The organism is Microbispora sp. H13382, assembly GCF_014161445.1.
GTDB lineage: Bacteria > Actinomycetota > Actinomycetes > Streptosporangiales > Streptosporangiaceae > Microbispora.
On the sequence record NZ_JABBXA010000012.1, the window covers coordinates 57,672 to 112,614 of the forward strand.

Genomic DNA, 54,943 nt, shown 5'->3' on the forward strand with positions numbered 1-54,943 from the left:
GATGGACTGGTCGGGGTCGCCCACGGCGATCAGGTCGCGGCCGTCCCCCGCGAGCTGCCCGAGCAGGAACTCCTGCGCCGGGTCGGTGTCCTGGTACTCGTCGACCAGCACCAGGTCGTAGGCGTCCCGCTCGCGCCGCCGGACCTCGCCGTCGGTCAGCAGGCCGGCCGCTTCGCGGATCAGCTCCGAGTAGTCGAGGGCGGGCACCGGATCGAGGTCGAACCTGTCCTGGTAGCGGTGGGAGAACAGCCCGGCGGCCTCCCAGTCGGGCCTGCCGTGCTCGCGGCCCAGCCGCACCAGCGCGTCGCCGTACAGGCCGCGCTCGGCCGCCCGCGACAGGAAGTCGCGCAGCTCCTCGGCGAACCCGCGGGTCTTGAGCAGCTCCCGCATGTCCGGCGGCCAGTGCCGCGCGCCGTCCTCCAGCTCGCCGTGCAGCAGCCGCCGGATCTCCAGCAGCTGCTCGGGACCGGTGAGCAGGCGCGGCGGCGGCTCACCGGCCAGCACCGCCTCCCGGCGCAGCAGCGCGTACGCGTAGCTGTGGAAGGTGAGGGCCAGCGGGGTCCTGGTGGTCCTGCGCATCCGGGCGGTGATCCGCTCGCGCAGCTCGCCGGCCGCCTTTCGGCTGAACGTGAGGACGAGCACGCGCTCGGGGTCCACGCCCCGGCGCTCGACCCGGTCGACGACGGTCTCCACGATCGTGGTGGTCTTGCCGGTCCCCGGCCCGGCGAGCACGAGCAGGGGCCCGCTCTCGTGCCCGACGACGGCCCGCTGATGTTCGTCAAGCACGGGAGCCGAAGGGCGCCCCACCCCGCCACGCCGTACCAGACGGTAGTTCTGACCACTCACAACACAGCATTCCACCAGATCACTGGGGCAGATCGTGCCCGAACGCCCAGTACAACCGTTTACACAGCCAGACGACGACCGTAGCCGAAGCGAGACAAGGCACCACGAGAATCGGTGGAAGGAAGCACACGCTCTAGGAGGAAATCGAATTCGCCGTGTGCCGCCGGGTGACTCGGGTCCGGACGAGACCGATGAGCGAGGGACCGCCCCGCGAGCACCACAGGGCGATGACGGGATCGCAGATGGCGCAGCCGAAGGACGAGTCGTGGGCGAAGGGAATGATCGGGCTGCCCTTGAGGTGGTGGAGGATGTCCCACCCGGTGTGCAGCAGCCAGGCGATCCCGATGAACGTCCACGACTCCAGGCCGCGGTAGGCGCAGTACGCGACGAGGGCGGTGAAGGGGAACTCCCAGCCGCCGAGGCCCCCGCCGCCGAGGTAGGCGGCCCCCGCTCCGGCCACCATGATGGCGTTGAAGCGACGTCGGTGCGGTTCGGGGATCAGTGACATCAGCACGGCGTAGGCGAGGCCGATCAGGATCGGCATGACAAGACTCATGATCGTGCGGCTTTCTGGAATGGCTCTCGATGGCGCGAGCAGACGGCCGGCACTGCGAACGGTGACGGCGAACCCGCGTCAGAAAGCCAACCAGCCGGCCGGCGCCCCTTCCCAGGGGAATTGACGACACATGCCGACGGGATCCCGCCAGGCGCCGCGGCGAAATGCCGCGCCCCGGGCCACGTGGAGACGGGCCCGGGGCGTAGCAGGCTTACCGGCCAGGAGGAGAACCGCCGGAGCGGTCCGCCTACGCGGAGGGATGTGCCTTGTCAGGCACGCCCCCGAGGGGGACATCGCGCAGGCTCAGCAGCAGGAGGAGGGCGCAGCCGCCCACGAGCGCGATGTCGGCGACATTGCCGACGAACAGGCCGCCGTAGTCGATGAAGTCCACGACATGGCCCTGGGCGAAGGCGGGCGGGCGGAAGAGGCGGTCGAGCAGATGGGAGGTGGCGCCCCCGAGCAACGCACCCAGCACGATGGTCCAGGCCGGCGACCGCAGCCGCCGCCCGACGTGCAGGATGCCGGCGACCGCGGCGGCCGCCGTCAGGGTGAACACCCACGTCGCGCCCTCGCCGATCGAGAAGGCGGCGCCGGCGTTCAGCAACAGCCGCAACCGGATCAGCTGCGGGATCACCGTGATGCTCTCACCGCTGGAAAGCGCGGAGATCGCCCAGAGCTTGGAGGCCTGGTCCACGAGAAGAACCACCGCGGCCAGCACGAGCATCCGCCCATATGGCCGCATACCTGGTCTCGTCCCCTGCGAACCTCGTCCGTCCGACACCCCTACCTCGCAATCCGCGACGTTCTGCGGTCTTCGTCAGGACGTGAAGACGTGGTCGATGACGCGGGCGGTGGCCTTGCCGTTGTCGTGCGGCGCGTAGGTCCGCACGAAGGACGCGTAACGGTCGGCCAGCTTGGCGGTCACGGCGTCGATGTTCCGCAGGGCCTCGACGACCTCGGGCGAGGTCTCCAGGCGCGGCCCCGGGCGCTGTGACTCCAGGTCGAGGTACAGCCCGCGGGACGAGCGGTACTTGCCCAGGTCCGGCGTGAACAGCACGACAGGCCGCCCGGTCGCCACGAAGTCGAACATCACCGACGAGTAGTCGGTGACGAGCACGTCGGCGATCAGCAACAGGTCGGCGGTGTCGGGGTAGGTCGTCACGTCGATCGCGAAGCCGTCGTGCGCGTTCACGTGCGGGAAGGCCTGCATCATGTGGCCGCGCACCAGCACGACGTGGTCGGCGCCGAGCGCCCGCTTCGCGTCGGTGAGGTCGAGCTTGACCACGGCGTTCCTGCGGTCGTAGTCGCGGTAGGTCGGCGCGTACAGGACGACCCGCTTGCCCTCGGGGATGCCGATCCGGCGCCTGATCTCCGCGGCCAGCGCGTCACGGTCGCCGCAGACGAGTAGGTCGTTGCGCGGGTAGCCCGACTCCAGGATCTCGCCCTCGTAGCCGAAGGCCTTGCGCAGCACGCCCGACGCCCACGGGCTCTGCGACAGCAGCACGTCCCAGCCGCGCACCTCCACGGCCTGGCGGTGCCACACCGGAGGCCGGGGCTCGCGCTTCATGTGGGCCTGGTCGCGGCCGATGTGCTTGACCGGAGTGCCGTGCCAGGTCTGCAGGCACACCTGGTCTTCGCGGGTGCGGAACCACTGCGGCAGGAAGCCGTTGGAGACGACGTAGCGGGCGCGGGCCAGCGCCTCGTAGTGCTCCCGGCTGCCCTCGCGGACGACCGTGGGCGTCATGCCGTCGCCGAGGCCCAGCTCGCGCGAGCCCGGCGGCACGAACGCGCCGTCCCTGACGACCCAGATGTGCTCGCTCTCGTCGCCGCGCCGCAGCCGCTCCTCGTAGATGGCGCGCGGGTTGTCCGAGTACGCGCGGCCGTCGAAGGAGACGTAGACGGTGGCCTCGCGCAGGGGCCGGGCCCGCTCGGCGGGGTAGAAGGTGCGGCTGAGCGCCCAGACACCCGCCGCGCTCCGCTCGTCACCCGGCCGGTCCTCGGCCGCCACCAGCACCGGCACGTCGTAACGGGTGGCGACGAACCGGTAGACCCGGCCGCCGATGGCCCGCGGGCTCTCGTCCAGGGCGTCGAGGCCGGCGTGGTCGAACCGGGCGGGCACCATGGCGGGGCCGTACCTGCCGGGCGGGGCCACCGAGATGTTCCAGCTGCCCTCGGCCAGCGGCACGGCCGACCCGAAGCGGGGCATCGCGCCGGGCGACAGCCGCACGGTGAACCGGTCGCCGTCGCGCTCGACCGGCACGCGGATCGTGAGCCCGCCCCGGTGGCGCAGCACGAGCTCGCGCGGGCCCTGGTCGGGGTCGGGGTAGCGGCCGGTGAGCGTGATCGACTCGTCCTGCCACTCGGCCGAGGTGATGACGGGCAGGATCTTGTGGCCGGAGATGACGACCCGGTCGCGCCGGTCGCCCTGCACCGTCACCTCGCGCTCGCCGACGAGGAGACGGGTCTCCTCCGCGCCCTCCAGCATCACGGCCGCGGCCGGGTCGCCCTTGGGCTCGACCCACAGCCGCCGGGACTCCGCGTTGAGCAGGGTGCCGACCGCGAGCGACAGCGAGAAGCGGCTGCCGCCCTCGACCGGGGTGAAGTCGGCCGACATGCGGTGCCCGCCGACGCGGGCCTTGCCCTTGGTGATGGGCCGGCCCGGCAGGAAGCCGGTGAGCTCGACGCTGTCGCCGTTCAGCCGCACTCCGGTCAGCTGGGCGCGGGTCGGCTGGTAGACCACCTGCAGCGCCTTGTCGGATGTCCACACGGGCCGCAGCCACCAGCGCGGGCGCACCTGCAGCCCGGCCGGGCGCTCGGTGCGGCCGATCACCGGGCCGCGCAGCACGCCCTTGGCGCGGGCGGCGCGGCTCCAGATCACGATCTCGGCCCGCCAGGTGGTGGTGTCCTGGACGATGTGGCGGCGGCGCAGCACCCGCTTCGTGCCGCGCACCAGGGCCCGCACCCCGGCACGCCAGCGCAGGGAGAAGGGGTGCACTTCGGCCGTGAAGCCCGCCCAGTCGTAGTTGCACCCGGGCTCACGGGCCGCGTGGGTGGCCTCCGGGCGGTAGGTCCTGCGGGTCCTCATCCGGACCCGGGGCAGCCACCGGGGGCCGTGCAGCACGACCGTGGCGCGGTTGAAGCGGCCGCTGCGGACCGACAGGCCCGCGATGTAGGCGTGCCCGGTCACCCGCAGGCGGTTGCCCACCCAGGTGATGTCGTCGATCTGCGTGACCGGCACGAGGTCGGCGGCCCGCAGGCGCAGCAGCGAGGGGTCGGCGACCTCGACCGGCAGGTCGGCGTACCACCGCAGGCCCCGCCTGACCCGGCGGGAGGGCTCGGCCGCCGCGGCGGCGAGCTTGCTCAGTGCGTCGCTCTCGGCGAGCTCGCCCGGGTCCTGGGTCTCGATCAGGTGGCAGGCCACCCGGCGCCCGACCGGAAGCTCCCCCTTGACCTTCGGGTCGACCTCCGCGAGGTACGGCCGGAGCACGTCGATGGCTTGGCGGCGGCGGGCGGGCCCGCGCTTGGCTGCGGCGTCGAGGCGCAGACCGAGGGGACCGGCGATCGCCTCGCGGTCGACCTCCCGGCGCTGCGCGGGGCTGAGCCCCTCCGCGCGTACGAGCGCGACCAGCGCGTCTATCGGCTCGCCCCGGTCGTAAAGCTCCTGGACAGCCCGCAGTCGCTCGGCGACGGCATCGCTCGTGGGTGCGGGTGTCATACGGGAGGCACCACCCTTCGCCAGACCTGTGTTCAGAAAATGGTAATGCCCTCGGAACACTGCCGGACCTGACTCGCGCAAGCCTGTGGATTTCCTGTGAATCACCGGGTGACACCCCTGTGGCACGGGGTGACGAGCGGCACTACGCGGGGACGGAGACGCTCGTCCGACCGATCACGGTGCGGCTTGTCATCCCTCCGGTCAGGGCCGCGGGACGGCTACGGTGATGACCACGACGGTCAGGCGCGGCCGTCCCAGCGCGCCGCGCGCATGTCGGCCCTGGCGCCGCGGACCGGGGTGCCTTCGTCGCGCCAGTGGGCCAGGCACTCGGCCTCCAGGCCGGAGGCGGGGGTGCCGTCGGCGTGGATCACCCGCCACCACGGCACGGCTCCGCCCCATAGCGACATGACACGGCCGACCTGTCGGGGGCCGCCCTCACCGAGATATTCGGCGACGTCCCCGTACGACATCACCTTGCCGCGCGGGATCCGCTCGACCAGGTCGAGCACCCGCTCCGCGTACGGCGGCGGCTGGCCGCGGCCGTCCCTCAAGCGCTCCACTCGGTCGGCCCGGCCGCGATGATCTCTTCGAGCTTGCCGAACTCGTACGACGACGATCCGTTGATCTGCTCGACGACGCCGTTCCTGATGCCGTACGCCTCGCCGTCCTCGCCCAGGAGCCGGGCCCCCATGAGGTCGGTGAGACGGGCCAGCTGGGCGACCTGCCAGTCCGATCCCGGCTGGCCGAAGAGCCGGCCCGACCAGGTCGCGACCGGGTGCACGGAGTCGCCGTGGCGCGCGACGATTTCGCCCGCCTCGTGCGACCCGCGCAGCTCGAATCCGGCCTGCGCCGAGACACTCGCGAGTTCGGCGTAGGCGAGCGGTGCATCACGCTCTACGCGCAGCTCGTACCCCATGAGCCGCGACCTTAGCGAAACTTGACCCGGCCGTGTCACCGGAAACACCAACATCGGGAGTACCGCGTCCGAAATGCTGCGAAACGGCTGCCAACATGTGATCACCGGCATTCGGTTATCGGCGGAGCAGCGCGACGGCGCCGGCGCAGAAACCGCCTATTCCGAGCAGGACGGCGATGCCGTAGATCCAGAGCCTAACCGGATCCGGCCCCGGGCGCGCGGGGCCCTGCGAGACCGGGCCCTTGCCGAAGTGCGCGTCGTCCTGGACCGCCGAGGCGGGGCCGTATCCGGTCAGCTCTCCGGCCTTCCGCAGGGCCGCCGCCGCGTCCACCACTCCGAATCCGATTTTGTCGTCATAACCCGCGGACGGGTGAGGCCGGGAGGTCGAGGTCAGAGCGCGCGACACCAATTCCGGCGGCAAATCCGGATATTTCGCCTTTATCAGTGCAATAGTTCCCGCGACGATCGCGCTGGCCACTCCGGTCCCCGACACGGTCCCGTGGCGGCCGCCGGCGAGAGCGACCGGCACCCGGTCCCCCGGTGCGGCGACCAGGACCGAGAGGTTGTCGCTGCTGTCCGCGGTCTTGGCGCCCCGGCGGTCGACGGCGGCCACGCCGACCACCCCGGGGTAGCCCGCGGGAAAGGCCCAGTAGGAGGTGCCGTTCTGCCGGGCGTAGGGCGACCGGCCCGCGTCCCCCGCCGCCGCCACTAGCACGACGCCCCTGGCCAGCGCGAAGGAGACGGCGTCCCGCTCCGCGCGGTCCACGGCGTACACGGGGACGGGCAGGCAGATGACCTTGGCTCCCCGGCCGATCGCGTAGCGGATGCCGCGCGCGATCGGGCTGTCCTGCGACTCCCCCGCCGCGCTCTCGGGATCGACGGAGCCGCCCTGCGGCCGCCCGGCCACCACGGGCAGGGACAGCACCCGCGCCTCCGGCGCGACTCCGGAGATCCCCCCGCCGCGCCCACTCCCGGCGATCACGGAGGCCATCGCGGTCGCGTCGTCGCCCGAATTCACCGTCTCGTCGCCGAACATCGTGCCCGTCATGTCCGGTCCGCGCTCGACCCGGTCGCCCAGCTCGGGCACGCCGGTGTCGGGCTGCCCGGTGCCGAGCAGGGCGACGGTCACGCCCGCGCCCCTGCTGACCTTCCACGCGGCGGCGGCGCCGACGGCGTCGAGCGCCCACGTCGCGTCCTCGCCGCCCGGCGCCGCCGCCCAGGCCGCCGGCCCGGCCCCCAGGAGGACGGCCGTCAGCGCCGCGCAGAGAGAGGCCGGCCTCAGCACACGTTCCCCTGAGTGCAGCGGGGGACGTCCGGGGGCTCTCCGAGGGCGCGCGCGATGCGTCCGGCCACGGTCTCGGCCACGGGCCACATCTCGCTGTTCACCTGTTCCTCCAAGGGGACGGAGGCACGAGTCCTGCCGTCGGTGTACCCCGCTGTGGAGAAGACGATGTACGGCCCCGCGCCCACCCATCCGGTGCGCTGGCGCTGGACCGCGCCGAAGGTGTCGGTGACCGTGCCGGGGAAGGCCACCGGCCGTACGCCCACCCGGTCGTCCACGGGCAGCTCGCCGGCCGCGTCGGCGCGGGCCTGCTCGCTCGGCAGCACGGCGACGCCCACGGTGACGGCGAACGTCGAGGACTGGTCGACGTAGGTGGCGCGCAGCACGGCCTGGCAGCCGTACTTGCGCAGCACCGACGCCACCGGCGAGTCGACCGCGGCCGCGCACGCCGCCTCGGGGGCGATGCCGACCCGGTGCGCGTACTGCTGGGCGCGGCCGAGCGCCGTGTAGGGAAGCTCCTCGGGGAAGACCATCCCGGCGGGCCACGCGCGCCATCGGCGGGCCACGTCCTCGGCCACGTAGCGGGCGCGCTCGGCGTCCGTGAGCGGCCGGGACCTGTTCTCCTGGATCAGCCCGACCGATCCCAGCAGCACGTTCACCGCCGCGACGGCGAGGACGACACCCATGATCGTGAGGTAGAGCGAGCGAAACCGGACGCCGCGCTCGAGCTCGGCCCGTTCCCTGGCCGCCCGCGCGGCGGCGGCGCGCCCTCTGGAGGCCGTCCAGGGCCGCGCGCGGGCGCGGCGGGCTGACGCGCCGAGCGGCAGTGCCCGCGGGCCCGCCCGCCGGAGGCCGGACGGCGTCCGTGCCGTCTTCGGGGTGCGGGACTGCTCGGGCGGCATACCTCGATGCTACGTCGGCAGGCCCGTCGGCCAAGGAGCCGGCGGCAGCGCGTCGTCCTCCTCCCGCTGCCGTCTGCGCGCGCGCCGCGTGAGCACGAGCAGCACGGCCAGACCCGCGCCGGAGCCGGCGAAGGCGCCGAGCGCGATGCCGCCGTAGAGGAGGATCGCCCCGGTGTCGCGCTGGACGACCACGATCGGGTCGTGGTCGTCGGTGGCCGAGCGGACGGGACGCGAGGGGCTCTGCACGCCGGCCCCCGACGCCGTGGCGCTGTGGCGGGCGAGGGTGGCCGCGACGCTCAGCGCCCGGTGCGCGTTGACCACCCCGAATCCGGTGCCGGTGTTGTACGGCCCCCGGCGGGCCGGCGACGACGTGAGCGCCTGCGCGACCAGGGCGGGCGACATGCGGGGGTAGCGCGACTTGATCAGCGCGGCGACGCCCGAGACGAGCGCGGTCGCCTGGGAGGTCCCCCGGCCGACCCAGTACTCGTCGCCCGGCCCGGCCCCGAGGACGTCGACGCCCGGGGCGGCCACCATGACCGAGGAGTTGCGGTTGGAGAACGAGGCCCGCCGCAGCGTGGACGTGACGGCGGCCACCGAGATCACGCCGGGGATCGAGGCGGGGTAGGAGTACGGCGCGGTCCGCTTGCCCGCGCCGTCGTTGCCCGCCGCGGCGACGAGGACGACGCCCTTGGAGATCGCGTAGCGGATCGCCGTGCGCTCGTCCTTCGTCGGCATGTCCTTCGACAGCGACAGGTTGATCACCTTCGCGCCGTGGTCCACGGCGTACCGGATGCCCTTGGCGACCACGGCCTCGTACCGCGTGTCGGAGTTGAACGTGCGGAACCCGGGCTCCTCGTCCTCCAGGATCACCCGCACGGACAGCACCTTGGCCTCCGGCGCGATGCCGATGATGCCGTCGGCGCCGCCCGGACCGTGCCCGTGCCCGGCGATGAGCGAGGCCATGTACGTGCCGTGCAGGCGCACCGGCTGCACCCCGCGCGGGTTCGCCCCGACCGTGAAGTCCCTTCCGGTGACAACCGACCCGGCGAGGTCGCGGTGGTCGGGATCGACGCCGGAGTCCAGGACCGCGACGGTGACGCCCCTGCCCTTGGTGAGCCGCCAGGCGTCGTCGACGTCGAGGGTGCGCAGCACGTCCTGCTGGCTGAGCCGTACGTCGTCGGCCCTGGCCGGGCCGGTGGCGAGGAACGCGCCGGCGGGCGGGGCGAGCAGCGCCGCGGCCGACGCGGCCAGGACCTTCCGCCGGAGCGCGGTCAGCACCGCCACTCCTTGGCGGTGCAGTCCGGGGACGCCGGGGCGGTGAGGATCGCGCCGACCTCCTCGGCCAGGTCCTCGGTGAACGAGAACATGGTGTCCCGTTGCTCCCCGAGCGCACGGGCCGGACGCCCGTCGACCTGCCCGGCCGTCGTCATCACGAGGTACGGCCCGGCCGCCCGCAGGGTCAGCGCCTGGCGTCCGCCCGCGGTGAAGCGGTCGGTCACCGTACCGGGGAACGCGAGGGCGCGCAGTCCGGGGGCGGCCGACCCGTCGCTCGGAAAGATGGGGATGGCCGAGCGCGCCCCGAGCGCGTCGGGGAAGGCCGCCACGCCGATCGTCACCACGATGCCCTGCAGGGCGTCGAGGTAGGTGGCCCGCAGGATCGCCCGGCAGCCGGCCGCCCTCATCTGGCCGGCGATGGCCGCGTCGACGGCGCCGCGGCAGTCGGTGCGCGAGGAGATGCCCACCCGCCGCGCCAGCTCACGCCCGCCCTGCTCGCTCGTGTACACCAGCGTGGCGGGGAAGATCCGGCCGGCCGGCCAGCGCTCCCACCGCAGCGCCGTCTCGGCCGCCTGGGCCTCGCGCAGCTCGGCGACGCTCGGTCCTCTGGTCAGTTCGGCGACGGCGGCGCTGGCCGCGATCCCGCCCACGATCGCGAAGACGAGGGTGATCGCGGAGGCCACGGCCACGGCAGGCCAGGTCCGCGTCTCGCCCACTGCGCCTCCGTCCCGTCGTGGCCTCCCTCCTTCAGTGACCTTAACGCGACCTACCGACCGGCATCCCCACAAATGTCATGGAAAGTACTTGACGCTTCGGAAAGAAGAAAGTACTTTCCGCAGTGGAAAGAGTGTTGGAAGGGAGCCCCATGAACCCCGAGGAAGCGGCGCAGAGCCTGGCGGCGATCCGGCAGACCCAGGCGAAGGCCGTCAGATCCCAGCCCTGGTTCCCGGCCTGGTACGGCGTCGGGGTCGGGCTGTTCGTCACCGGCGTGCAGTTCGTCACCGAGCCGGGCACCCCCGTTCCGGTGACGGTTATCACGGGTGTCCTGCTGTGCGCCGGCATGGGTGCGCTGATCGCCGTCTTCGTCCGGACGCGCACGATGACGACCCACCGCAGCCTGATGCGTGCGGACGCGCTCGCGGTCTTCACCGTCTGGCTCTTCCTGAGCATCGGGATCTGCTTTGCCGTCGCCTTCCGCCTGGGCTCGGCCGAGGTGGCCTACGCCCGCACCTACGCCGGCCTCGCCATGACGGCGTTCCAGCTCGTCACCGGGCCCTTCGTCGGGCGCTGGGTCTCCGCGCTGCTCGCCCGCGGGATCGAGAACCGCTGATGGAGCTCGATCCGGTCATCCACGCGCCGGCCCGGTTGCAGATCGTCTCGCTGCTCGCGGCGGCCGAGGAGGCGGAGTTCGCGTTCGTCCGCGACACCGTCGGCGTCAGCGACTCCGTCCTGTCCAAGCACGGCAGCGCGCTGGAGGCCGCCGGGTACGTCGCCGTTCGCAAGGGCTACGTGGGCAAGCGGCCCAAGACGTGGTTCAAGCTCACGAATGAGGGACGGGCGGCGTTCACCGCGTACGTCGAGAACCTGCAGCGCATCGTCGCACCCAGCGGCCTCACGGTCGTGCCGGACAGACACGAATAGGGCGCGCCACGACGGACGGCCGCCGCCTCGTCAGGAGGCGGCGGCCGTCATCGGTTCCGCGTCAGTAGGTCGGCAGGCTGGGGTCGACCGTCTTGATCCAGCTCAGCACGCCGCCGCCCACGTGGACGGCGTCGGAGAAGCCGGCGTTCTTCAGGACCGCGAGGACCTCGGCCGAGCGGGCGCCCGACTTGCAGTGCAGCACGATCTTCTTGTCCTGCGGCAGCGTCTCCAGGGCCGAGCCGTTGAGGAACTCGCCCTTGGGGATCAGCACGGCGCCGGGGATGTTGACGATCTCGTACTCGTTCGGCTCGCGGACGTCGATCAGCATGATCTCCTCGCCCCGCTCGCGCATCGCCTCGAGCTCGGCCGCGGTGATCGTGCTGCCCGCGGCGGCCTGCTGCGCCTCGTCCGAGATCGTGCCGCAGAACGCCTCGTAGTCGATCAGCTCGGTGATCGACGGGTTCTTGCCGCACAGCGGGCACTCGGGGTCCTTGCGGACCTTGACGTCCCGGTACTTCATCTCGAGGGCGTCGTAGATCATCAGGCGGCCGACGAGCGGCTCGCCGACGCCGGTGATGACCTTGATGGCCTCGTTCACCTGGATGGAGCCGATCGACGCGCACAGCACGCCGAGGACGCCGCCCTCGGCGCAGCTCGGGACCATGCCGGGCGGCGGGGGCTCGGGGTAGAGGCAGCGGTAGCAGGGACCGTGCTCGGCCCAGAAGACGCTGGCCTGCCCGTCGAACCGGTAGATGGACCCCCACACGTACGGCTTGCCCAGCAGCACGGCCGCGTCGTTGACCATGTAGCGGGTGGCGAAGTTGTCCGTGCCGTCCACGATGAGGTCGTAGCCGGAGAAGATGTCCATCACGTTGTCGGTCGTGAGAGCGACGTTGTGAATGATGACGTTGACCAGCGGGTTGATCTCGCGCACGCTCGCGGCGGCGGACTCGGCCTTCAGGCGGCCCACGTCCGACTGCCCGTGGATCACCTGGCGCTGCAGGTTCGACTCGTCCACGACGTCGAAGTCGACGATGCCGAGCGTCCCGACCCCGGCCGCGGCCAGGTACAGCAGCGCGGGAGAGCCCAGGCCGCCCGCGCCCACACACAGCACCTTGGCGTTCTTCAGGCGTTTCTGACCCGCCATGCCGACGTCGGGGATGATCAGATGGCGCGAGTAGCGGCGCACCTCGTCAACCGTCAGCTCTGCTGCCGGCTCTACCAGCGGTGGCAACGACACAGTTCCACTCCCGTTTTCGTGCCAATGTCGCGCTCGGCTCCATGGGCCCATCACAAGCTCTTCTCACAACTTAACCGGGGTAGCCCCGCATTCCCCAATCAGGCTGTTCGGCGCAGAGATCCCCTGGTGTAGGCGAGCAGGCGTCGCGCCTCCCGGGCCACGAGCTCGGGATACTCCATTTGCGCCACGTGACCGGCGTGCGGAAGTGTGACCAGACGCACGTCGTGGAAGACCCGTCCGGCCCGGTGGGCCATGCGGGCGTGGACCAGCCGGTCGCGCAGGCCGTACACGACGAGGGTGGGCGCGGAGACCCGCTCGGCCTGCCGCCAGAGGTTGTCGGGGCCCAGGCGGAAGTACTCCCGCACGATCGCGCGGGCGCAGCCCACCATGGCCGCCCCCGCGTGCGGCAGCCCGTCGCGGCGGCGCAGTTCCTCGACCGCCTCGCGCAGCCGCTCCGGGTGGACGCGCCCGACGTCGGCGTAGCACATGCTGAGCGTCGCATGGATGCGCCGCTCCGGCGGCAGCGCGCTGAGCCAGCGGGCGGCCAGCTCGCCCAGGCGCGGGGCGGCCGACATCGCGATCCTGGCCGGGCCGTACCTCGGCAGCAGGTCGGGCAGCGCCGGCGAGACCAGCGTCAGCGACCTGACGAGGTCGGGCCGTGTGGCCGCGACCCTGACCGAGACCGCGCCCCCCATGGAGTTGCCGAGAAGGTGGACAGGCCCCTCCCCCAGGGTCTCCACCAGACGGACCACCGCTCTGGCATGGGCGGGGACCGAATAGTCGCCGTCCGCCGGCTCCGGGGAGTGTCCCGCCCCGGGCAGGTCGAGGGCGACCCCCCGCACGTCGTCGGCGAGCTCGCCCATCAGGTCGGTCCAGTTGGTCGCCGAGCCCGCCAGGCCGTGCACGTATACGGCGGTCTCCGGCGGCCCCTCCGGGGTCGTCCGCACATGGATGCGCGCGTCCCCCAGATCGATGAGCCGGCCGGGCCACGGTGGAATCGGCTCGACACCCACGCGTCCTCCCCTGTTCGCCTCGCGTTTCTCGACCATAACCCCGCCCGTACGCCACCTCGCCGGGCACTCCCGCTACCCCGGGGGCGTGGGATCGATCATCCGGGTTCGCCCCGATCAGCGAGCGCGACATAGGGCCAATATCACCCCTATTCGGACATTTCGAAATGCGGATAGGAATCACAATTCGGACCAATGTGATCCTACCGGTGTCAACGATGCCAATAAAGCGATAAGTGAATGGCAAAAGCCGCTGATCGCCGTTTGTCGCTCGGACGGTGAGGAAAACAAGACAATGCAGGGATGATCCACCAAGGGTCATCAGTAAGGGCATTTTCCTAGCGACTTGGAAAACGCCGGAGTGTCGGGGCAACAATCCTTCAAGGAGGACATGAAATGCCCAAGTTCAACAACCTGGTCGGGATCCTCGCGATCAGCGCCGCGCTCACCGGCGGTGCCGTGACCCTGGGTACCGCTGTCGCCGCCACCAGCGCGAACGCCGCTACCGTCATGGGCGGCTACGTGGGCGGCGGTGGCTACTACCCCTACGTGAACTACAACCGCAACCGGAACGGGCAGCGGCAGAAGAACAAGGCCCTGAACGCCAACAAGAACAAGAACAAGAACAAGACGAAGCAGTGGCAGCACGAGCGGCAGAACCAGGCCCAGAACCAGTTCCTGCTGCGTGACTTCACGCTCGTCCTCACGCCGTTCCAGAAGACGGACACCGACGCGCGGGCGCTTCCGTACAACTGGCAGTACGGCAACACGCAGTCGTACCCGTACACGCGCACGAACAGCTACAGCGACCAGTTCAACAACCCGCGTCAGGGCCAGGACTCCCTGGCCGAGCCGAAGACGAACACGGCCACCGAGGTCAACCCGCGCATCAAGAAGAAGGAAATCGACGCGGACATCGACGTGGACCTGGAGAAGGAGAAGGAGAAGAAGGGCTACGACGTCGATCCGCAGATCGCGCGCTGATCGGATCCGCACGAGCGGCCTCGGTGAACGTGCCGGCCACGGCGGGTGAAGCGGCAACCGACGGCCACCCGTGACTCGTGACCGGCGGCCTCGCCTGAGCCGGATCCCGCGAGCGACTGAAGAAACACGCGAGGGATGGAGCGGCGGACACCGCCCGGCGGGACGGGCGGCGACCGGATGACCGCGAGACACGGCACCGGCGCCACCCGCGTCCGCCGCTCCGTCCGCAGTCCAGAGAGCAGTTGAGAAAGCAGAGCACCGGCGGCGTGTTCGAGGAGAGGACCGCCGGTGCCGGGCGAACGCATCGCGCCGCGTCACACACGACGGCGCCGAACCACTACCACCCGCCCCGGTTCCTCACCGGACCGGGCCGGGGTCGCGATATTCAGAGGAGAAACACCCAAATGTCCGCGTTGAAGAACATCGCCGGGCTTCTCGCCCTCGGCACCGCGCTGAGCGGCGCGGCCATCGCGCTCGGTGGCGCCACCGCCGGCACGGCAAGCGCAGCCACCGTCATGGGCGGGTACGTTCCCGCTCCGTCCGGCGGCGTCCGCTACGTCCGGCCGAGCTACAACCGCAACTACAACACCAACCGGCAGGCCCAGGGGCAGAAGGGCCGTAACAAGAACAAGAACAAGAACAAGAACAAGAACCACGAGTGGCAGCACGCTCGTCAGTCGGAGAACCAGAGCCAGTTCCTGCTGCGTGACTTCACGCTCGTTCTGACGCCGTTCCAGAAGTCGTCGAACGGCTCCGCCGCGGTTCCGTGGAACGCCCAGTGGTCGCAGAACTCCACGATTCCTTACACCAACACCAGCGACTACAACCAGATGCACAACCGGCCCTGGCAGGACCAGTCCTCGCAGGCCGACCCGCGCACGAACACGGCCACCCAGATCAACCCGCAGGCCAAGACCAAGGACGTCGACATCGACGTCGACGCCGACATCAAGAAGAAGGAAGAGGAGAAGAAGAAGGAGCAGGGGCCTAGCTACGAGGACGCGAGGCCCTGATCCGGGTCCTACCGCGCCGCCGGCTGACCGGCTGCGATGAGAACCGGGCCGCGGGCCCGGGGATCGATTGACGGGCGCCCGTGCTCACCGCGTCCGTGGACCTGTCCACGGACCTCCGGGGAGCACGGGCGCTTCTCGCTGCCCCGCCATCCCCTGTCCCCCACCACCCTGCCCGGCCGCGGGGCGCCCCCACGGGCGGACTACAGGCACGTTCTCCAGCGCCAGATCCGGCCGGGCGGACTTCAGACATGCAAGTTCCCCCAGCGGACCCGGAACAGGCCAGGCGCCGCCTCACGGCTCTCTCCGATCGGCACGGCGCTCGCCCGAATCTGCCATCCCAGACCCCGCTCCGGCGCCGCCTTCCACGACCCGTCCACCGCGCGGCCTCACTCCGTCCGCCTGTGCCCCCGCCGACTCAAGATGGAAATCGGACATTCCAGGACAAGTCGCCCTTTATTACTCTAAGTCGCGCCATAAAGCCCTAATAGCCGATCAAAAGCTACAGGAGGGCGTTTGTCGGCCTCACGCGTCGGACATCAACGTATCGCAGGAACCCGGCCCACGGGGGGCCATAGAGATATTTCTCTCGAATCTCCAGCGAGAAATATCGGAGGATGCGGGGAATTCCAATCCTTTCAAGGGGGACAGCAATGCCTAAGTTCAAGAACGTTCTCGCCGGCCTCGCACTCGGCACCGCGATCGCGGGGGGCGCGATCGCCATGAGCGCCACGGCCGCGAGCGCCGGCTGTGGAGACGGCTTCTTCGGTCTCGGCGGTATGCCGCCCCAGAACAACTTCGTTCCCATCGGACTGGGCAACAACAACAACAACAACTGTGGCAACGGCTTCAACAACGGCTGCAACAACAACAACTGGTGCAACAACAACCAGAACAACAACTTCTGGAACAACCAGAGCTTCTGGAACCAGAGCGCGTTCTGCGACAACCTGGACAGCGACTCCAACTTCGCCATCGTCGGCCCCTGCGCCACGATCGCCTTCAGCGACAAGACCAACCGCGAGAGCAACTGGTTCAACAACGGCTGGTTCCAGAACAACAACTGGTGGAACAACAACCAGAACAACTGCTGGAACAACAACAACAACAACTTCTGCAACTGAGAAAGGCGGGGCCGGCAACGGCCCGCGAGACGACCGCGCCGCTCGGAATCCTGACAGGTGAAGGGATGACGGAAACGGCCGGCCACACCGTCCTCCACCGCCTCGACAGGAGAACGGCGCCCTGAGGCGCAGTTACGTTCCCGCGGCGTCACAAGCTCCGTGAGCACTCCGCGCTCCGGGAACGGCCGTTCTATCCAGCAGAGACAAGGGCTCCGGCGAGACTCTCGCCGGAGCCCTGACTTTTTCCCCGATACGGCGGACTCGGGCGCGGCACCCGAGGCGACGGGCTCCCGTGCGGCTTCCTGCGGCGAGAGGCCCGCCAGGACGCCTTTCCCGGCCCGGCCGGGCCGCATCAACGGTACGGGCCCGACGGCGCCCACAACGCCACGCCCGCTCCGGCCGCCGCCTCCGCATCCCGCTCCCTGCCGAGCTTCGATGCGTGAGCAACTTACTCGGCAAATCGGTCAATTGAGACATTTCTCTTCTAATACCTCTAAGTCAGTTCATAAGACTCTAACTAGTGATCAAAAGGCTTAGATGCTCGTTTGTAGGGCCAGCGCGCTGGAAATCATGACAGCACAGGAAGTTAGGGCTCAATTGGGGGCCCGAAGGGCATTCCTCACAATAACGAGAAATGCCCTAAACAAATTCAGGGATACTGAATCCTGTCAAGGGGGACACGCATGTCCAAGCTCCACAAGGTCATCGCTGGTATCGCGCTCAGCACCGCCGCCGTCGGCGGGGCGCTCGCCCTGGGCGCCGGTGCCGCCGGCGCCGCGACCGGGACCAGCGACGTCGACCGTCCCATCGTCCGAGACGGCCTGGCCAACGGCGTCGACGACAGCACGGGCGGCATCGCCCAGGGCAACCGGGGCATCGGCGAGCGCGGTGATCGGGAGAACGTCTTCCCTGTCTTCTTCAACCCGAACAACAACAACAACTTCGATCGCAACGACCGCAACCAGAACCTCAACCAGAACAACAACAACAACTGGTGGAACAACCAGAGCTTCTGGAACCAGGGGGCGTTCTCCGACAAGCGGGACGACTTCTCCGGCTTCGGCCTCGTCGCCAAGGACGTCGCGATCGGCTTCCAGGACAAGACGAACAAGGACAACACCTGGTTCAACAACGCCTGGTGGAACAACAACAACTGGTGGAACAACAACGACAACAACTGGTGGAACCACAACAACAACGACCGCGTGAACTGAGAAGGCAGGCTCAGCGGCTCCTGCGAGACGATCGCGCCATTCCTCCAAGGTGACGGATCCGGAGAACCTTTCACGAGGTCTCCATCCCCGGCACACGGACTGGCGCCGTTGGATGCAGAGACACGTTCCTCGACCGGCCGGCCGCTCGCTCACCGAGCGACGGCAGCCTGAACGGGAACGGCCGTCAATCCTCCTACAGCGACAACCAAGGGCTCCGGCGGGAAGGTTCCGCCGGAGCCCTGCTCTTTTCCCTGACCCACGGTCATCGCCACCACAGGCATCCCTCCACGCCTTTCCCCGCCCGCGATCGCAGCCGCTCCCGGACCTCCCCGGCCCGCCCCACCTCATCGCGACGCGGGTGGGCCTGCACCGTCGCTCTCCGAGCATCAGAAGGCGGCCGCACCAGACGGGCAAATCGTACCTATCACTACATAAGGCGCATTATCCATCGAATCAAGCCTATACGCAGCTAATCATTAACTAAAAGCAGCAGGCGTCAGTTTGTCGGGCCGCCCGGCAGGAAATCACCACTAGCGTCGGAAGCAAGGCTCAATAAGAGCCACGAAGGAATTCCGGTCCACAGCAGGAGGACGGGAAATGCCGACAGACGCAGGGCAATTCGAAATTGAATCCTGTCAGGGAGGAACCATAATGCCCAACCTCAAGAAGATCTTCGCAGGGCTCGCGCTGAGCACCGCGGTCGTCGGCGGGGCCGTCGCCATGGGCGCCACGGCCGCCAGCGCCGACGACAACCCCTTCTTCTTCAAGAAGAACGAGGACCGCCCCATCGTCAAGGACGGCGCGGCCAACGGCGTCGACGACAGCACGGGCGGCATCGCCCAGGACAACAAGAAGGGGAACGACTTCTTCCCGCAAACCTTCTTCCCGAACAACAACAACAACAATCGGGAGCGCAACGACCGCAACCACAACATCAACGACCGCAACCAGAACAACATGTGGGACACCAACAACTGGTGGGGCCAGAACCTCTACAAGGACGACAGGGCTGGGCACGACGCCTTCGGCCTCGTCGCCAAGGACGTCGCCTTCGGCTTCCAGGAGAAGGACGACCGGGCGTTCAACTGGCTCAACAACAACTGGTGGGCCGACCAGAACTGGTGGGACAACAACAACAACGACTGGTGGAACCGCAACGACCGCGAGCACAACAACAACGGCAACAACGCCAACAGGAACAACGTCTGATCCGCGAGGTGTGACGCCTCGCGCGAAACCGCGCCGTCCGGCCGGGTGAGGAAACCGTTGGGCGGGACCGTCCACGCGGGCCTCTCCACCAGCGACCGGGGACGACGGCGCCGGTGAGTGCAGCCAGGAGTGTCCAGCGCATCCGCGCACCGAGCGACGGCAAGCCTGGACACGCCTTCCACCGGATGGCATGAGACAAGGGCTCCGGCGAGATCCTCGCCGGAGCCCTGACCTTTGCGCGCCCGGTCCCGCCCCGCCACCACCTCACCAGGCGGGTGAAGCGGCTCGCGCCGTCCCGCACCCCGCCGCCACCCTCCCCCGGACAGTGGCGCGACAGGGACGAAGCGCACGAGAACCGGGGATTGGGAACACCGCGCCGCGGACCAGGAGTCCGCCGTACCCCGCATCCCGCCGGAACGCGTCAGGCATGAACGTCGATCAGGTCAGCGGTCGCCTAACGTGAGACATCGCAGCACAACGCCGGCCCAAATCCCCTCCGGCCGAGTTTGCCGGCAGGCCACATCGGCAATTAAGACGCCACGGGCGATAGTCGGACATACGGGACATCGCTCGGACATTTCCGACAGACCCTGGAAATGTCGTACTCGGGCACTCCATCCTTCGAGGAGGACCTCAATGCCCAAATTCCGGAACGTCATCACCGGTCTGGCGGTCAGCACGGTAATGGCCGGCGGCGCGCTCGCCCTGAGCGCCACCGCCGCTCACGCAGCCGCCCCTGGCACCCCGACCATCACCAGCAACTGGGGCCACGGTGACCACTACGGACGTCGCGGTCGTGGCTGCAGTAACGCGGCCGTCAACCGCAACGACTTCCGCGTCTTCAAGCTCAAGAAGGAGAAGAAGGTCCACCGGAAGAACGTGGCCTTCGCATCCGGTGACGCCGTCATCGAGATCGACGGCGACGACGACGACTGACGGGTGACACCCACGCGTACAGGGCCGTCAGCGCGAAGCCGCGGTGTCCGGGCTCGCCCTGATCACGCCTCCGCCACCTTCGTGGCGATCGGGCGGCGGTGAACGGGCGGCCGAGAGCTCGCGGCCCTGTACGGATCGCCCACTTCCGTACCGTGAAAAAAGCCCCGGCGGATCAGCCCGCCGGGGCTCCTCCGAACAGCCGGTTCAGGCGGACCGGCGGGTCTTCCGCTTCTTGGGCGCCTTCTCCTCCTCGTCCGCGCCGTCCGACGCGGCCTTCCTGGCGCCGGTCCCGGAGGAGGCTGCGGCCTTGGCCTTGGCGGCCCTGCCGGGCGCCTTGGCCTCCGTGGCGCCCTGACGCTCCCGTTTGGCCGCCTCGACGCTGGCCCGCAGCGCGGCCATGAGGTCGACGGCGGGGCCGGCCTCCGCGGGGGCCTCGGGGGCGACGAGCTCCTTGCCGGCCACCTTGGCCTCGATGACCTCCTGCAGCGCCTCCCGATAGGCGTCCTTGTACTCGGTGGGATCGAAGTCCGCGACCATGGTCTCGATCAGGGACTCGGCCATCTTCAGCTCCTGGGGACGTACGTCGACGTCCTCCTCCAAGAACCCGAAGTCGGCCTCGCGGATCTCGTCGGGCCAGAGCATGGTCTCCAGCACGAAGACGCCGTCACGCACGCGGAGGGCGGCCAGCGACTCGCGCTGCCGCAGGGCGATCTTCACGACCGCCACCTGTCCCGATCGCTCCAGCGCGTCCCGCAGCAGCACGTACGGCTTGGCGCCCTGCCCGTCCGGCTCCAGGTAGTAGGACTTCGCGAAGTAGATGGGGTCGATCTGCTCCGCGGGGGTGAACTGCAGCACGTCGATCCTGCGGGAGGTGGTCAACGGCAGGTCGGAGAAGTCCTCGTCGGTCAGCACGACCATCTCGCCGGTCGCGAGCTCGTACCCCTTGGCGATGTCGGAGTACGGCACCTCTTCCCCGTCGACCGAGCAGATCCGCTTGTACTTGATCCGCCCGCCGTCCTCCCGGTGCACCTGGTGGAACGCGACGTCCTTCTGTTCGGTCGCCGAGTACAGCTTCACCGGGATGGTGACCAGACCGAACGAGATCGCGCCTTTCCAGATGCTGCGCATAGCCACATTCTCGTCTCTGTGTTCGAACAACGCTATGGTGGGATTCAAGGGAGTTACCTGATGGGCAGGTACCCACTATGGCGGTGCCGTATCCGATCGAGCCGATGCTTGCCATTCCAGGAGAAATCCCCCTCGACCCCGAGGCGTACGCGCTGGAGGTGAAGTGGGACGGCATCCGCGCGCTCGCGTACGTCGACGGCGGCGTGCGGGTGACCGGGCGGCACGGCGCCGACTTCACCTCCCGGTATCCCGAGATCTCGGCCGCCATGGCGCCGCTGGCCGGCCGCAGGGCGGTCGTCGACGGCGAGGTGGTGGCCTTCGACCCCGAGGGCCGGCCCAGCTTCGCCAGGCTGCAGAAGCGCATGCACATCACCGATCCCGCCGGGGCCCACCTGCTCGGCCGGCTGCCGGTCTCCTACCTGCCCTTCGACCTGCTCCATCTCGACGGGCACACGCTGCTCGACCTGCCCTACCGGGACCGGCGGGCGCTGCTCGACTCGCTCGGCCTGGGCGCGCCGCCGTGCTTCCCCTGTGAACCGGCCGTGCTGGAGGCCACCAGGCGGCAGGGGCTGGAGGGCGTGGTCGCCAAGCGTCTCGACTCGCCGTACCGGCCGGGACGCAGGGCGGACTGGTGGATCAAGGTCAAGAACCTGCGCACCGCCGACGTGGTCGTCGGCGGCTGGCGGCCCGGCAGGGGCCGCCGCACGGGCGGCGTCGGCTCACTCCTGCTCGGCGTGTACGCCGGGACCTCCCCTGCCGAGTTCCTCTTCGCCGGCCACGTGGGCACCGGGTTCACCGACGCGATGCTCGGCGACCTGCTCCGGCTGATTGAGCCGCTCGAGATCGGGCAGTGCCCCTTCTCGGACGGGCTGCCGAGGGAGATCTCCAGGAACGCCCGATGGGTCCGGCCCGAAGTGGTCGGCGAGGTGGCGTTCACCATGTGGACGCGCGACGGGCGACTGCGCAACCCCGTGTGGCGGGGCGTGCGCGCCGACAAGGTCCCCGCGGACGTGCGGCGGGAGGAGCAGGGATGACCGAGAAGGTGCGGGTGAAGGTCGAGGGCCGCCTGCTGGTTCTGACCAATCTGGACAAGGTCCTCTATCCCGACACCACGTTCACCAAGGCCGAAGTGATCGACTACTACACCCGGATCGCGCCGGTCCTGCTGCCGCACCTGAAGGGGCGCCCGCTCACGGTCAAGCGTTACCCGAACGGCGTCGAGGGCCAGTTCTTCTTCGAGAAGAACGCCCCGGAGCACACGCCCGACTGGGTCCGTACGGTGACCCTGCCCGCGCCGGGGAGCACCAAGAACCGCGAGGAGATCGACTTCGCGGTCGTGGAGGACCTGCCGACCCTGGTCTACTACGCCAACCTGGCCGCTCTGGAGATCCACGTGCCGATGTGGCGGGTGGCCAAGGACGGCGAGCCGCAGCCGCCCGACACCCTCGTCTTCGACCTCGACCCGGGCGCCCCGGCCACCATCGTGGACTGCTGCCGCGTCGCCGTCCTGCTGCGGCAGGCCCTGGCGGACGACGGCCTGGACTGCTTTCCCAAGACCAGCGGGCAGAAGGGCATGCAGCTCTACGTCCCCTGGGACCGGGGACCGGGCACGTCCGACTACGCCAAGGCGCTCGCCCGGCGGATGCAGGCGGAGCACTCGTTCGTCACCAGCGTGATGGCGAAGAAGGAGCGGCCGGGCAAGGTCTTCATCGACTGGAGCCAGAACAACCCGGCCAAGACGACCGTCGCGCCCTATTCGCTGCGCGCCGCCCGGCGGCCGACCGTGTCCGCTCCCCTGCTGTGGGAGGAGGTCGAGGCGTGCGACAGCCCCGACCAGTTGGTGTTCACCGCTCCTGACGTGCTGGAGCGGGTGGCGGAACACGGTGACCTGTTCGTACCCCTCACCGCTTAGCCCGGCCGCCGCCCTGGCCGTAGTGTTGGACCTGTCGCAGCCGACCTTCGAACGGAAGGACACGCAGATGCCCGAGATGGACCCCCTCGACGAGACGGCCGAGGAGATCTCGATCGAGGCGCCGGAGGCCGACGCGGTCGAGCAGCACCAGCTCGTCAAGGTCCCCGACGACCGGCGCTGGCCCGAGCGCGTTCCGTTCGACGCCGACCCGGCCGACGTGGCCGAGCAGGAGCGCACGGTCGACATCGACGACGACGACTATCGTTGACCCGAGTTACCCACGCGTAGGATGAGGCCCCGGGGCGGGAGCCCCCGATGCGCATCTGCCAAGGAGACTGCCGTGACCGCTACCCCGGACGCCAAGCCCCGGGGCACCCGGCTACCCCGGATGGCCCGCCGCCGCCAGTTGCTGAGCGCGGCACAGGAAGTGTTCGTGGAGAACGGCTACCACGCGGCGGCGATGGACGAGATCGCCGAGCGGGCCGGTGTGAGCAAGCCGGTGCTCTACCAGCACTTCCCGGGCAAGCTGGAGCTGTATCTGGCGCTGCTGGACCTGCATGTCGACGACATGGTGACCCGGATCCGGCAGGCACTCGAGTCCACCAGTGACAACAAGCAGCGGGTGCAGGCCGCCATCGGCGCCTTCTTCGACTTCGTCTCCAGCCAGGGCGAGGCGTTCCGGCTCGTCTTCGAATCCGACCTGCGCAACGTCGCGCCCGTACGGCAGCGGATGGAGCGTTCGCTGCACGAGAGCGCCGAGGCGATCAGCCAGGTCATCCAGGAGGACACCGGCTGCTCCAGCGACGAGGCGCACCTGCTCGGCGTCGGCCTGGTGGGCATGGCCGAGGTCAGCGCGCGCTACTGGCTGAGCAGCCACGGCTCGATCCCCAAGGAGGCGGCGACCCAGCTGATGGCGCGCCTGGCATGGCGTGGCATCAGCGGTTTCCCGCGCACCGGCTGACCGGAATCCTGTTCGCTTGACGCGATCACAGGGCGCACCGCTCCCCAGGAGGACGACGATGGGTGAGAACCAGCCCTCGCGAAAGGGGAGCCCGATGGAAATAAAGATCGGTGTGCAGTCGGTGCACCGTGAGCTCATCGTGGAGACCGACCTGTCGGCCGAGGAGATCGAGGAGGAACTCCGCAACGCGCTCGCCTCGGAGAAGGGTGTCTTCTCGCTCACCGACACCAAGGGCCGGCGAGTGGTCGTCCCCGTGGCCTCGCTCGGGTTCGTCGAGATCGGCGAGGACGAGACGCGCCCCGTCGGCTTCGGCGGGACTCTCTAGCCCACCGCGGCAACCCACCGAGACGGTCCACCGAGACCGCCCTCCGCGGCCTTCACCGGCCCGCCGGCGGCGCGCGCCCACCACGCGCGCCGTCCCGGCGGCTGACCGTGAGGTCCGCGATGCGGGCTCCATCGATCGGCCGCCCGGGAATCGCCGCGGGCTCAGCTGCGTCTGTAACCGCATCCGCGGGGACGGCGGGTCAGATCCGCGTGATGGGGATCCCGCCTCCCGCTGATCGTCGGACAGCCCGCGCTTCCTCTCCGCAACACCGCACGCGGAGTCCAGGTGTTCGGCCCACATCTCGTCAAGGAACTGCCGTAGCGGCGCGAGGCCCTCATGCTCGCACCGTACATCCGTTTGGCACGTGCGCGACCCATGAACGCCGGACCGGCCGCCGCGCGGGGCCGCCTGCCGTACCTCCCGGTCCCCGCCGCCCCAGGAGTCTCGCCAGGTCAGCGGACCGGCCGGCGTACAGCACCGGTGCCCGCGACAACCGCGGAACCCGTGAAGACTACGGACCCGGCGTGAGGCCGAGGGCCGCCATCCGCTTGCCGTGCTCCTCGGTCAGCCGGGCGAACATCCGCCCGACCTCGGCCAGGTCCTCACCGTTCTCGCCCACCAGCAGGGCGGCGAGCTGCGGCCGGGCCGCGGCGAGCCGCTGCCCCTGGCTCAGCGCCTCACCGACCATGCGGCGCGCCCACAGCGCCAGGCGGCCGCACAGCCGCGGATCGGCGTCCAGCGCGGCGCGCACCCGCTCCACCGCGAACTCCCCACGGCTCTCGTCGGTCAGCACCTCGTCCACCAGGGCGCTGATCGAGGGATCGGTGTGGCGTGCCGCCTCACGGTAGAAGTCCCCCGCGATCCCCACACCGACGTACGCCTTGATCAGCGCCTCGTACCAGTCCTTCGGCCTGGTCTGGGCGTGCCAGGCGTCGATCGCCTCCACGAAGGGAGCCATCGCCTCCTCCGCGTCGACGCCGAGCGAGGCCAGCCGGTCACGCAGCACCCGGAAGTGCCCGTACTCCGTCGCGGCCACGTCCCCGAGGGCGGCCCTGTCGTTCAGCGTCGGAGCCAGCAGTGCGGCGTCCTCGGCCAGCCGGAGGAAGGCGGTGAGCTCGGCGTACGCGAGGACACCGAGCAGGTCCACAGTCCCGGGAGAGGAATCACTCATGGGTGCAGCGTACGGCTCCCCGGCTCCTCGATCGGAGCGGCGCCCGGCCCCCGGCCCCCCGGCGACACAGCAAGAGCTTTTAGCGAGAAGACGCAGAAATCGGTTCCGTGTTGTGGTATCGAGTAGACTGCTTCGTGGAAGTGCGACCGCACTGTGCCGCTCACTGTGTCGATCCGGGGTCATCTCCCCGGACCCCCAGGAACCACTGAATGCAGCGGTCGCTGATCACGACGAGGGCGCGACTGTCCGCGAGGACCCGGACCGGGAAAGATCTGCCGGCCGGATGTCCCGGTAGGCCGCCCCTTCGCACTGATTGAGGCAGGCCACGCTGACAACGACGTTCCGAGACCTGGGAGTCATCCCGGAGATCGCCGATGCGCTCGAGACCGAGGGCATCACTTCACCATTCCCGATTCAGGAGATGGCGCTCCCGCTGGCGCTGGCCGGCCAGGACGTCATCGGACAGGCGCGCACCGGCACCGGCAAGACCTATGCCTTCGGCGTCGCCATGCTGCAGCTCGTCGGCAAGCCGAGGAAGAACCGCAAGAAGCCGCGCGGTCTCGTCCTCGTCCCGACCCGCGAGCTGGCCCTCCAGGTGACCGAGGACCTGGTCCTCGCCGCCGGCAAGCTGGGGTCGCGCATCCTCACCGTGTACGGCGGGCGCGCGTACGAGCCGCAGATCGAGGCGCTCAAGAACGGCGTCGACGTGATCGTCGGCACGCCGGGGCGGCTGCTCGACCTGGTCAAGCAGAAGCACCTCGACCTCGGCCAGATCACCATGCTCGTGCTGGACGAGGCCGACCGCATGCTCGACCTCGGCTTCCTGCCGGACATCGAGCGGATCATCAAGCTGGTGCCGGAGAGTCGGCAGACCATGCTGTTCTCCGCGACCATGCCCGGCGAGATCGTCAACCTGTCCCGCCGCTACCTCACCCGGCCCACCCGGGTCCGGGCGGAGAGCGGCACGGCCGAGGCCGAGACGACCACGCTGACCACGCAGCACGTGTACCGCACACACCGCATGGACAAGATCGAGATTCTGGCCCGCCTGATGCAGAGCAGGGGCGCCGGGCTCACGATGGTGTTCTGCGAGACCAAGCGGGCCTGCGACATGGTCGCCGAGCAGCTCAAGGACAAGGGCTTCGCGGTGGCGGCCGTCCACGGCGACCTCGGCCAGGGCCAGCGCGAGCAGGCGTTGCGGGCCTTCCGCAACGGCAAGATCAACGTGCTGGTGGCGACCGACGTCGCGGCGCGCGGCATCGACATCGACGACGTCACCCACGTCGTCAACTACGACTGCCCGCAGGACGAGAAGACCTACGTCCACCGGATCGGCCGTACGGGCCGGGCGGGCCGCACCGGCGTCGCGGTGACCTTCGTCGAGTGGACCGAGCTGACCCGCTGGAAGGTCATCAACAACGCCCTCTCGCTGGACTTCATCGATCCCGTCGAGACCTATTCGAGCTCCCCGCACCTGTACACCGACCTCGACATCCCCGAGGGGACCAAGGGCGTGCTGCCGCGCGCCCAGCGGTCCCGGGCGGGCCTGGAGGCGGAGGAGATCGAGGACCTCGGAGAGACGGGCCGCACCCGGTCCCGCGGCAAGTCCGGCCGCGGAGACCGGGAAGAGCGTCGTGAGCGCCCCGCCCGCACCCGCGAGCGGCGGCGCACCCGGGCTGGCCGTTCCCAGGACTCCGACACGACCTTCTCGGGGGAGACCGAGGCGGCGGCTCCGGTGGAGGCTCCCGTGGAGCCGCCTCTGGAGACCACCCCGGAGGCTCCCGCCGAGGCCGCGCCGGGGCGCCGCGGGCGCAGGGGCGCGAACACCGCGGCCGTGACCGGGGCGCTGGCCGACGTCGCGGCCGTGGGGTCCCGTGAGGACGGCTCGGAGGAACAGGCCGAGTCCCCGGTGAACGGGGAGGCCGCGCCCTCCGGCGACGGGCACGAGCCGAAGGCGGCGGCCACGCGCAGGACCACCCGCCGCAGGACCCGCGCCGCCACCGACGCCGCTGACGCCACCAGCGACATCGCCGCCGACGCCGACGCCCGCGACCAGGTGCCCGTGGCCGAGGAGCCGGCGGAGGAACCGGCGGAGGAGCGCCCGGCGCGCCGCCGCAGGACCCGCGCCGCCGACGCCCAGCAGACACTCCCGATCGAGGAGCCGGCAGTGGAGGCGCCCGTGAACGAGGTCGCCGCCGAGGAGCCCGCCGAGCGGCCGGCGCAGCGGCCGGAGCCGGAGCGGATCATCCCGGCCAGCCCGTTCTCGATCGTGTTCAGGTCTCCCGACATCGCGACCGACGACGACGACCCCGCGCCGTCCGCCGCGAGCGAGCGCGCCCAGCAGCGGCGCCGCCCGCCCCGGCCGCGGCCCCGCCGTACGGGGTGAGGGGCCGGCACAGGCCCGCTCGTCGGTGAGCACGACAGCAGGGGCAGGGAGAGCGCCGGACGGCCGGCGCTCGCCCTGCCCCCGTCGCGTCGGGGGCCAGTTCGCCCGCAGTGGGTATGACCTGGACAGGAGGCATGCGCAATGACCATCCGAAACCCGCGTAGTCGCTTCGGCAGTGTCGTCGGGATCTTTCCTGGGTATCGTGATGCCACGTGAGTGAGCGAGCCTTCAGCAGACGGTCCAGGACGTGGGGCCGGTCCGGCCCATCGGTTCCCGGGATCCGGGGTGAGGTGGAGGAGGCCTCGTGAGCACGCCACGGTTCCTGACCCTTCCGCCGGGTGTCAGCAGTGAGCAGATCGAGACGCCGCTGGGCTCGTTCGCCGCCCTCGAAGCGCTTCCGGTGAGTGGGGTCCCGGAGCGCTGGCCCGCCCTTCTCGTCCCCGGTTTGACGGGGTCGAAGGAGGACTTCATCGCCGTGCTGCAGACGCTCGCGCAGGCCGGCCGCCGGGTGATCGCGGTCGACATGCGCGGGCAGTACGAGACGCCGGGCCCGGACGACCCGGCGGCCTACACGTGCGCGGCTCTCGGCGCGGACATCGACGCGATCGCCGCGGCCGTCGGCCAGGGTGAGCCCGTCCACCTGCTGGGACACTCCTTCGGCGGGCTCGTCGCCCGGGACGCGGCGCTGAACGGCGGTGCCAGGCTCGCCTCGCTCACGCTCATGAGCTCGGGGCCGGCGGGCATCGTCGGGCCCCGGGAGCGGATGGGCCGGGTCCTGCTGGCCGAGCTCCCGGAGTACGGCCTGGACTACATGTGGTCGAACAGGCTGGAGCCCGAGGCGCTGGCGGCGGGCGTCCCCGACGACATCGTCGCGTTCCTGCGCAAGCGGCTGCTCAGCAATCACCCCACCGCCCTCCTGGCGATGGCGGAGGAGGTCCTGGGCGCCCCGGACCGCTGCGAGGAGCTGACCCAGTGCGGGCTCGACCTCCTGGTCCTGTACGGCGAGCACGACGACGGCTGGCCGCCGCTGCTGCAGGCCGAGATGGCCCGCAGGCTCGACGCGGAGTGCGTCGTGGTGCCGGGGGCGCTCCACTCGCCGGCCGTCGAGGCCCCCGAGACCACCGCGGCGGCCCTGACCCGCTTCTGGAACGCCGCGGAGAGCCGGCTGCTCCAGCACCAGCACGGATGAGCCCGTCGTCATGCCCGGCGCCAGCGGCCTGACCGCCCAGCCTCCGGAGTCCGCGACCTGGCTGGTCCACGTCGACCGGACCATGTGGGTGGCCGGCGTGCGCGGCCTGATGCTGCAGGCCCTGCATCCGCTGGCGATGCGGGGCGTGTGGCAGAACTCCAACTTCCGGGAGGACCCCTTCGGGAGGCTGCGCCGTACGGCGGACTTCGTGGGCCGGGTGACGTACGGCAGCCCCGAGGAGGCCGAGGAGATCGGCAGGCGGGTGCGCGCGATCCACCGGGCGTTGCGCATCCGCGATCCCGACACGGGCCGGACCCACCGCGTGGACGATCCCGAACTGCTGCTGTGGGTCCACTGCGCGGAGGTCATGTCCTACCTGGAGGTCGTCCGCCGCGCGGGCGCCCGGATCACCGACCGGCAGGCCGACCAGTACCTCGCCGAGCAGCGCGACAGCGCCGCATACGTCGGGCTCCACGCCGAGGACGTGCCCGGTTCGGTCAGTGAGATGGACGAGTATTTCGCGCGGATGCGGCCGGTCCTGCGGGTCATCCCCGAGTCGGCCGCCGCCGTGCGGTTCCTGCTCTGGCCGCGCCTGCCGGGCGACATGCGCTTCCTGTCCCCGGCCAAGCCGGTCTACTTCCCGTTCGGGGCGCTGTGCTACTACACGCTGCCCGACTGGGCCCGCAGGATGTACGGCGTGCTGCCCGAGGTGCCGCAGATCACGGTCACGGCGGCGTTGCGGGCCTTCCGGCTGACCATGAACACGATCCCCGACTTCGTCCACCAGCAGGTGCTGGACGAGCGCACCAGGGCCATGCTGCGGGCCTCGCGGGAGCGCCTGGGCGCCGCCGGATACGACGTGGGCAAGGGCCTCAGAGCCCTGGTCGACCCTCGCCGCCGTCCCCGCCGTACGACGGGCTGAGGCCGGGCGAGCCGGGCGTCTCCGGCAGGCCGTCCCAGGGGAGCTTGTCGGGGGAGGCGGCCCGCCCCTCGGGGCAGTGGCGGCGGAAGTCGCACCAGGAGCAGATGGGGCCCGGTTCGGGCGGGAACAGCCGGTCGACCTCGGGCGGCACCTCGACCGCCCCGGCGCGGTCCTCCCGCCTCGGGGCCCATGCGCGGTAGGCGTCGTCGGCGTCGGCCGCCTCCGTCGCGATGTCCTCGGCCCTGCTTAGGTGGCGGGCGAGCGTTTCCTCGCTGTGCTCCCACTCCGCGACCGTCCCACTGGGCAGGTGGTGTAACTCCACCCGGCGGCAGGCCCGGCGCATCATGCGGGACGAGGCGATCGCGTAGACGGCGAGCGCGATCGAGGAACGGGCGTCGTCCGAGGTCGGCGGGCGGCGGCCGGTCTTGTAGTCGACCACGACCAGTTCGTCCCCGCGCCGGTCGAGCCGGTCCACCCGGCCCGAGACGGCGATCACCGACGTGCGCGTGGCGACGGTGCGCTCGACGCCCACCGGCTCGTCGCCGGGATCGAGCGTGGCGACGTAGGAGGAGACCATCGCGCGGGCGCGGTCACGCCACGTGGCCGACTGCTCCTCGTCCCTGAACCCCTCGCGGATCCAGCCGTTGGTGAGCAGCACGGCCGCCATGACCGGCGTACGCCGGTCGTACGGCTCCCGCCACCAGGCGGCCAGCGCGTTGTGGACGGAGGCCCCCACGCTGTTGTGCGCCCATGGGGGCCCCTTCTGCGGAGCGGGCCGGTCGAGGTAGGTGAAGCGGTAGCGACGCCGGCAGTCGAGCCAGGTGTTCAGGCGCGACGGAGTGCAGGTGTAGAGCCGCCTCGGCATGCCGTCGAGGCCGAGCTGCTCCACGGCCCTACTCGTCGAGGTTCAGCTTGATGCCGGACGCCCGGGTGCCGTCCACGAGCGGCGGCTCCGGGTCGGCCTCCTGGGCGCCGGTCAGCGACCCCGACAGCCAGCGGTCGAACTCGGGCTCCAGGTCGCCGATCCTGCCCTCCTCGCCGTGCGCGGGCAGCACCCTCGTCTCGTGCGGAAGCGTGAACAGCCGCTCGCCGATCGAGGTGAGCTGGTCGGCGAGCGCGGGGTACTCCCCGCCGAGCTTGCCGGGGCCGTCCATCAGCAGGGTCTTGCCGGTGAAGACCGCGCCGAGGCCCTCGCAGTAGAGCGAGACGCCGCCCGGCGTGACCCCCGGCGTGGAGAGCACTTCCAGCTCGACGTCGGCCACGGAGAACAGCCCCTCGTCCTCCATCTCGATGTCGGGCCAGGTCTCCTCCCAGGTCTGCCGCCACAGGCGCTTGTCCTTGGCGTGCACGGCGATCACGGCCTCGTCCCTGGCCGCCACCTCGATCGCGGCGCCCACGTGGTCGGGCAGGCCGTGGGTGCAGATGACGGCGAGGACCTCGCGCTCGCCGACCTGCCCAAGGATCTTGTCGGCGTCCCGCGCCGGGTCGATGACGATCACCTCGTCGTCGTCACCCAGGATCCAGGTGTTGTTCTCGACCTTGTGCTCGTCGCCCTCGTAGTCCACCAGGCCCGAGGTCACCACTCGTTCGATGCGCGCTGTCACGGCTCAGAACCTTACTATCCCTCTCCGTCCAGACGCGGCGAGAAGGCACCGAAGGGCAGGTCGAGCGCCTGGTCCTGGTCCCGCAGATCGCGCAGCGACAGGTTGGCCAGCGCGATGAAGCAGCCGGCCTCGACGGGCCAGGCGACCGTCCACAGCCAGTTGCCGAGAGCCTCGCCCACGTAGACGGCCCGGTCCCCCGGCACCTCCCGCCCCGCGCACCACAGCGCCGTGGGGTGGCCACGTGCGTCGACCTTGGCGTGCGGCGGCCCGGCGTCGAACCCCGCTCCCGGATCCGGGCCCGGCAGCCCGGCGTACGCGGCCCCGAGACCGATGCCCGGCTCTTCCGCGATGAGCAGCATGTCGGCGGGGCCGTGCGTGACCGACGGGCCGGCGAGGGCGACGACGCTGGCCCTGACACCGGTGCGCTCGTCACCCACCTCGGCGAAGCCCGTCACCAGCCATCCGGAGGGGAGCGGCCACGGGAGCCAGACGGGCACCCTGGCCGTTACGCAGAGGGCCTCCAGCGCGGCCTGCGAGGGCCGCCGGGGCGGCTGGAAGGGCAGGACGTCCCCATGGGCGTCGCAACGCCAGGAACTCGACCAGACATTCGGTTCATGCAGCGGCCCGAAGCACCGCGGACAAGTTGGCGCGGTTCTCACAAATATTCACGGTGCGTCCGTGGTGTCCGTACGTCAAGAGTCTGCCCGTTATCTAGTCGTAATCTTGGTGATGTGCGGTGTATCAGATGTGTGGGCGCGATCGTCGCCGACGCCGAGGGACGGCTCCTGCTCGTGCGGCGGGGCCGCCCTCCCGGCGAGGGGCTGTGGTCCCTGCCCGGCGGCAGGGTCGAGCCCGGCGAGACCGACGAGCAGGCACTGCGCCGTGAGCTGCGCGAGGAGACCGGCCTCGACGTCACCGTCGTACGGCTCGCCGGGACCGTGCTGCGGCCCGCCCCCGGCGGCGCGACCTACGAGATCCACGACTACGTCGCGACGGCCTCGGGCGTGCCGGTGGCCGGGGACGACGCCGCCGACGCCCGCTGGTGCGCGCCGTCCGACCTGGCACGGCTCCCGCTGACCGACGGCCTCGCCGACGCCCTCGCCGGATGGGGAATCATCCCCGGGGTCATCGTTCCGTGACCGTGCTGCGCCAGATCGTCAGATGGTCGTCGGCGTGGCCGGCCGACCTGCCGACGGCCACGACCCGGCTGCCGGAGACCGCCACCGCCCCGAGCCACTGCGCCCCCTGGCCGCCGAGACCGTCCTGGGTGAGCGCCTGGCGCGACCAGTCCACCCCGTCCGCGGAGACCCAGGCCGCGCTGTCGCCCTCGCCGCCCTCCGCGGACGACCGGTGCGACCCGACGGCGACGAGTCCCCGCCCGGTCGCGGTCACGTCGAGGACCGAGGCGGCGGCGTCGGCGGGCAGCGTGCCGTACTTCCACTCGGCGCCGTCGTCGGTGGACAGCGCCGAGAACGGGCGGGGGCCGTCCTCGGTCATCGCGGTGCCCACGACCACCATGCCCGCCTCGGTCGCGACCACGTGGCGCAGCCCGGCCGAGGTGGCGTCCGGCGGCAGGACCCGGCCCCGGGCGTTCCAATTGAGGCCGTCGGAGGAGACCCAGACCACTCCCGTCTCCCGGTCGGCGGTGCCCGACCCGCCGACGGCCATGAACCCGTGGGGGGTCGCCGTGACGTCGTACAGGCGCACACCGGCCCCACCGGCCGGCATGCTGCCCGGCGAGGAGCGGGTGAAGCGCTTGAGGTCGGGGCTGAACCACAGGGCGGGCAGCGTTCCCGTGGCCGAGCGGTCCTCCCCCGCGAGGACGTAGCCCTTCGGCCCGGCGGCCGCCACACCCGGCGCGAGCAGGAAGTGGCCCGCGGGCACCTCGATCGCCGGACCGGGCCGCCAGTTCCTCCCGTCGGCCGAGGTGACGACCAGCGGGCGGGTCACCGCCGGGTCGGTCGTCGTGCTGCCGACGGCGAGCCATCCCCTGGGGCCGTGCGCGACGCCGCTGAGGGCCTGGCGTCCCGGTCCGCCCAGCAGGTCGGGGAACGCCGCGTCCTTCCAGTTGGCGCCGTTGTTGCCGCTCGTCCAGATCGCGGCGTCGCCGTTGGCCGAGCCCACGGCGACGAACGTGCCGCCGGCGGCGGCGAGGTCCGCGGTGTCCCTGGCGAGCCGGTTGAGCCCGGCGATCTCCCTGAGCGGCACGCCGCGCGCCGCCTCGCCCTTTTTCGCGGTGATCAGCACGGGAAGGTTCTCCACGTCGCCGGGCCCGCGCTTGTCTCCGCCCGCCACGAGCACGCCCGCGTCGGTGACGGCCAGCCCGCGCAGGGTGCCCGGGATGCCGCCGAGATCGGCGCTCCTGGTCCACTCGCGGCCGTCGCGGCTGGTGTAGACGGCGTACCGTTCCCAGGCCGACTCGGCGACCGCCGCGATCCCCGCCGCCGACGCGGCCAGGCCCCGCACGCCGGTCCCCTCCGCGCCGAGCGGCCCTATCGTGCCGCACTGGGTCCAGTCGGCGCCCTCGGGCGAGCAGTAGACCCGCACCTCGCCGCCGTCCGACTTCTGCCGGGTGGGCACGAGCACGAAGCCCTTCGCGGTGACGGCCAGCGCGCCGGGCTCGGGCCGTACGTCCGCCAGGGCCGCGGCCGTACGCAGCCAGGTGCGCCCGCCGTCGTCGGAGCGCAGGACGACCGAGACCGAGTCGCCCGACCCCGGGTCGGCGAGCGCCACCACGCGGTCGCCCCGGGCGGCCACCGCCCGCATCGCGCGGACCTTGTCGGGGGTGCCGATCTGGTCGGTGTCCACCCTCGTCCAGCCGACGCCGTCGGGTGACACCCAGGCGACCGGGCCCGCCGTGCCGTCCCGCAGGGTCGTGGCGCCCACGGCCAGGAAGCCGGTCGCGGTCCGCGCCACGTCGGTGATCCTGTCCTGGCTCCAGAACGCGGTCAGCCGCGCGGGGTCCACCGCCGTCCAGGACCGGCCGTCGGAGGAGACCCACATGCCGCGCGCGGCCGGGCCCGCCGAGCCGGGCGCGTCGGTCCCGACCGCGAGCCAGCGGCCGTCGCCACCCGCGACCCTGCCGACCGCCCCGGGCTCGGACTCGTACCCCGGGGCGTCGGCGACCCGGCCCGTCTGCCAGTGCGCGCCGCCGTCGGCGGACACGAGGAACAACGGCCGGGTGAGCGGGCTCGTCGTGTCGCTGCCCGCCGCCACCACCGTCGTGCCCGCCGCCGCGAAGGCGTTGAGCACCTGGCTGGAGCCGTTGCCCGGCAGCCCGGGCGCCGCGAACGCCGCGTCGCCCGACTGGCCGTCGCCCGCCGCGAGGCGCAGTCCCGCCGTTGACGGGCCGCCGGCCCATTTGACGACGGCCACGCCCAGCACGGCGGCGGCGACGAGGACCACGGCGATCACCGCGGGAGCGACCAGCCGGGGTAGGCGCGGCGGGAACCGCCGGACCGGCAGCACCCGTCTGTGGCGGCGCCCGCCGCCCGCCCGGGGCGGGCCGACGGCCACGAGCGTGTCGGGACGCGCCGGACGGCCTCCCGGCGGGCGCCCGATGCGCTCGACCGGCTCAGGCGGCGTGTGCGTCCACACGTGCTCCCCCCGCCCACCGGGGTCCTCCTCGCGCAGCGGCCCCGACGGCGGGGTGTCGATCTCGGGGGCGCCCGGCCCGTCGGGGTTCTCGCGCGGGATCTGGGCGCGCCGCCGCCGTGGCGGCCCAGAGGCGACCAGCTTGTCCGGCCGGTTCACGATGCGGCGTCCCCGGCCCTCCTGGCCGGAGGACGCCGCCTCCCCCGCCGACCCGGCACCCTCGCCGTGCCGGGGCGCGGGGGAACCCGCGGGACCGGGCGGACCCGTCGCGCCCGCGCCGCCGGGCCTAGCGCGGTCCTCGGAGCGGCTGTGGCGCGGTTCCCCGCCCTCGTAGGGCGCCGCGTACGGCCTGCGGCCCGTCCGGGGTCCGCGGTCGCGCGGCGCGTCCTGATCGGGGCGCGGCGCCCACGTCTCCGGCGCCGTGTCCGGGCTGCCGCCGCGTAAGTCCGGGTCGCCCGAGTCCGGGTCGCCCGCGTCATCGGGCGCGTCGTCCGGCACGGGGGCGGCGAACGGAGGCAGCGCCCACGGGGACGGACCGGGCGGCCGGTGATGTAACTCCGGCGGGGGCGAGGGAGGGGTCGCCTGCTCGTCTGCGGCGCGCCGGCGGTCGCGCTCGTGGGGGCCCGAGGCCACGCTCAGTACCTCCTCCCCGGAGAGGTCGATCCGGACCGTTCCACCTGTGGTACGGCAAAGCGATCACAGTGATACCCCATCACGGATCCAGAGCAACACGGGAAGAGCCCCGGGGCCATACCTCTCTAGTGAGATTTATCGGGAGAGGGTCTGAATTGCCCACTTTCGGGCGATTATCAGCACGCCGACCCCGAAAACCGCGAACTGCACGGCCGATCCGATCAGCGCCTCCCAGGGCACCTCGCCCTGTTCCATCGCGCTGCCCATGTCCCCGGAGGCCGCGACGACTCCGAACGCCACGACGTTGTTGGTCACGTGCAGGGCGATCGGCGCCTCCAGCCCGCCCGTGCGGACCGCCAGCCACCCCATGAGCATGCCGAACGCGAAGACGTAGACGATCCCCCAGCCCGTGTAGCCGTGTGAGGCGGCGAAGGCCGCCGCGCCCACCAGGATCGCCGGCCACGGATTTCGCAGGTACGCCCCGAACCCCTGGATGATCCAGCCGCGGTAGGCGTACTCCTCGGCCGCCGACTGGAACGGCACCAGCAGCAGGATCACGACGATGGCCGGGAGGAACCGTTCCCAGCCCGCCCAGCGGAGTCCGGGATCCACCCCCGCGGACATCAGCGTCACGGCCTCGACGGCCTGCCCGAGCACGACCGCCACCAGCGCGACCAGCAGGCACACCCCCAGCCACCGCCACCGCAACCGCAGGGCCACCGACGACAGCGACCCCGGCGGTCGTCGCTGGAACAGCCACGCCGCGCCGAGCACCAGCGGCAGCAGCAGCGCGATGACCCCCAACTGGAACCCGAGGTCGACGACGGGATCGGCGAACAGCCGGGTTCCCGAGCGCACCATGGGCACCCCGGTGACCAGCGACACTATGAAGGCCACCAGGCCGGCGGCGATCGAGAGCGCCAGGAAGGCCACGATGATCGCGAGCGTGCCGGCGATCGGCCGCCACCAGCGGTGCGACGGCGTACGCGCCAGGCGGTCGTACCGGGTGCCGGGCGGGGGCGGGACGTCCCAGCGGGCACGCGGCGGCGGCCCCCACGGATAGGGACCGGGATAGGGGCCGGGATAGGGGCCGGGGTACGGCCCCGCATATGGCCCCGCATATGGCCCCGCATATGGCCACTGCGGCCGGGCCGCAGGGTGTGGCGGCGGCTGCGGCTGCGGCTGCGGCGGACCGGCCGGCCAGGCCGTCCCGCCGGCGTACGGTCCCGGCGCCAGATAGGGACCGGGCAGTTGGGGCGGCCCGGCGGCCGGATCCGGGCCCGGCTGTGGTTCGTTCATATGTCCATTCTTCGCGTACCGCGGCCGATCAGCTGGGCGGGGTGAAGGAGCTGGAACGGGGAAGCCCGGCGGCGCGGCCCTTGGCCGCCACCACCAGGGCCATCTTCCGTGAGGCCTCGTCGATCATCTCGTCCCCCAGCATGACGGCGCCCCGATTCTCGACCGTCGTGTAGTACTCGTACGCGTCGAGGATGAGCTCGGCGTGGTTGTAGTCCTCCTGGGACGGCGCGAACACCTCGTTGGCCGCCTCCACCTGCGACGGATGGAGCACCCACTTGCCGTCGAACCCCAGGGCGGCCGACCGCATCGCCACCCGGCGGAAGCCGTCCAGGTCGCGGATCTGGAGGTACGGCCCGTCGATCGCCTGGAGGCCGTGCGCGCGGGCGGCCATCAGGATGCGCATGAGGATGTAGTGGTAGGCGTCCCCCTCGCCGTATCCGGGGGGCTGCTCGCCCACGACCAGCGTCCTCATGCCGATCGAGGCCATGAAGTCGGCCGGGCCGAAGACCAGCGTCTCCAGCCGGGGCGAGGACGCGGCGATGTCGTCGGCGTTGACGAGCCCCCGGGCGTCCTCGATCTGCGCCTCGACGCCGATGCCGCCCTCGGGCAGGCCGGTGGCCCGCTCGATCTGGCCGAGGAGGGTGTCGAGCCAGACCACGTGGGAGGCGTCGGAGACCTTCGGCAGCATGACGCAGTCGAGCCGGTCGCCGGCGCCTTCGACGATCTCGATGACGTCCCGGTAGGTCCAGCGCGTGGTGAGGTCGTTGACCCGGACGACGACCGTCTTGCCCGTCCAGTCGCCCTCCCTGAGCGCGGCGACGACGTTGCGGCGCGCCTCGTCCTTGGCGCCGGGGGCGACGGAGTCCTCCAGGTCGAGGAAGACCTCGTCCGCGGCGAGGCCCTGGGCCTTCTCCAGGAAACGGGGGTTGCTGCCGGGCACCGCCAGGCACGAACGTCGAGCGCGCATGGGCCAACGGTAGCGCGGTGAATAGGCTGTGCCTCATGACCCTGGCGGTGATCGAAGAGGGCGCGAAGAAGTCCGGTGTGCTGTGGCTCGGCCTGCCGTCCGGGCCGCGGCTGGCCTGGCACGTGTGGCACGACGGGGCGCTCTACGTGGTGACCGGCGGCGAGGAGCGGTCCCTGCCCGGCCTGGCCGAGATCGCGGCCGAGCGCGGCGAGATCGAGGTCGTGCTGCGCAGCAAGGACAACGGCGCCGAGCTCGTCCGCTTCCCGGCCGTCGCCGAGGTGGTGGACCAGGCGGCCGCCCCCGAGGCGGTGGCCGCGCTGGCCAAGGAGCGCCTGAACGCCCGCGAGGCCGCCGGCCTGACCGCCCGCTGGGCCGAGCGGTCCACGGTCGTGCGGCTCACCCCCGCACCTGAGCCACCCAGCGCCTGAACCAGCCGGCGCCTGAGCCTCACACGCGTACGGTCTCCGTCACCTCGACGGCGTGGCGCTCCGAGCCGATCCGCACGGTCGCGGTCTGGGCCAGCAGGGCCCCGGCGAGCACGATCAGGCCCCCGGTGATCTGGGCGGTCCCCAGGCGCTCGCCGAGCAGCACCCAGGCGATCACCGCCCCCGCGATGACCTCCACCGACGCGACCGTCGCGCCGACCGCGGCCGACAGCCGCCGCACCGCGGTGACCCCCGTCGCGTACGCGACCACGGTGGCCACCACGACCAGCACCACGGCGGCCGCGGCGACCGGCACCGTGTGACCGGAGACCTCGACGGCGCGGGTGAACGCCGGCCAGTCGATGTTCCAGGGCCGGGAGAGCGGCAGCAGGACCACCGCCGAGCCGAGCATGCCCCAGCCGATCAGACCCAGTGTGTCCACGTCGTCCCCGAACGAATCGCTCATCAGGAAATATCCGGCGCAGCAGGCGGCGGCGACCAGGGCGAGCAGCAGCCCGAGCGCGTCGAGGCGCAGCCCCTCCCAGACCTGCACGACGATCGCCAGCCCGACGACCGCGATCAGCGCCCCCAGGTAGGCCGAGCGCGGCAGCCGTAGCCGCCGGACGAATCGCACCCACAGGACCACCATCACCGGAGAGGTGTACTCGATCAGCAGCGCCACACCGACCGGCAGCCGGGTGATGGCCACGAAGAACAGGGCCTGCACGGCCGCCACCGCGATCACGGCGTACGCGGCGAAGAACAGCAGGCGGTCGCGGGGAATGCGCAGCGCGTGCGGCCTGAAGACGGCCAGGACCGCCAGCAGGAGCACGCCGGCCCCCGCCATGCGGACCCACACGGCCTCCAGCGGCGTGAGCCCCGCCGTGCCGAGGACCTTCGCCATCGGTCCCGAGAACCCGAAGCAGAAGGCCGAGACGCCCGCGATCGCCAGGCTGACAGCCCTCATCGTCACCTGCCCATGTAATGACCAATAAACGGCTTGGATCCTGTCATAACACCGAGCGGTGCGCATCCTTGCGTAACCTGACAGAGTGGATCGGATCTTCGTGGCCCGCCTGGCGGGGCTGGCGGTCTTCGACCCGGCCGGCGACCAGATCGGCCGCATCCGGGACGTCGTCGTCTCGCTGCGGGGGCCGCTGCTCCCCCGGGTCCACGGCTTCGTCGTCGAGGTCCAGCCACGCCGCCGGGTCTTCCTGCCGATCACCAGGATCACCAGCATCGAGGCCCGCGCCGTCATCTTCACCGGCAAGCTCAACATGCGCAGGTTCGAGTGCCGGGACGCCGAGACGCTCGCCATCGGGGAGATGCTCGACCGCGCCGTCGACTACAAGGGCGAGCGGGTGACCGTGCAGGACCTGGCCATTGAGCAGCCGCGGCCGTCCGACTGGCTCATCACGAAGGTCGCGGTCCGCCGCGGGACGCGCCGCAGGGGCGAGACGCTGATCGTGGACTGGGACGAGGTCACCGGCTTCGCCGGGATCCAGAAGGACCAGGGCGCGGCCAACCTGCTCGCCGTCTTCGAGGCGCTGCGCCCGGCCGACCTGGCGAACATGCTGCACGAGCTGCCCAGCAAGCGGATGGCCGAGGTCGCCGCGGCGCTGGACGACGACCGGCTCGCCGACGTGCTGGAGGAGCTGCCCGAGCGCGACCAGGTGCTCGTGCTGAGCCGGCTCCACCGGGAGCGCGCCGCCGACGTGCTGGAGGAGATGAGCCCGGACGACGCCGCCGACCTGCTGCAGGAACTGCCCGCCGAGCAGGCCGAAGGGCTGCTGCGGCTCATGGTGCCGGAGGAGGCCGCGCCGGTCCGGCGGCTGCTGACCTACGGGGAGTACACCGCCGGCGGCATGATGACGACCGAGCCGGTCATCCTCCCGCCGACCTCGACCGTGGCCGAGGCCCTCGCGCACATCCGCCAGCAGGAACAGACCCCGGCCATCGCCGCCCAGGTGTACGTCACCCGCCCGCCGACCGAGACCCCGACCGGGCGCTTCCTGGGGGTGGCGCACTTCCAGCGGCTGCTCAGGGAGCCGCCGTCGACGTTGCTCGGCAGCGTGATAGACATCACCGTGGACCCGATCAGACCCGAGCTGACGGTGCACGAGGTGGCGTCGTACCTCGCGACGTACAACCTGGTCGCGGTCCCCGTCGTGGACGAGCTGTCCCGCCTGCTGGGCGCGGTGACCGTCGACGACGTGCTCGACCACATGCTGCCGGAGGACTGGCGGGAACGCCCATGACAGAACGCCTCGACCAGCCGCGTGAGCTGACCCCCCGCCTGCGGCTCTACTACGACCCCGAGGCGTTCGGCGAGTTCTCCGAGCGGTTCGCGCGCTTCCTCGGCACCGCGCGGTTCATCGTCTACATGACCGTGTTCGTCGGGGTGTGGCTGCTGTGGAACGTGTTCGCGCCGGCCAAGTTCGACCCCTATCCGTTCATCTTCCTGACCCTGATGCTCTCGCTCCAGGCGTCGTACGCCGCGCCGCTGATCCTGCTCGCGCAGAACCGGCAGGCCGACCGCGACCGCGTCCAGTACGAGCAGGACAAGACGACGGCCGAGCGCAACCAGGCCGAGATCGAGTACCTCACCCGGGAGATCGCCGGCCTGCGCATGGCGCTCGGCGAGGTGGCCACGCGCGACTACATCCGCTCGGAACTCCAGCGCCTGCAGGAGGAGTTGAGCGAGGCCGCGACGAGATCGCCCGGGGCGGGTTCGGAGGACACCCGCTGAGTCCATAGCATGGATTCATGGCACCATCCCCTGAACTGGTCATGGCCGCGCTGGCGACGGTCAACGACCCCGAGATTCGCCGGCCGATCACCGACCTCGGCATGGTCGACAAAGTGGACGTCTCCCCCGACGGGGTGGTGCGCGTCGGCGTGTTGCTGACCGTCGCCGGCTGTCCGCTGAAGGACAAAATCACCCGCGACGTCACCGAGGCGGTCTCCAAGGTCGACGGCGTCACCCGCGTTCAGGTGGACCTGGACGTCATGAGCGAGGAGCAGCGCAAGGGGCTGCAGACGAAGCTGCGCGGCGACCGCGGGCCGGAGAAGGAGATCCCCTTCGCCAAGCCCGGCTCGCTGACCCGAGTGTTCGCGGTCGCGAGCGGCAAGGGCGGCGTCGGCAAGTCGTCGGTCACGGTGAACCTCGCCGCCGCGATGGCCGCCCAGGGCCTGAAGGTCGGCGTCGTGGACGCCGACATCTACGGCCACTCGGTGCCGCGCATGCTCGGCGTGAGCGAGCGTCCCACCAAGGTCGAGGACATGATCATGCCGCCGGTCGCGCATGACATCAAGGTCATCTCGGTCGGCATGTTCAAGCCCGAGGGCAACACGCCGGTGGTGTGGCGCGGCCCGATGCTCGACCGTGCGCTGTACCAGTTCCTGACCGACGTCTACTGGGGTGACCTCGACGTCCTGCTGATGGACCTGCCCCCGGGCACCGGCGACATCGCCATCTCGGTCGCCCAGCGCATGCCCACGGCCGAGATCCTGGTCGTGACGACCCCGCAGCAGGCCGCCGCCGAGGTGGCCGAGCGCGCCGGGTCGATCGCCGCCCAGACCCACCAGCAGATCGCCGGCGTCATCGAGAACATGGCGTGGCTGCCCTGCCCGCACTGCGACGAGCGCATCTCGGTGTTCGGCGAGGGCGGCGGCCAGACCGTGGCCGACGCACTGACCCGCACGCTGGGCGCGCGGGTGCCGCTGCTCGGCCAGGTGCCGATCGACATGCGGCTGCGTGAGGGCGGCGACGAGGGCAAGCCGCTCGTGCTGACCGACCCCGACGCCCCCGCGGCGGCGGAACTGCGCCGGATCGCGTCCGGTCTCGGTAAGAAGCCGACCAGCCTCAAGGGCCTGAAGCTCGACATCTCACCGGTCAAGCACTGACCGGTCAGGTCGCCTCGTTGTCGTACGGCGGGATCTCCCCCACGCCCAGCTCCGGCATGGGGGAGGCCGCCGGCTCCGGCTCTACTCCCGGGGTGGCGTTCCAGTCCTTCTCGACGTCGTCGAGCAGGTGCTTGCGCACGAAGTTCTTGGGGTTCAGGTCGGCCGGGTCGAAGTTGGCGAACTCGGGCCCCATGTTGGCCTGAAGGTCCTCTTTCGCGCTGTTCGCCATCTGCCGCAGCTGCCGGAGCGTACGGCCCGCCTGCGAGGCGGCCTGGGGGAGCTTCTCCGGCCCGAACACGAGCAGGGCGATCACCACCAATGCCAGGGCCTCTGCCCAGCCGAGTCCGAACATGGTGATCTCCTCCTGCGCGTACGACTGAAATCAGACTAATGCCCGCGCCCCAAGCTGTGGACAGGTGATGGCCGGTTCACGAGGGACGTGCGCTGGGAACCGGTGCCGCGCCGACCGTGACCGTCGCCGTCCGCACCTCACCGTCGTGCCGGAATTTGATCCGCACCTTGTCGCCGGGGGCCTTGCTGCGGATGGTCACGATCAGCTCCCGGCTGTCGCCCACCGGCTGGCCGTCGACCTCGAGGATGACGTCCCCCGGGCGCAGCCCCGCCTTCGCGGCCGGTCCGCCGGGGGTGACCGGCAGGGCGCCCCCCGCCGTCTGGGTGGCGATCCGCACCCCCTGGCCCTGGTAGGTCTGGTCGATCGTGATGCCGATCCTGGAGGTACGGGCCGCCCCCGTGGTGATGAGCTCCTGGGCGATGCGGCGCACCTGGTTCACGGGGATCGCGAAGCCGAGGCCGATACTGCCGGACTGCTGGCCCAGCAGGGAGCCGCCGACCGTGGCGATCGCCGAGTTCACCCCGATCACCTCGCCCGAGGCGTTGACCAGGGGGCCGCCCGAGTTGCCGGGGTTGATGGCGGCGTCCGTCTGGATCGCGTTGATGAGCGCGTAGTCGGATCCGGTGCTGCCGCCCGCCTCGACGGGACGGTTGAGCGAGCTGATGATGCCGGTGGTGACCGTGCCGCTCAGGCCGAGGGGCGAACCGACCGCGATGACCGGGTCGCCGACGACCGCGCCGTCGGAGTTGCCGAGAGGAAGCTCCGGCGCTCTGATGGGCGCGTCGGGCTTCACCACCGCGATGTCGGAGTTCGGGTCGCGGCCGACGACTCGCGCGCCCGAGGAGGTGCGGTCGTTGTAGCGGACGCGGATCTCACCCACCTGTCCCGCGACGGCCACGACGTGGTTGTTGGTGACGATGTAGCCGCCCTTGATGACGAAGCCCGAGCCGGTGCCGGCCTCGCTGTTGCCCTTGACCTCCAGCGAGACCACGCTGGGCAGGACCTTGGCGGCCACCCCCGCCACCGACCCCGGCGGCCGGGCCGTGGGCTGCTTCGACGGCGCGCTGAGCGAGTATCCGGGGTCGATGCCGGATGCCGGACGGGTCAGCAGGAACGTCCCCCAGCTCGCCACCCCGCCCGCCACGAGCGCGATGACCACGGCCAGGGCGGCGTACAACGCGATGTTGGGGCCGCGCGGCTCGCTCTGCGCAGCGGCGGGATACAGCGGCGGCGGCGCCCAGCCGGGACCCATGCCGTACGCGCCGGTGGGCGGCGGGGGGCCGCCCGGGGCGGTCTCCTGCCCGGGAGTGCCCCACGGGCCCGGAGACGGCTCCTGGGAGGGCTCCTGAGGGGGCTCCTCGCCCGCGGGAAGGAACTCGGGCCGGTCCGACGCGCCGAAGGAACGCGTGTTGTCGGTCATCGCGGCACTCACTCCTTGCGCCCGGGGTCATCCGCTGGCAGCCACGCGGTACCGGCACCATGCCGGAAACCCTGAGGACAACGGCACACGACGGCTGCGGTGTCCGATCGTATGCCGTCTCCTCGGCTCAGCGCGAAAGCCCCCTGGTGACGCTCGGTGACGGGCTGGGCGACACGCTCACCACGGGCGCCCTGTTCTGGGCGGGATGCTGTACGAACATCTGCCCGGGCGTCGGATTCGGGGTGGCGGTGGATCCGCCGGCCATGAGCATGGTGCCGAGGGCGACGGCGGCGCCGGCCATTCCCACGGCGACGTATCCCGCGCGTCTGATCCTGCCGGGCCGCCCGGGGCCCGATCGTCCGCCGTCCCTGCCCCTGGGCCGGTTGTCCATCGGCCCGGCGGCGTGCATTCCGGGAAGCCGCCCGGCGCCGAAGGCCGGATGGTCGGGAAAGGGCCGCATCCGCGGCGGCAACGGCCCTCCCGGCTCCGCCATCCGCAGCAGCGACATGGTGAGGTCCGCGGGCATCGCGGGCGGGTCCATGGACCGCAGACGGGTCTTCAGCGCCCGCATCGCCTCGACCTCCGCGCGGCAGTCCGCGCAGAACGTCAGGTGCGCGAGCGCGCGTTCTCGCTCGTTGTGACTGAGTTCGCCGTCGATGAGCGCGGAGACGCGCTCGCCAAGATGACTCACAGTCCCTCCCTGCTGAATGAAGGGGGGGTTTGATCGCCGTTCCGGTTCGCCGAGGGCGCCCGGTGGTCGAGCGCCTCCCGCAGTTGGGCGCGGCCGCGGTGGATGCGGCTGCGCACCGTGCCGAGTTTCACGCCGAGCGTCGCGGCGATCTCCTCGTAGGACAGTCCCTCGATGTCGCACAGCACCACGGCCGCCCGGAACTCCGGCGCCAGGGCGTCGAGCGCGGCCTGGATGTCGGGCTCCAGGTGCGCGTCGTCGTACGCCTGCGCCGGGGACGGTTCACGCCCGTGCAGCCGCTCGGCGGCGTCGTCCGCGAGTCCCTCGAATCGGATGCGCTGCTTGCGCCGCGCCATGTCGAGGAAGAGGTTCGTCGTGATCCGGTGCAGCCACCCCTCGAACGTGCCCGGGGTGTAGCTCGACAGGGACCGGAAGACCCGGACGAAGACCTCCTGAGTGAGGTCCTCGGCGTCGTGGACGTTGCCCGTCAGCCGATAGGCCAGCCGGTAGACCCGGGCGGAATGAGTTCGGACGACCTCCTCCCATGTGGGAGGCGTCCAGTCGGACACCGAAGTCTCCGCCTGGTGGTCGTGCTCGTCCACCGGCATTCCTCTCTGCAGGATCGTCGCTACAGCCATAGTGCCTGGTTTCGCCCCTTCCTGCGCACCGCGGGCCGAGCGGTCTCGAACAAAGACCGTTCAAAGCGTGCAACGTCCCCGTTGTGGCGTGAGTTCCCGTTCCGGTCCGACTCCCCTAGGCTGCGACCAAGATGAAGCAGGGGAGGGAGAGGCCGATGGCGACACCGGCCAGCCTGGAGTACGCGGAGGAGTTCGTCCCGGAGGACGACATCCTGCGGACCGCGCGCCGGCGGGGCATCGAGGTCGGGGCGCACCCGATCCTGCCCGGGTGCGGAGCGGCGCTCTGCTTCCTCGCCACCGTGGTGAACGCGCGCTCGGTGGTGGAGGTCGGCACCGGGTGCGGGGTCTCCGGCCTGTGGCTGCTGCGCGGGATGCGCCCGGACGGCACGCTCACCAGCGTGGACGTGGAGCCGGAGCACCAGCGCATGGCGCGCCAGACGTTCGCGGAGGCCGGGTTCTCCGGCAGCCGGATCCGCCTGATCGGCGGCCGCGCGCTCGACGTGCTCCCCCGCCTCGCCGACGGCGGCTACGACATGGTCTTCTGCGACGCGGCCAAGCAGGAGTACATCGACTACCTCACCGAGTCGGTACGGCTCCTGCGTCAGGGCGGGGTCGTGGTCTTCTGCGACGCCTTCTGCGGCGACCAGGTGGCCGACCCGACCCAGCGCGACCCGGACACCGTCGCCATCCGGGAGCTGGGCAAGCTCGTCAGGAACGACGAGCGGCTGCGCCCGCTGATGCTGCCGCTCGGCTCCGGCCTGCTGGCCGCCGTGAAGCTGACCTGAGGCACACCGCCCTGAGCGGGCGTCAGGCGGTCAGGTAACGCAGGAGCAGGCGGACGCCGAAGCCGGTGCCGCCCTTGGTGATCTCCCCCTCGTCCGAGCCGGCCCGCGCGGGCCCCGCGATGTCCAGGTGCGCCCAGGGACGCCCGCCGGTGAACTCGCGCAGGAACAGCGCCGCGGCGATCGACCCGGCCGCGCCCGACATCGCCTTATCGACATTGGCCAGGTCGGCCACGTCGGAGTCGAGCATCCCGCGGTAGTCCTCGACGAGCGGCATCCGCCACAGCCGTTCCCCGCTGGCCTCCCCGGCGTCGACCAGCGCGGCGGCCAGCGAGTCGTCGGTCGAGTAGACGGCCGCGAGCGACTGGCCGAGCGCGACCTTGGCCGCCCCGGTCAGCGTCGCGATGTCGACGACGACGTCCGGGTCCAGCTCGGCGTCCGCGTACGCCAGCGCGTCGGCCAGCACCAGACGGCCCTCGGCGTCGGTGTTCAGCACCTCGACGGTGCGCCCGCCGTACTGGGTGATGACGTCCCCTGGCCGCTGCGCCGAGCCCGAGATGGAGTTCTCCGCGCATGCCACGAGGCCGGTGACCCGCACCGGCGCCTCGAAGGCCGCCAGCGCGCTCATCGCGGCGATGACGGCGGCGCCGCCCGCCATGTCCGTCTTCATCGCCTTCATGCCCTCGGTGGGCTTCAGGGACAGGCCGCCGGTGTCGAACGTGATGCCCTTGCCGGCGAGCACCACGTGGGCGCGCGGGTTCTCCGGCGTGTAGGAGAGCTGCACCAGCCGCGGCGGGCTGATCGACCCCTGCCCGACCGCCCTGATGCCGCCGAACTCGCCGAGCTCGGACTCCTCCCACACCCGTACGGCGAGCCCGGACTCGGCCGCGACCGCCTTCGCCTGGTCGGCGAGCCACGCGGGCGTCTTCACCGAGGACGGGGTGTTGACGAGGTCGCGGGCGAGCGCGGTGGCCCGCGCGACCGCCTCGCCGCGCTTCAGCTCCCGCTCGTCCCCGCCGACGAAGACGATCTCCCCCACCGGCTTGGTGCGGCCGTTGCCGATCGTGAACGTGTACGCCGCGAGCAGCGCCCCCTCGACCAGGGCGGCGGCCTCCCCCTCGGACGGGACGACGACCGACAGCGAGGCACGGCCCTTCGCCCGCCTCGCGACGGACGCCCCGGCCTTGCGCAGCGCGGCGGCCGAGCCGTCGCCGGTGCCGTACAGCAGGACGCGGCGGACGGCGCCGTCCCGTGCCACCGGCACCTCCACGACCTCGCCGGGCTCCCCCTTGGCCTCGTAGTGCGCGAGCAGCGCGTCCACCGGCACGGGCGACTCGAGCCAGGGCGCCGCGGCAGGGGTCAGATCAGGGCCGAAAGGCACGGCCACCAGGTCGGCGTCCGGCGCGGGCCCGGCACCCCGACTATCGTGAGCACCTCGAGGACCGGCGAGCACCGGCGTGGTCTCGATGGGCACGTCCACCTCCAACAGGGCGGCCCCGGGGCGGGATCACCCGCCGCCAGGGCCGTGAATCGAACAGGTCGGCTGATCAGATCAGCCGACCACCTTCTTCAGCGCGTCACCGAGGGCGCTGGCCTCGTCCGCGGACAGCTCCACGACGAGTCGGCCGCCACCTTCGAGAGGGACCCGCATGACGATGCCCCGTCCTTCCTTGGTGACCTCCAGCGGACCGTCACCGGTCCGCGGCTTCATCGCCGCCATGCGTGTATCCCTTCCCGCGTTGTCGGCCGCCCCGGAGGGTAACCGGCGTATTCACGTTTCTGTGATGTTCTATTATCCCGCCTCCGAGCTCAAAAAGGTAACGGCCCGGCTCCGGTCAGTGGATCAATGCGGGGCGGCACGCGTTGTGGACGGACCGGACGTGACCCCACACTGGGTGGGGTGAACGCCCGAGCCGCGCTTTTCGATCTCTATGGGGACCACCTTCGCACCCGTGGCGGCCGCGCCTCCGTGGCCGCGCTCGTGAGGCTGCTCGCGCCGCTCGACATCGCGGCGCCTGCCGTGAGGACCGCGATATCCCGCATGGTCAGGCAGGGCTGGCTCGACCCCGTACGGCTGCCGCAGGGACCGGGGTACGCGGTCACCCCGAAGTGCGAACGCAGGCTCGACGAGACGGCGGCCCGCGTCTACCGCGGGGGCGACGCACCGTGGGCCGGGCGCTGGCACGTCCTGGTGCTCGAACCGGTCAGGGACCGGGCACGGCGCGAGCGACTTCGTGCCGACCTCGCCTTCCTTGGATACGCGCCGCTGTCGGAGACGACCTGGATCGGCCCTCGGCCCTCGCCGGAACTCGACGCGTTGCGGGTGCCCGGCCATCGGTTCGACGCCGCGTACGAGGGCGACCCGCGTGACCTGCTCGCCCGCGCGTGGGACCTGGACGCCATCGGCGACGCGTACGAGGATTGGCTGGCCAGCGCGGCCGACCTGGTCGGCTCGCTGCCGGACGACGCCCCGGACGACCGGGTCTTCGCCGTCCGCAGCAGACTGGTGCACGGCTGGCGCAACTTCCTGTTCCGCGACCCCGGACTGCCCGCCGATCTGCTGCCGCCGGGCTGGCCGGGCGACAAGGCCCGCGCCTTCTTCGAGCAGGAGGCCGCGCGGCTGCTGCCCGCCGCCGCCGCGTTCGTGGACCGCACACTGAATGGAGCCACCTGAGATGACCGTGACCTACGACGTCGACGAAGCCGTCGCCACGATCACGCTGAACCGCCCCGACGCGATGAACTCGCTGACCGTCGCGATGAAGACCGGCCTGCTCGCGGCCGTGCGGCGCGCCGCGGACGACGCGTCGGCGCGGGCCGTGCTCCTCACCGGCGCGGGCCGGGCCTTCTGCGCGGGACAGGACCTGCGCGAGCACGCCGACAACCTCGACCGGGGTCTCGGGCTGGCGAACACCGTACGCGAGCACTACAACCCGATCGTGCTGGCCATCGCCACGATGGGCAAGCCCGTCGTGGCCGCCGTCAACGGGGTCGCCGCGGGGGCGGGCGCCTCCCTGGCGTTCGCGTGCGACTTCCGGGTGGCGGCGGAGGGCGCCAGGTTCTCGATGGCGTTCACCGGGATCGGGCTCGCGCCCGACTCGGGCGCGTCGTGGACCCTGCAGCGGCTCGTCGGTCCCGCGCGCGCCCGGGAGATGCTGCTGCTCGGCGACGTCGTGGACGCCGCCAGGGCCCTGGAGCTCGGCCTGGTCGCCGAGGTGGTGCCGGCCGACCGGCTGGCGTCCGCCGCCCGCGACCTCGCCGTACGGCTCGCGCAGGGGCCCACGCGGGCGTACGCCGCCACGAAGGCGGCGCTGGACCACGCGGCGTCCTGCTCCCTCGCCGACGCGCTGGAGCGGGAGGCGGAGCTTCAGGACGAGTGCGCGGCCACCGCCGACCACGCGGCGGCGACCAAGGCGTTCCTCAACAAGGACAGGCCCCGCTTCGAAGGCCGGTAGGCGCTTCGAAGCAAGCAAGCACAGCGAAGGCCGGTAGGCGCTTCGAAGCAAGCAAACACAGCGAAGGCCGGTAGGCGCTTCGAAGCAAGCAAGCACAGCGAAGGCCGATAGGCGCTTCGATGGCGTCAAACACGGCGCAGGGCGCCGACGGCCTCTCGGACGTGGCAGTCGGCCACATGGTCGTTGACCAGGCCGATGGCCTGCATCAGGGCGTACGCCGTGGTGGGCCCGACGAAGCGGAAGCCGTGTCTCTTGAGTTCCTTGGCCAGCGCCGTGGAGCCGGCGGTGCTGGCCGGGACGTCGGCGAGGGTGGCGGGCACCCGCCCGGGCTCCTCGGCGTACCGCCACACCAGCGCCGACAGCCCGCCCGGCACCTCCAGAGCGGCGCGGGCGTTGGCGACGGCCGCCTCGATTTTGGCGCGGTTGCGCACGATGCCGGTGTCGGCGAGCAGCCGCTCCACGTCGCTCTCGCCGAAGGCCGCCACCGCCGGGATGGAGAACCCGGCGAACCCCTTGCGGAAGTTATCCCGCTTGCGCAGGATCGTCAGCCACGACAGGCCGGACTGGAACGCCTCCAGGGTGATCCGCTCGAAGACCAGGTCGTCTCCGCGGACCGGACGGCCCCACTCCTCGTCGTGGTAGGCGACGTAGTCGGACGTCGTGCCCGCCCACCCGCAGCGGACCAGCCCGTCGTCCGCCGTCACCACGCCTCCTCAGCCTCGGCGCGGTCACGCTCGGCCCGGCTCTCGTCGGCGTCGTCGGTCTGCTCCGCCTCGGCCTGTCGCGTCTCCTGACGCACCTGCGGCCGGGCGTACGATAACTCGGCCACGCGCTGCTCCAGCACGGCGATGCGGGTGTCACGCTCCCCCAGCGCGACCGAGACACGGTGCAGGGTCTCGTCGACCGCCTGGGTGCTGTAGCCCACGAGGCCGATGGGGAGCTGAAGCGCGATCAGGTCGGCGGAGGTCACCTGGCCGGCCGCGGGCAGATCGAGCGGCGGCGTGTCAGGGGGGAACTCCGCCATCTCGCCGCCGTGTCCCAACGAGACCATGACCACGCAGACGATCACGGCGAGCCCGGCGATGACGAGTACGACCAGCACATACGAATCGTGCCACAACTCTCCGGCGTGCGAGCATGGAAGCATGACGCGCGTGATCGGACCCGACGACGAGACCGAACCCGGCTGGGTCGAGGCCGCCTCGCTGCCGGAGGTGTCCGCGCTGGCCCGGGCGGGACACACCGTCGTCGTGACGCTCCCCGGCGACGAGACCGAGGCCGTCGCGGCCGCCGCGGCGTTCGCCTGGGCGGGCGCGAGCGTCTTCAGGACGTCCCACGACGTACGGCAGGCCCTCGACATGACCGAGGCCCTGCTGGGCCGCAGGCCCCCCGCCCTGACCCGCCGCGGCCTCGCCTAGCTCTCGCCGAGCTCCTCGCCCGTGGGGCTGAGGCGGAGCGCGGGGCGCTCGATCATGTCGAGCGCCTCCTCCACCGTGGTCGCCCACGAGATCGCGTCGAACACGTTCGGCCGGGTGAAGCCCTGCTCGTACATGCCGTCGACCAGGTCGCGCAGCGGCCCGTACAGGCCCCACGGGTCGAGGACGACCAGCGGCCGTTCGTGCAGGCCGAGCACCCGGGTGGTCCAGATCTCGAACAGCTCCTCCAGCGTGCCGATGCCGCCGGGAAGCACGAGGAAGGCGTCGGACCTGGCGTCCATGACGCCCTTGCGCTCGCGCATGTCCGCGGTGACGATCAGCTCGCCGGAGGCGGTGTCGGCGATCTCGACGTCGACCAGGGCCTGGGGGATCACCCCGACGGTGTGACCGCCGCCGGCCCGGACGGCCCGGGCGACCTCGCCCATGCAGGAGACGATCGCGCCGCCGCTGACGAGGCCGTGGCCGCGGTGGGCCAGCTCCGTCCCCACCTCCCGGGCGAGGTCGAGGTACTTGCGGTCGATCTTCTGGCTGGACGAGCAGTACACGCAGACGAACACAGGGCAACCCTACTGAGTGGCGGCCCGCCGGTCGGCCTCCACGATGATCCGCACGGCCTCGTCGGGGTCGTCGGTGACCGAGATCAGGTCGACGTCCTGCGGCGAGATCTTCCCGGTGGCCACCAGCGTGTCGCGGATCCAGTCGATCAGCGGCGACCAGAACGCGACACCCATCATGATCACCGGGAAGTAGGTGACCTTCCGCGTCTGGACCAGAGTCAGCGCCTCGAACAGCTCGTCGAGCGTTCCGAAGCCGCCGGGCAGGGCCACGAACCCGCTGGCGTACTTGACGAACATCGTCTTGCGCACGAAGAAGTAGCGGAACTCGATGCCGAGGTCCACATAGTCGTTCATGCCCTGCTCGTGCGGCAGCTCGATGCCGAGGCCGACCGAGACGCCACCGGCTTCGAGGGTGCCCTTGTTGGCCGCCTCCATCACTCCGGGGCCGCCGCCGGTGATCACCGCGTAGCCGGCCTTGGCGAGCGCCGAGCCGACCTTCGCGCCGAGTTCGTACTCGGGGCTGTCGGGACCGGTGCGGGCCGAGCCGAAGACGGTCACGGCGGGGGGAAGCTCGGCGAGGGCGCCGAAGCCCTCGACGAACTCGGACTGGATGCGCAGCACCCGCCAGGGATCCTCGTGCAGCCAGCCGGTGGGACCGCGGCGGTCGAGCAGGCGCTGGTCGTGGGTGGATTCGGGGACGAGGCCGCCGCGGACCAGGGACGGACCCTGCCGGCGTTCGGGTCGGGTGTGGTTCATGACGGTCACGCTAACGGTCGGAATCGGTAACGGTGCAAGACGGACGCGCTGCCCCGGCACCCGCGCCCCAAACGCCCCGGAAGAATCTGAAAAACATCCGCGGAAGGATGGAACCGGTCGCCGCCGAGGCTCCGTCTAAGAAACGAGGGTGCTGCTCGGGACGAAAGTGGCTTTCCCCGCCAAATGGCCGGCGAGGAGAGCCACTTTCTTCTATCTACGGGTTATTCGGCCAGCCAGGCCGTCATGCGGCGCTCGCTCTCGACGATCTTGGCCAGGCTCACGTTCTCCCCGGCCGTGTGCGCGATGTCGGGGTTGCCCGGGCCACAGTTGACGGCGGGCATGCCGAGGGCCGAGAACCGCGCGACGTCGGTCCAGCCGAGCTTGGCCCGGGGCGTGCCGCCGATCGCGGCCGCGAACGCCGCGGCGACCGGGTGGGTCAGCCCGGGCCGCGCGCCCGGCGCGCCGTCGGTGAGGCGCACGTCGAAACCGTCGAAGACCTCCTGGACGTGGGCGAACGCCTCCTCCAGGGTGCGGTCGGGGGCGAAGCGGTAGTTCACGGTCACCACGCACTCGTCCGGGATCACGTTCCCGGCCACCCCGCCGCGTACGCCCACCGCGTTGAGCCCCTCGCGGAACCGGAGGCCGTCCACCATCGGGCTCCGCGCCTCGTAGCCGGAAAGGATCTCCAGGATCGGCGCGATGCCGTGGATGGCGTTGACGCCCTCCCACGACCTGGCGCTGTGCGCCCGCACGCCCTTGACCGTGATGTCGGCCCGCAGCGTGCCCTGGCAGCCGCCCTCGATGAGCCCGTCGGTCGGCTCCATCACGACCGCGAAGTCACCCGTGATCCACTCGGGGTGGGTGCGGGTGAGCCGCAGCAGGCCGCTCCGCTCGGCCTCGACCTCCTCGCAGTCGTAGAAGACGAAGGTGAGGTCGCGGTTCGGCGCGGCCAGCAGGCAGAGCTTGAGCTGGACGGCCACGCCGCTCTTCATGTCGGAGGTGCCGCATCCGTGCAGCACTCCGTCCTCGACCCTGCTGGGCAGGTTGCCCGCCACCGGGACCGTGTCGATGTGCCCGGCGATCACCACGCGCTCGGCCCGGCCGAGATCGGTGCGCGCCACCACGGCGTCGCCATCCCGCAGCACCGTCAGGTGCGGCAGCGGAACGAGCGCCTCCTCGATGGCGTCGGCCAGCGCCTTCTCCGCGCCGCTCACCGATTCGATGTCCACCAGTCGCGCCGTCAGCGCGCCCACGTCCTGGGCAAGGTCAAGCCGCATGCCACCCGACCTTAACCGACCGGTTCACGCTATCTGCACGGTGGCGACGGGCTTGGCGTCCTTGCGCCAGCCGTCGTGCCCGCTGGCGGCCGTCCAGGTGACGCCCTCGAAGCGCACCTGGCGCAGGTGGTACTTCTGGGCGTGGGTGACATACCAGGCGGCCACCAGCCAGCCGCGCTTGGGCGCGGAGTCCGTCCCGAGCGCGCGCACGAGCTGCTTGCGCGCGGCCTCCGGCTGCGGCGAGACCGGCTTGTCCGAGGGCGGGTACCAGCAGTGGACGGCCTGGGGCACGCGCCCGATGAACGCCGCCGACAGGATCTTGGCGGACTGCTCGTGTTCGGCGTAGGCCGAGCCGTCGGCGGAGCGCTGCACGGCCTGCGCCGCCTCGTGCAGCGGCAGGGTCCGGTAGTGCTTCACCTTCTCCAGGGCGGCGAAGAACTTCCGCGTCGCGTAGACGGGGTCCTGCAACTGCTCGGCCGTCCCCCAGCCCTGTGAGGGCCGCTGCTGGAAGACGCCCACCGAGTCGCGGTCGCCGTACGGCAGGTTGGCCAGCTTGGACTCCTGGATCGCCGTGACGTAGGCGATCTGGAGGGCGCGCTCGGGCAGCTTGCGCCGCACGGCGACGGCCGCGATGGTGGCGGCGACCTGGGCCTGCTCGATGTCGATGTCGAGCGTGCCGTCGGAGGTCTCGACGACGCAGTGTTCGCCCAGAGCGAACGGCTCGGTCCGTTTCAGCAGATGGTAGGCGCCGTAGAAGATGGCCGCGCCCAGCAGGACGACGATGACCATGACGGTCACGACAGGTTTGGTAAGGCGCCGTTCCACGAAGCGAACCTACCCCGGTGATCAGGGCAGCCGATCCACCCGGACCGAACCGGGGGTGAGCGGGCGGGCGTAGGATGCCTCCCACTGACCACCCTGGACACGCTGGAACGACAGCAGGCGGCCGTCACCCGCCCGGTAATCGGCGAAGTCGAGCAGGCCGCGCTCGGGCAGCCCGGTCGTCCCCTCGGAGCGGAAGGCGGCCGTGCCGCGCTCGATCGGGGAGAACTCGACGCCGTCCACGATCAGCATGTGCCTGGCCGGCACCATGCCCTGGGTCGGCACGTCGGTCCACAGCAGGACCTCCAGGTGGAGGGGTCCGCCCTCCTCGCCCGGCCGCTCCTCGACCGACAGCCAGTTGTAGCGCCGGGCGCCCTCGTCCAGCAGGTACTCCGTCCACTTCTCGCCCTGCATGGTGCAGTGCAGGGCGCCGGTCGCCCGGTAGCGGGCGGCATCCACGTAGACGATGTCCCCCACC

General features: G+C 71.2%; 59 protein-coding genes (2 of these 59 only partly in view). 25 read left to right on the forward strand and 34 right to left on the reverse strand.

Translation table 11 applies throughout. The annotated features are described in order from the left end of the window. From HHX41_RS23370 to HHX41_RS23415, 10 genes are all read right to left on the reverse strand, one after another. Positions 1 to 786, reverse strand: partial view of an ATP-dependent DNA helicase gene (locus tag HHX41_RS23370; RefSeq protein ID WP_310742137.1) — the 5' portion only. 2,466 nt of this gene lie to the left of the window's left edge; 786 of the gene's 3,252 nt are visible here — the first part of the coding sequence; the start codon lies at positions 784 to 786; the stop codon falls past the left edge of the window. Positions 787 to 979: 193 nt separating this feature from the next. After that, the gene (locus HHX41_RS23375; RefSeq protein WP_259401238.1) at positions 980 to 1,390 is read right to left on the reverse strand and encodes a DUF6010 family protein; all 411 of its coding nucleotides are present in this window, start codon (positions 1,388 to 1,390) and stop codon (positions 980 to 982) included. Between the two features lie 259 nt (positions 1,391 to 1,649). Beyond that, positions 1,650 to 2,144 carry a signal peptidase II gene (locus HHX41_RS23380; RefSeq protein WP_169987151.1) on the reverse strand — a complete coding sequence of 165 codons (495 nt, stop codon included), beginning with the start codon at positions 2,142 to 2,144 and terminating at the stop codon, positions 1,650 to 1,652. 75 nt (positions 2,145 to 2,219) lie between these two features. Then, the gene (locus HHX41_RS23385; RefSeq protein ID WP_182907732.1) at positions 2,220 to 5,117 is read right to left on the reverse strand and encodes a CDP-glycerol glycerophosphotransferase family protein; all 2,898 of its coding nucleotides are present in this window, start codon (positions 5,115 to 5,117) and stop codon (positions 2,220 to 2,222) included. Between the two features lie 239 nt (positions 5,118 to 5,356). Next, positions 5,357 to 5,668 carry an MGMT family protein gene (locus tag HHX41_RS23390; protein ID WP_211592978.1) on the reverse strand — a complete coding sequence of 104 codons (312 nt, stop codon included), beginning with the start codon at positions 5,666 to 5,668 and terminating at the stop codon, positions 5,357 to 5,359. Further along, positions 5,665 to 6,033: a hypothetical protein gene (locus HHX41_RS23395; RefSeq protein ID WP_169987157.1), complete on the reverse strand. Its 369-nt coding sequence runs from the start codon at positions 6,031 to 6,033 to the stop codon at positions 5,665 to 5,667. Before HHX41_RS23395 ends, HHX41_RS23390 begins: the two co-directional genes overlap by 4 nt. Before the next feature lie 115 nt (positions 6,034 to 6,148). Continuing rightward, positions 6,149 to 7,318 (reverse strand): S8 family serine peptidase, encoded by a 1,170-nt coding sequence (locus HHX41_RS23400; protein WP_182907733.1) that lies wholly within the window; start codon positions 7,316 to 7,318, stop codon positions 6,149 to 6,151. Then, positions 7,312 to 8,217 (reverse strand): hypothetical protein, encoded by a 906-nt coding sequence (locus tag HHX41_RS23405; protein WP_249350716.1) that lies wholly within the window; start codon positions 8,215 to 8,217, stop codon positions 7,312 to 7,314. Before HHX41_RS23405 ends, HHX41_RS23400 begins: the two co-directional genes overlap by 7 nt. A 9-nt stretch (positions 8,218 to 8,226) precedes the next feature. Further along, a complete protein-coding gene (locus HHX41_RS23410; protein ID WP_182907734.1) occupies positions 8,227 to 9,495 on the reverse strand; it encodes a S8 family serine peptidase in 1,269 nt (422 codons plus the stop codon). Beyond that, on the reverse strand, positions 9,489 to 10,208 hold the full coding sequence (locus HHX41_RS23415; RefSeq protein WP_169987162.1) for a hypothetical protein: 720 nt from the start codon (positions 10,206 to 10,208) through the stop codon (positions 9,489 to 9,491). The genes HHX41_RS23410 and HHX41_RS23415 overlap by 7 nt, the downstream gene beginning before the upstream one ends. 149 nt (positions 10,209 to 10,357) lie before the next feature. Here HHX41_RS23415 and HHX41_RS23420 point away from each other — a divergent pair, with 149 nt between their 5' ends. Together HHX41_RS23420 and HHX41_RS23425 are read left to right on the forward strand one after the other, a co-directional pair. Then, positions 10,358 to 10,822: a hypothetical protein gene (locus tag HHX41_RS23420; protein ID WP_169987163.1), complete on the forward strand. Its 465-nt coding sequence runs from the start codon at positions 10,358 to 10,360 to the stop codon at positions 10,820 to 10,822. After that, a complete protein-coding gene (locus HHX41_RS23425; RefSeq protein ID WP_169987164.1) occupies positions 10,822 to 11,133 on the forward strand; it encodes a transcriptional regulator in 312 nt (103 codons plus the stop codon). The genes HHX41_RS23420 and HHX41_RS23425 overlap by 1 nt, the downstream gene beginning before the upstream one ends. A 61-nt stretch (positions 11,134 to 11,194) precedes the next feature. On the opposite strand, the gene moeZ is transcribed toward HHX41_RS23425, so the two are convergent. Both moeZ and HHX41_RS23435 read right to left on the reverse strand, forming a co-directional pair. Beyond that, complete coding sequence (gene moeZ, locus HHX41_RS23430) at positions 11,195 to 12,373, reverse strand: adenylyltransferase/sulfurtransferase MoeZ (RefSeq protein ID WP_169987165.1); 1,179 nt, start codon at positions 12,371 to 12,373, stop codon at positions 11,195 to 11,197. A 98-nt stretch (positions 12,374 to 12,471) separates the two neighbouring features. Next, positions 12,472 to 13,386 carry an alpha/beta fold hydrolase gene (locus tag HHX41_RS23435; protein ID WP_169987166.1) on the reverse strand — a complete coding sequence of 305 codons (915 nt, stop codon included), beginning with the start codon at positions 13,384 to 13,386 and terminating at the stop codon, positions 12,472 to 12,474. A 393-nt stretch (positions 13,387 to 13,779) separates the two neighbouring features. Here HHX41_RS23435 and HHX41_RS23440 point away from each other — a divergent pair, with 393 nt between their 5' ends. The 6 genes from HHX41_RS23440 (at position 13,780) to HHX41_RS23465 (ending at position 19,860) form a co-directional block, all read left to right on the forward strand. Continuing rightward, positions 13,780 to 14,367: a hypothetical protein gene (locus HHX41_RS23440; protein ID WP_182907735.1), complete on the forward strand. Its 588-nt coding sequence runs from the start codon at positions 13,780 to 13,782 to the stop codon at positions 14,365 to 14,367. A gap of 404 nt (positions 14,368 to 14,771) precedes the next feature. Next, on the forward strand, positions 14,772 to 15,380 hold the full coding sequence (locus tag HHX41_RS23445; protein ID WP_169987168.1) for a hypothetical protein: 609 nt from the start codon (positions 14,772 to 14,774) through the stop codon (positions 15,378 to 15,380). 650 nt (positions 15,381 to 16,030) lie between these two features. Then, on the forward strand, positions 16,031 to 16,501 hold the full coding sequence (locus HHX41_RS23450) for a hypothetical protein (RefSeq protein ID WP_182907736.1): 471 nt from the start codon (positions 16,031 to 16,033) through the stop codon (positions 16,499 to 16,501). A gap of 683 nt (positions 16,502 to 17,184) precedes the next feature. Next, on the forward strand, positions 17,185 to 17,715 hold the full coding sequence (locus HHX41_RS23455) for a hypothetical protein (protein WP_169987170.1): 531 nt from the start codon (positions 17,185 to 17,187) through the stop codon (positions 17,713 to 17,715). A gap of 651 nt (positions 17,716 to 18,366) precedes the next feature. Then, the gene (locus HHX41_RS23460; protein ID WP_182907737.1) at positions 18,367 to 18,924 is read left to right on the forward strand and encodes a hypothetical protein; all 558 of its coding nucleotides are present in this window, start codon (positions 18,367 to 18,369) and stop codon (positions 18,922 to 18,924) included. A gap of 636 nt (positions 18,925 to 19,560) precedes the next feature. After that, on the forward strand, positions 19,561 to 19,860 hold the full coding sequence (locus HHX41_RS23465; protein ID WP_182907738.1) for a hypothetical protein: 300 nt from the start codon (positions 19,561 to 19,563) through the stop codon (positions 19,858 to 19,860). Between the two features lie 204 nt (positions 19,861 to 20,064). Here the strand turns inward: HHX41_RS23465 and HHX41_RS23470 are convergent, their stop codons facing one another. Next, a complete protein-coding gene (locus HHX41_RS23470) occupies positions 20,065 to 20,988 on the reverse strand; it encodes a Ku protein (protein WP_169987173.1) in 924 nt (307 codons plus the stop codon). Positions 20,989 to 21,092: 104 nt separating this feature from the next. On the opposite strand from HHX41_RS23470, the gene ligD (HHX41_RS23475) reads away from it, so the two are divergent. The 5 genes from ligD (HHX41_RS23475) to HHX41_RS23495 all read left to right on the forward strand — a co-directional run bounded on the left by ligD (HHX41_RS23475) (position 21,093) and on the right by HHX41_RS23495 (position 24,186). Then, positions 21,093 to 22,022 (forward strand): non-homologous end-joining DNA ligase, encoded by a 930-nt coding sequence (ligD, locus tag HHX41_RS23475; protein WP_259401239.1) that lies wholly within the window; start codon positions 21,093 to 21,095, stop codon positions 22,020 to 22,022. Then, positions 22,019 to 22,900, forward strand: a complete 882-nt coding sequence (ligD, locus tag HHX41_RS23480) for a non-homologous end-joining DNA ligase (protein ID WP_182907740.1) — start codon at positions 22,019 to 22,021, stop codon at positions 22,898 to 22,900. Before ligD (HHX41_RS23475) ends, ligD (HHX41_RS23480) begins: the two co-directional genes overlap by 4 nt. Positions 22,901 to 22,967: 67 nt before the next feature. Next, the gene (locus HHX41_RS23485; RefSeq protein ID WP_182907741.1) at positions 22,968 to 23,168 is read left to right on the forward strand and encodes a hypothetical protein; all 201 of its coding nucleotides are present in this window, start codon (positions 22,968 to 22,970) and stop codon (positions 23,166 to 23,168) included. Positions 23,169 to 23,240: 72 nt separating this feature from the next. Next, positions 23,241 to 23,861, forward strand: a complete 621-nt coding sequence (locus HHX41_RS23490; RefSeq protein WP_169948767.1) for a TetR/AcrR family transcriptional regulator — start codon at positions 23,241 to 23,243, stop codon at positions 23,859 to 23,861. Between the two features lie 94 nt (positions 23,862 to 23,955). Further along, the gene (locus tag HHX41_RS23495) at positions 23,956 to 24,186 is read left to right on the forward strand and encodes a DUF3107 domain-containing protein (RefSeq protein WP_169987181.1); all 231 of its coding nucleotides are present in this window, start codon (positions 23,956 to 23,958) and stop codon (positions 24,184 to 24,186) included. A 511-nt stretch (positions 24,187 to 24,697) separates the two neighbouring features. On the opposite strand, the gene HHX41_RS23500 is transcribed toward HHX41_RS23495, so the two are convergent. After that, positions 24,698 to 25,357 carry a ferritin-like fold-containing protein gene (locus HHX41_RS23500; RefSeq protein WP_169987183.1) on the reverse strand — a complete coding sequence of 220 codons (660 nt, stop codon included), beginning with the start codon at positions 25,355 to 25,357 and terminating at the stop codon, positions 24,698 to 24,700. A 421-nt stretch (positions 25,358 to 25,778) separates the two neighbouring features. Here HHX41_RS23500 and HHX41_RS23505 point away from each other — a divergent pair, with 421 nt between their 5' ends. The 3 genes from HHX41_RS23505 (at position 25,779) to HHX41_RS23515 (ending at position 29,854) form a co-directional block, all read left to right on the forward strand. Then, entirely contained in the window at positions 25,779 to 27,743 is a 1,965-nt protein-coding gene (locus HHX41_RS23505; RefSeq protein ID WP_220504359.1) for a DEAD/DEAH box helicase, read from the forward strand. Positions 27,744 to 28,047: 304 nt separating this feature from the next. Further along, positions 28,048 to 28,932, forward strand: a complete 885-nt coding sequence (locus HHX41_RS23510) for an alpha/beta fold hydrolase (RefSeq protein WP_169987187.1) — start codon at positions 28,048 to 28,050, stop codon at positions 28,930 to 28,932. Positions 28,933 to 28,942: 10 nt separating this feature from the next. Further along, on the forward strand, positions 28,943 to 29,854 hold the full coding sequence (locus HHX41_RS23515; protein WP_182907743.1) for an oxygenase MpaB family protein: 912 nt from the start codon (positions 28,943 to 28,945) through the stop codon (positions 29,852 to 29,854). Here the strand turns inward: HHX41_RS23515 and HHX41_RS23520 are convergent. The 3 genes from HHX41_RS23520 to HHX41_RS23530 are packed head-to-tail and all read right to left on the reverse strand — an operon-like array spanning position 29,805 to position 32,117. Beyond that, a complete protein-coding gene (locus HHX41_RS23520) occupies positions 29,805 to 30,743 on the reverse strand; it encodes a PD-(D/E)XK nuclease family protein (protein ID WP_310742138.1) in 939 nt (312 codons plus the stop codon). The genes HHX41_RS23515 and HHX41_RS23520 overlap by 50 nt on opposite strands. Before the next feature lie 4 nt (positions 30,744 to 30,747). Next, positions 30,748 to 31,458, reverse strand: coding sequence for an MBL fold metallo-hydrolase (locus tag HHX41_RS23525; protein ID WP_169987191.1), 711 nt, complete (start codon positions 31,456 to 31,458; stop codon positions 30,748 to 30,750). Between the two features lie 14 nt (positions 31,459 to 31,472). Next, positions 31,473 to 32,117: a DUF6758 family protein gene (locus HHX41_RS23530; protein ID WP_169987193.1), complete on the reverse strand. Its 645-nt coding sequence runs from the start codon at positions 32,115 to 32,117 to the stop codon at positions 31,473 to 31,475. 72 nt (positions 32,118 to 32,189) lie between these two features. Here HHX41_RS23530 and HHX41_RS23535 point away from each other — a divergent pair, with 72 nt between their 5' ends. After that, positions 32,190 to 32,597: an NUDIX domain-containing protein gene (locus tag HHX41_RS23535; RefSeq protein ID WP_310742139.1), complete on the forward strand. Its 408-nt coding sequence runs from the start codon at positions 32,190 to 32,192 to the stop codon at positions 32,595 to 32,597. Here the strand turns inward: HHX41_RS23535 and HHX41_RS23540 are convergent. The 3 genes from HHX41_RS23540 to HHX41_RS23550 all read right to left on the reverse strand — a co-directional run bounded on the left by HHX41_RS23540 (position 32,584) and on the right by HHX41_RS23550 (position 37,951). Then, positions 32,584 to 35,685 (reverse strand): hypothetical protein, encoded by a 3,102-nt coding sequence (locus HHX41_RS23540; RefSeq protein WP_182907745.1) that lies wholly within the window; start codon positions 35,683 to 35,685, stop codon positions 32,584 to 32,586. The genes HHX41_RS23535 and HHX41_RS23540 overlap by 14 nt on opposite strands. Positions 35,686 to 35,820: 135 nt before the next feature. Further along, positions 35,821 to 36,984, reverse strand: coding sequence for a CPBP family intramembrane glutamic endopeptidase (locus HHX41_RS23545; RefSeq protein ID WP_182907746.1), 1,164 nt, complete (start codon positions 36,982 to 36,984; stop codon positions 35,821 to 35,823). 28 nt (positions 36,985 to 37,012) lie between these two features. Next, positions 37,013 to 37,951 (reverse strand): CoA ester lyase, encoded by a 939-nt coding sequence (locus tag HHX41_RS23550; protein WP_182907747.1) that lies wholly within the window; start codon positions 37,949 to 37,951, stop codon positions 37,013 to 37,015. A 35-nt stretch (positions 37,952 to 37,986) separates the two neighbouring features. Between HHX41_RS23550 and HHX41_RS23555 the strand changes: the two genes are divergently transcribed. Next, positions 37,987 to 38,379, forward strand: coding sequence for a hypothetical protein (locus HHX41_RS23555; protein ID WP_259401240.1), 393 nt, complete (start codon positions 37,987 to 37,989; stop codon positions 38,377 to 38,379). Positions 38,380 to 38,398: 19 nt separating this feature from the next. On the opposite strand, the gene HHX41_RS23560 is transcribed toward HHX41_RS23555, so the two are convergent. Further along, positions 38,399 to 39,343 (reverse strand): DMT family transporter, encoded by a 945-nt coding sequence (locus HHX41_RS23560; RefSeq protein WP_182907748.1) that lies wholly within the window; start codon positions 39,341 to 39,343, stop codon positions 38,399 to 38,401. An 85-nt stretch (positions 39,344 to 39,428) separates the two neighbouring features. On the opposite strand from HHX41_RS23560, the gene HHX41_RS23565 reads away from it, so the two are divergent. The 3 genes from HHX41_RS23565 to HHX41_RS23575 are packed head-to-tail and all read left to right on the forward strand — an operon-like array spanning position 39,429 to position 42,282. After that, positions 39,429 to 40,634, forward strand: coding sequence for a magnesium transporter MgtE N-terminal domain-containing protein (locus HHX41_RS23565; RefSeq protein ID WP_169987205.1), 1,206 nt, complete (start codon positions 39,429 to 39,431; stop codon positions 40,632 to 40,634). Beyond that, entirely contained in the window at positions 40,631 to 41,125 is a 495-nt protein-coding gene (locus HHX41_RS23570) for a DUF1003 domain-containing protein (protein ID WP_169987206.1), read from the forward strand. Before HHX41_RS23565 ends, HHX41_RS23570 begins: the two co-directional genes overlap by 4 nt. 17 nt (positions 41,126 to 41,142) lie before the next feature. Continuing rightward, positions 41,143 to 42,282 (forward strand): Mrp/NBP35 family ATP-binding protein, encoded by a 1,140-nt coding sequence (locus HHX41_RS23575; RefSeq protein WP_182907749.1) that lies wholly within the window; start codon positions 41,143 to 41,145, stop codon positions 42,280 to 42,282. A gap of 4 nt (positions 42,283 to 42,286) precedes the next feature. Here the strand turns inward: HHX41_RS23575 and HHX41_RS23580 are convergent, their stop codons facing one another. The 4 genes from HHX41_RS23580 to sigE form a co-directional block, all read right to left on the reverse strand. After that, positions 42,287 to 42,634: a sec-independent translocase gene (locus HHX41_RS23580; RefSeq protein ID WP_169987211.1), complete on the reverse strand. Its 348-nt coding sequence runs from the start codon at positions 42,632 to 42,634 to the stop codon at positions 42,287 to 42,289. A 76-nt stretch (positions 42,635 to 42,710) separates the two neighbouring features. Then, a complete protein-coding gene (locus HHX41_RS23585) occupies positions 42,711 to 44,054 on the reverse strand; it encodes a S1C family serine protease (RefSeq protein WP_169987213.1) in 1,344 nt (447 codons plus the stop codon). A 127-nt stretch (positions 44,055 to 44,181) separates the two neighbouring features. Continuing rightward, positions 44,182 to 44,745, reverse strand: a complete 564-nt coding sequence (locus HHX41_RS23590) for an anti-sigma factor (protein WP_169987215.1) — start codon at positions 44,743 to 44,745, stop codon at positions 44,182 to 44,184. Continuing rightward, complete coding sequence (gene sigE, locus HHX41_RS23595; RefSeq protein ID WP_211593026.1) at positions 44,742 to 45,350, reverse strand: RNA polymerase sigma factor SigE; 609 nt, start codon at positions 45,348 to 45,350, stop codon at positions 44,742 to 44,744. The genes HHX41_RS23590 and sigE overlap by 4 nt, the downstream gene beginning before the upstream one ends. A gap of 185 nt (positions 45,351 to 45,535) precedes the next feature. Between sigE and HHX41_RS23600 the strand changes: the two genes are divergently transcribed. Continuing rightward, entirely contained in the window at positions 45,536 to 46,165 is a 630-nt protein-coding gene (locus tag HHX41_RS23600; protein WP_169987219.1) for an O-methyltransferase, read from the forward strand. 22 nt (positions 46,166 to 46,187) lie between these two features. Here the strand turns inward: HHX41_RS23600 and HHX41_RS23605 are convergent, their stop codons facing one another. Together HHX41_RS23605 and HHX41_RS23610 are read right to left on the reverse strand one after the other, a co-directional pair. Continuing rightward, positions 46,188 to 47,636: a leucyl aminopeptidase gene (locus HHX41_RS23605; protein WP_182907750.1), complete on the reverse strand. Its 1,449-nt coding sequence runs from the start codon at positions 47,634 to 47,636 to the stop codon at positions 46,188 to 46,190. A gap of 78 nt (positions 47,637 to 47,714) precedes the next feature. Beyond that, complete coding sequence (locus HHX41_RS23610) at positions 47,715 to 47,882, reverse strand: DUF3117 domain-containing protein (RefSeq protein WP_076433904.1); 168 nt, start codon at positions 47,880 to 47,882, stop codon at positions 47,715 to 47,717. A gap of 180 nt (positions 47,883 to 48,062) precedes the next feature. Between HHX41_RS23610 and HHX41_RS23615 the strand changes: the two genes are divergently transcribed. Both HHX41_RS23615 and HHX41_RS23620 read left to right on the forward strand, forming a co-directional pair. Beyond that, positions 48,063 to 48,836, forward strand: coding sequence for a PaaX family transcriptional regulator C-terminal domain-containing protein (locus HHX41_RS23615; RefSeq protein ID WP_182907751.1), 774 nt, complete (start codon positions 48,063 to 48,065; stop codon positions 48,834 to 48,836). Continuing rightward, a complete protein-coding gene (locus HHX41_RS23620; RefSeq protein WP_220504362.1) occupies positions 48,823 to 49,617 on the forward strand; it encodes an enoyl-CoA hydratase-related protein in 795 nt (264 codons plus the stop codon). Before HHX41_RS23615 ends, HHX41_RS23620 begins: the two co-directional genes overlap by 14 nt. A gap of 125 nt (positions 49,618 to 49,742) precedes the next feature. Here HHX41_RS23620 and HHX41_RS23625 read toward each other — a convergent pair whose 3' ends face one another. Together HHX41_RS23625 and HHX41_RS23630 are read right to left on the reverse strand one after the other, a co-directional pair. After that, positions 49,743 to 50,321 carry a DNA-3-methyladenine glycosylase I gene (locus HHX41_RS23625; RefSeq protein ID WP_310742140.1) on the reverse strand — a complete coding sequence of 193 codons (579 nt, stop codon included), beginning with the start codon at positions 50,319 to 50,321 and terminating at the stop codon, positions 49,743 to 49,745. Beyond that, positions 50,318 to 50,719: a hypothetical protein gene (locus tag HHX41_RS23630; protein WP_182907754.1), complete on the reverse strand. Its 402-nt coding sequence runs from the start codon at positions 50,717 to 50,719 to the stop codon at positions 50,318 to 50,320. The genes HHX41_RS23625 and HHX41_RS23630 overlap by 4 nt, the downstream gene beginning before the upstream one ends. 43 nt (positions 50,720 to 50,762) lie before the next feature. On the opposite strand from HHX41_RS23630, the gene HHX41_RS23635 reads away from it, so the two are divergent. After that, complete coding sequence (locus tag HHX41_RS23635) at positions 50,763 to 51,035, forward strand: hypothetical protein (protein WP_182907755.1); 273 nt, start codon at positions 50,763 to 50,765, stop codon at positions 51,033 to 51,035. Here HHX41_RS23635 and HHX41_RS23640 read toward each other — a convergent pair. The 5 genes from HHX41_RS23640 to HHX41_RS23660 form a co-directional block, all read right to left on the reverse strand. Then, on the reverse strand, positions 51,032 to 51,610 hold the full coding sequence (locus tag HHX41_RS23640) for a TIGR00730 family Rossman fold protein (protein ID WP_169987231.1): 579 nt from the start codon (positions 51,608 to 51,610) through the stop codon (positions 51,032 to 51,034). The two genes, HHX41_RS23635 and HHX41_RS23640, sit on opposite strands and share 4 nt — an antisense overlap. A 9-nt stretch (positions 51,611 to 51,619) precedes the next feature. Further along, on the reverse strand, positions 51,620 to 52,366 hold the full coding sequence (locus tag HHX41_RS23645; RefSeq protein WP_182907756.1) for a TIGR00730 family Rossman fold protein: 747 nt from the start codon (positions 52,364 to 52,366) through the stop codon (positions 51,620 to 51,622). Between the two features lie 221 nt (positions 52,367 to 52,587). Beyond that, a complete protein-coding gene (gene dapE / locus HHX41_RS23650; RefSeq protein ID WP_182907757.1) occupies positions 52,588 to 53,643 on the reverse strand; it encodes a succinyl-diaminopimelate desuccinylase in 1,056 nt (351 codons plus the stop codon). A 24-nt stretch (positions 53,644 to 53,667) separates the two neighbouring features. Further along, positions 53,668 to 54,432, reverse strand: a complete 765-nt coding sequence (locus HHX41_RS23655; protein WP_211593028.1) for a hypothetical protein — start codon at positions 54,430 to 54,432, stop codon at positions 53,668 to 53,670. 57 nt (positions 54,433 to 54,489) lie between these two features. Next, positions 54,490 to 54,943 carry the 3' portion of a DUF4178 domain-containing protein gene (locus HHX41_RS23660; protein ID WP_182907758.1) on the reverse strand. 179 nt of this gene lie beyond the right edge of the window, so only the last 454 of its 633 coding nucleotides appear in the window; its start codon lies beyond the right edge, outside the window — the gene reads right to left on this strand; the stop codon is at positions 54,490 to 54,492.

Coding starts and splice junctions, on each gene's coding strand:
- HHX41_RS23440 (WP_182907735.1), top strand. CDS start 13,780: ATGCCCAAGTTCAACAACCTGGTCGGGATCCTCGCGATCAGCGCCGCG.
- HHX41_RS23420 (WP_169987163.1), top strand. CDS start 10,358: ATGAACCCCGAGGAAGCGGCGCAGAGCCTGGCGGCGATCCGGCAGACC.
- HHX41_RS23610 (WP_076433904.1), bottom strand. CDS start 47,882: ATGGCGGCGATGAAGCCGCGGACCGGTGACGGTCCGCTGGAGGTCACC.
- HHX41_RS23395 (WP_169987157.1), bottom strand. CDS start 6,033: ATGGGGTACGAGCTGCGCGTAGAGCGTGATGCACCGCTCGCCTACGCC.
- HHX41_RS23560 (WP_182907748.1), bottom strand. CDS start 39,343: ATGAGGGCTGTCAGCCTGGCGATCGCGGGCGTCTCGGCCTTCTGCTTC.
- HHX41_RS23645 (WP_182907756.1), bottom strand. CDS start 52,366: ATGAACCACACCCGACCCGAACGCCGGCAGGGTCCGTCCCTGGTCCGC.
- HHX41_RS23580 (WP_169987211.1), bottom strand. CDS start 42,634: ATGTTCGGACTCGGCTGGGCAGAGGCCCTGGCATTGGTGGTGATCGCC.
- HHX41_RS23575 (WP_182907749.1), top strand. CDS start 41,143: ATGGCACCATCCCCTGAACTGGTCATGGCCGCGCTGGCGACGGTCAAC.
- HHX41_RS23445 (WP_169987168.1), top strand. CDS start 14,772: ATGTCCGCGTTGAAGAACATCGCCGGGCTTCTCGCCCTCGGCACCGCG.
- HHX41_RS23655 (WP_211593028.1), bottom strand. CDS start 54,432: ATGGTCATCGTCGTCCTGCTGGGCGCGGCCATCTTCTACGGCGCCTAC.
- HHX41_RS23620 (WP_220504362.1), top strand. CDS start 48,823: ATGGAGCCACCTGAGATGACCGTGACCTACGACGTCGACGAAGCCGTC.
- HHX41_RS23500 (WP_169987183.1), bottom strand. CDS start 25,357: ATGAGTGATTCCTCTCCCGGGACTGTGGACCTGCTCGGTGTCCTCGCG.
- HHX41_RS23635 (WP_182907755.1), top strand. CDS start 50,763: ATGACGCGCGTGATCGGACCCGACGACGAGACCGAACCCGGCTGGGTC.
- HHX41_RS23570 (WP_169987206.1), top strand. CDS start 40,631: ATGACAGAACGCCTCGACCAGCCGCGTGAGCTGACCCCCCGCCTGCGG.
- HHX41_RS23375 (WP_259401238.1), bottom strand. CDS start 1,390: ATGCCGATCCTGATCGGCCTCGCCTACGCCGTGCTGATGTCACTGATC.
- HHX41_RS23555 (WP_259401240.1), top strand. CDS start 37,987: ATGACCCTGGCGGTGATCGAAGAGGGCGCGAAGAAGTCCGGTGTGCTG.
- ligD (WP_182907740.1), top strand. CDS start 22,019: ATGACCGAGAAGGTGCGGGTGAAGGTCGAGGGCCGCCTGCTGGTTCTG.
- HHX41_RS23515 (WP_182907743.1), top strand. CDS start 28,943: ATGCCCGGCGCCAGCGGCCTGACCGCCCAGCCTCCGGAGTCCGCGACC.
- HHX41_RS23505 (WP_220504359.1), top strand. CDS start 25,779: ATGGCGCTCCCGCTGGCGCTGGCCGGCCAGGACGTCATCGGACAGGCG.
- HHX41_RS23455 (WP_169987170.1), top strand. CDS start 17,185: ATGTCCAAGCTCCACAAGGTCATCGCTGGTATCGCGCTCAGCACCGCC.
- HHX41_RS23485 (WP_182907741.1), top strand. CDS start 22,968: ATGCCCGAGATGGACCCCCTCGACGAGACGGCCGAGGAGATCTCGATC.
- HHX41_RS23465 (WP_182907738.1), top strand. CDS start 19,561: ATGCCCAAATTCCGGAACGTCATCACCGGTCTGGCGGTCAGCACGGTA.
- HHX41_RS23585 (WP_169987213.1), bottom strand. CDS start 44,054: ATGACCGACAACACGCGTTCCTTCGGCGCGTCGGACCGGCCCGAGTTC.
- HHX41_RS23385 (WP_182907732.1), bottom strand. CDS start 5,117: ATGACACCCGCACCCACGAGCGATGCCGTCGCCGAGCGACTGCGGGCT.
- HHX41_RS23470 (WP_169987173.1), bottom strand. CDS start 20,988: ATGCGCAGCATCTGGAAAGGCGCGATCTCGTTCGGTCTGGTCACCATC.
- HHX41_RS23600 (WP_169987219.1), top strand. CDS start 45,536: ATGGCGACACCGGCCAGCCTGGAGTACGCGGAGGAGTTCGTCCCGGAG.
- HHX41_RS23405 (WP_249350716.1), bottom strand. CDS start 8,217: ATGCCGCCCGAGCAGTCCCGCACCCCGAAGACGGCACGGACGCCGTCC.
- HHX41_RS23460 (WP_182907737.1), top strand. CDS start 18,367: ATGCCCAACCTCAAGAAGATCTTCGCAGGGCTCGCGCTGAGCACCGCG.
- HHX41_RS23550 (WP_182907747.1), bottom strand. CDS start 37,951: ATGCGCGCTCGACGTTCGTGCCTGGCGGTGCCCGGCAGCAACCCCCGT.
- HHX41_RS23545 (WP_182907746.1), bottom strand. CDS start 36,984: ATGAACGAACCACAGCCGGGCCCGGATCCGGCCGCCGGGCCGCCCCAA.
- sigE (WP_211593026.1), bottom strand. CDS start 45,350: ATGCCGGTGGACGAGCACGACCACCAGGCGGAGACTTCGGTGTCCGAC.
- HHX41_RS23425 (WP_169987164.1), top strand. CDS start 10,822: ATGGAGCTCGATCCGGTCATCCACGCGCCGGCCCGGTTGCAGATCGTC.
- HHX41_RS23380 (WP_169987151.1), bottom strand. CDS start 2,144: ATGCGGCCATATGGGCGGATGCTCGTGCTGGCCGCGGTGGTTCTTCTC.
- ligD (WP_259401239.1), top strand. CDS start 21,093: ATGCTTGCCATTCCAGGAGAAATCCCCCTCGACCCCGAGGCGTACGCG.
- dapE (WP_182907757.1), bottom strand. CDS start 53,643: ATGCGGCTTGACCTTGCCCAGGACGTGGGCGCGCTGACGGCGCGACTG.
- HHX41_RS23450 (WP_182907736.1), top strand. CDS start 16,031: ATGCCTAAGTTCAAGAACGTTCTCGCCGGCCTCGCACTCGGCACCGCG.
- HHX41_RS23495 (WP_169987181.1), top strand. CDS start 23,956: ATGGAAATAAAGATCGGTGTGCAGTCGGTGCACCGTGAGCTCATCGTG.